The sequence below is a fragment of the Streptomyces sp. NPDC059695 genome (genome assembly GCF_042733785.1).
Classification (GTDB): domain Bacteria; phylum Actinomycetota; class Actinomycetes; order Streptomycetales; family Streptomycetaceae; genus Streptomyces.
Genome location: NZ_JBHWFF010000047.1, coordinates 1 through 49,352, shown reverse-complemented (window position 1 = coordinate 49,352; position 49,352 = coordinate 1). Strand labels below are relative to the sequence as shown.

The 49,352-nt window shown below is 73.0% G+C and carries 41 protein-coding genes, 1 rRNA gene and 1 pseudogene; 17 read left to right on the top strand and 26 right to left on the bottom strand.

Features of this window, described 5'->3' with window-relative positions; genetic code table 11:
• From rrf to ACFV2S_RS34855, 3 genes and pseudogenes are all read left to right on the top strand, one after another.
• Positions 1–91: ribosomal RNA gene (gene rrf, locus ACFV2S_RS34865) — 5S ribosomal RNA — on the top strand; the annotation flags it as partial.
• A gap of 516 nt (positions 92–607) precedes the next feature.
• Positions 608–1,417: pseudogene (locus ACFV2S_RS34860) on the top strand (tetratricopeptide repeat protein); the annotation flags it as partial.
• A gap of 135 nt (positions 1,418–1,552) precedes the next feature.
• Positions 1,553–2,365: a hypothetical protein gene (locus tag ACFV2S_RS34855; protein ID WP_385569022.1), complete on the top strand. Its 813-nt coding sequence runs from the start codon at positions 1,553–1,555 to the stop codon at positions 2,363–2,365.
• A 208-nt stretch (positions 2,366–2,573) separates the two neighbouring features.
• Here ACFV2S_RS34855 and ACFV2S_RS34850 read toward each other — a convergent pair whose 3' ends face one another.
• Positions 2,574–3,869 (bottom strand): DUF1015 domain-containing protein, encoded by a 1,296-nt coding sequence (locus ACFV2S_RS34850; protein ID WP_385569016.1) that lies wholly within the window; start codon positions 3,867–3,869, stop codon positions 2,574–2,576.
• A 78-nt stretch (positions 3,870–3,947) separates the two neighbouring features.
• Between ACFV2S_RS34850 and ACFV2S_RS34845 the strand changes: the two genes are divergently transcribed.
• Positions 3,948–5,024 (top strand): HAD hydrolase-like protein, encoded by a 1,077-nt coding sequence (locus tag ACFV2S_RS34845; RefSeq protein WP_385569013.1) that lies wholly within the window; start codon positions 3,948–3,950, stop codon positions 5,022–5,024.
• Between the two features lie 111 nt (positions 5,025–5,135).
• On the top strand, positions 5,136–6,002 hold the full coding sequence (locus ACFV2S_RS34840; RefSeq protein ID WP_383797629.1) for an ABC transporter ATP-binding protein: 867 nt from the start codon (positions 5,136–5,138) through the stop codon (positions 6,000–6,002).
• A gap of 69 nt (positions 6,003–6,071) precedes the next feature.
• Here ACFV2S_RS34840 and ACFV2S_RS34835 read toward each other — a convergent pair whose 3' ends face one another.
• Positions 6,072–6,419 carry an SCP2 sterol-binding domain-containing protein gene (locus ACFV2S_RS34835; RefSeq protein WP_383797628.1) on the bottom strand — a complete coding sequence of 116 codons (348 nt, stop codon included), beginning with the start codon at positions 6,417–6,419 and terminating at the stop codon, positions 6,072–6,074.
• A 43-nt stretch (positions 6,420–6,462) separates the two neighbouring features.
• On the opposite strand from ACFV2S_RS34835, the gene ACFV2S_RS34830 reads away from it, so the two are divergent.
• From ACFV2S_RS34830 to ACFV2S_RS34805, 6 genes are all read left to right on the top strand, one after another.
• On the top strand, positions 6,463–6,726 hold the full coding sequence (locus ACFV2S_RS34830) for a hypothetical protein (RefSeq protein ID WP_385569004.1): 264 nt from the start codon (positions 6,463–6,465) through the stop codon (positions 6,724–6,726).
• A 7-nt stretch (positions 6,727–6,733) separates the two neighbouring features.
• Positions 6,734–7,549 carry a TlyA family RNA methyltransferase gene (locus tag ACFV2S_RS34825; RefSeq protein WP_385569000.1) on the top strand — a complete coding sequence of 272 codons (816 nt, stop codon included), beginning with the start codon at positions 6,734–6,736 and terminating at the stop codon, positions 7,547–7,549.
• Complete coding sequence (locus ACFV2S_RS34820) at positions 7,546–8,469, top strand: NAD kinase (RefSeq protein ID WP_382870597.1); 924 nt, start codon at positions 7,546–7,548, stop codon at positions 8,467–8,469. The genes ACFV2S_RS34825 and ACFV2S_RS34820 overlap by 4 nt, the downstream gene beginning before the upstream one ends.
• Before the next feature lie 84 nt (positions 8,470–8,553).
• Entirely contained in the window at positions 8,554–10,296 is a 1,743-nt protein-coding gene (gene recN / locus ACFV2S_RS34815; RefSeq protein WP_385568993.1) for a DNA repair protein RecN, read from the top strand.
• Positions 10,293–11,018 carry a hypothetical protein gene (locus tag ACFV2S_RS34810; RefSeq protein ID WP_385568988.1) on the top strand — a complete coding sequence of 242 codons (726 nt, stop codon included), beginning with the start codon at positions 10,293–10,295 and terminating at the stop codon, positions 11,016–11,018. Before recN ends, ACFV2S_RS34810 begins: the two co-directional genes overlap by 4 nt.
• A 150-nt stretch (positions 11,019–11,168) precedes the next feature.
• The gene (locus tag ACFV2S_RS34805) at positions 11,169–12,254 is read left to right on the top strand and encodes a glycosyltransferase family 4 protein (RefSeq protein WP_385568984.1); all 1,086 of its coding nucleotides are present in this window, start codon (positions 11,169–11,171) and stop codon (positions 12,252–12,254) included.
• A 424-nt stretch (positions 12,255–12,678) separates the two neighbouring features.
• Here the strand turns inward: ACFV2S_RS34805 and ACFV2S_RS34800 are convergent, their stop codons facing one another.
• A complete protein-coding gene (locus tag ACFV2S_RS34800; protein ID WP_385568980.1) occupies positions 12,679–14,301 on the bottom strand; it encodes a PucR family transcriptional regulator in 1,623 nt (540 codons plus the stop codon).
• 161 nt (positions 14,302–14,462) lie between these two features.
• Here ACFV2S_RS34800 and ACFV2S_RS34795 point away from each other — a divergent pair, with 161 nt between their 5' ends.
• Together ACFV2S_RS34795 and ACFV2S_RS34790 are read left to right on the top strand one after the other, a co-directional pair.
• The gene (locus ACFV2S_RS34795; protein WP_385568976.1) at positions 14,463–15,977 is read left to right on the top strand and encodes an APC family permease; all 1,515 of its coding nucleotides are present in this window, start codon (positions 14,463–14,465) and stop codon (positions 15,975–15,977) included.
• A 25-nt stretch (positions 15,978–16,002) separates the two neighbouring features.
• Positions 16,003–17,637, top strand: a complete 1,635-nt coding sequence (locus tag ACFV2S_RS34790; protein WP_385568973.1) for a flavin monoamine oxidase family protein — start codon at positions 16,003–16,005, stop codon at positions 17,635–17,637.
• 7 nt (positions 17,638–17,644) lie between these two features.
• Here ACFV2S_RS34790 and ACFV2S_RS34785 read toward each other — a convergent pair whose 3' ends face one another.
• Both ACFV2S_RS34785 and ACFV2S_RS34780 read right to left on the bottom strand, forming a co-directional pair.
• Entirely contained in the window at positions 17,645–19,027 is a 1,383-nt protein-coding gene (locus ACFV2S_RS34785) for an FAD-binding oxidoreductase (RefSeq protein ID WP_385568970.1), read from the bottom strand.
• 68 nt (positions 19,028–19,095) lie between these two features.
• Positions 19,096–20,898, bottom strand: a complete 1,803-nt coding sequence (locus ACFV2S_RS34780; protein WP_385568967.1) for a glycoside hydrolase family 15 protein — start codon at positions 20,896–20,898, stop codon at positions 19,096–19,098.
• 492 nt (positions 20,899–21,390) lie between these two features.
• On the opposite strand from ACFV2S_RS34780, the gene ACFV2S_RS34775 reads away from it, so the two are divergent.
• Both ACFV2S_RS34775 and ACFV2S_RS34770 read left to right on the top strand, forming a co-directional pair.
• Entirely contained in the window at positions 21,391–23,049 is a 1,659-nt protein-coding gene (locus tag ACFV2S_RS34775) for a CTP synthase (RefSeq protein ID WP_385569019.1), read from the top strand.
• Between the two features lie 87 nt (positions 23,050–23,136).
• The gene (locus ACFV2S_RS34770; RefSeq protein ID WP_385568963.1) at positions 23,137–23,763 is read left to right on the top strand and encodes an NUDIX domain-containing protein; all 627 of its coding nucleotides are present in this window, start codon (positions 23,137–23,139) and stop codon (positions 23,761–23,763) included.
• Positions 23,764–24,134: 371 nt separating this feature from the next.
• Here ACFV2S_RS34770 and ACFV2S_RS34765 read toward each other — a convergent pair whose 3' ends face one another.
• The 7 genes from ACFV2S_RS34765 to fmt all read right to left on the bottom strand — a co-directional run bounded on the left by ACFV2S_RS34765 (position 24,135) and on the right by fmt (position 30,957).
• Positions 24,135–25,577 (bottom strand): GuaB1 family IMP dehydrogenase-related protein, encoded by a 1,443-nt coding sequence (locus ACFV2S_RS34765; RefSeq protein ID WP_383792357.1) that lies wholly within the window; start codon positions 25,575–25,577, stop codon positions 24,135–24,137.
• Positions 25,578–25,678: 101 nt separating this feature from the next.
• Positions 25,679–26,014, bottom strand: a complete 336-nt coding sequence (locus ACFV2S_RS34760) for a barstar family protein (RefSeq protein WP_385568956.1) — start codon at positions 26,012–26,014, stop codon at positions 25,679–25,681.
• Positions 26,004–26,435: a ribonuclease domain-containing protein gene (locus ACFV2S_RS34755; RefSeq protein WP_385568952.1), complete on the bottom strand. Its 432-nt coding sequence runs from the start codon at positions 26,433–26,435 to the stop codon at positions 26,004–26,006. The genes ACFV2S_RS34760 and ACFV2S_RS34755 overlap by 11 nt, the downstream gene beginning before the upstream one ends.
• Positions 26,436–26,486: 51 nt before the next feature.
• A complete protein-coding gene (locus ACFV2S_RS34750) occupies positions 26,487–27,536 on the bottom strand; it encodes a sugar-binding transcriptional regulator (protein ID WP_383792364.1) in 1,050 nt (349 codons plus the stop codon).
• 120 nt (positions 27,537–27,656) lie between these two features.
• A complete protein-coding gene (rpe, locus tag ACFV2S_RS34745) occupies positions 27,657–28,340 on the bottom strand; it encodes a ribulose-phosphate 3-epimerase (protein ID WP_041128223.1) in 684 nt (227 codons plus the stop codon).
• 150 nt (positions 28,341–28,490) lie between these two features.
• On the bottom strand, positions 28,491–29,903 hold the full coding sequence (locus ACFV2S_RS34740; RefSeq protein WP_385568944.1) for an RsmB/NOP family class I SAM-dependent RNA methyltransferase: 1,413 nt from the start codon (positions 29,901–29,903) through the stop codon (positions 28,491–28,493).
• A gap of 121 nt (positions 29,904–30,024) precedes the next feature.
• Complete coding sequence (gene fmt, locus ACFV2S_RS34735) at positions 30,025–30,957, bottom strand: methionyl-tRNA formyltransferase (RefSeq protein WP_385568939.1); 933 nt, start codon at positions 30,955–30,957, stop codon at positions 30,025–30,027.
• 229 nt (positions 30,958–31,186) lie between these two features.
• On the opposite strand from fmt, the gene ACFV2S_RS34730 reads away from it, so the two are divergent.
• Entirely contained in the window at positions 31,187–31,708 is a 522-nt protein-coding gene (locus tag ACFV2S_RS34730) for a hypothetical protein (RefSeq protein ID WP_385568934.1), read from the top strand.
• Positions 31,709–31,860: 152 nt separating this feature from the next.
• Here the strand turns inward: ACFV2S_RS34730 and ACFV2S_RS34725 are convergent, their stop codons facing one another.
• From ACFV2S_RS34725 to pyrR, 14 genes are all read right to left on the bottom strand, one after another.
• A complete protein-coding gene (locus ACFV2S_RS34725) occupies positions 31,861–33,990 on the bottom strand; it encodes a primosomal protein N' (RefSeq protein WP_385568931.1) in 2,130 nt (709 codons plus the stop codon).
• Positions 33,991–34,083: 93 nt separating this feature from the next.
• The gene (gene metK / locus ACFV2S_RS34720) at positions 34,084–35,307 is read right to left on the bottom strand and encodes a methionine adenosyltransferase (RefSeq protein ID WP_385568927.1); all 1,224 of its coding nucleotides are present in this window, start codon (positions 35,305–35,307) and stop codon (positions 34,084–34,086) included.
• 267 nt (positions 35,308–35,574) lie between these two features.
• Positions 35,575–36,786: a bifunctional phosphopantothenoylcysteine decarboxylase/phosphopantothenate--cysteine ligase CoaBC gene (coaBC, locus tag ACFV2S_RS34715; protein ID WP_383792378.1), complete on the bottom strand. Its 1,212-nt coding sequence runs from the start codon at positions 36,784–36,786 to the stop codon at positions 35,575–35,577.
• A 108-nt stretch (positions 36,787–36,894) separates the two neighbouring features.
• Positions 36,895–37,167, bottom strand: a complete 273-nt coding sequence (rpoZ, locus tag ACFV2S_RS34710) for a DNA-directed RNA polymerase subunit omega (RefSeq protein ID WP_046907460.1) — start codon at positions 37,165–37,167, stop codon at positions 36,895–36,897.
• 28 nt (positions 37,168–37,195) lie between these two features.
• Positions 37,196–37,759 carry a guanylate kinase gene (gene gmk / locus ACFV2S_RS34705; protein ID WP_385568919.1) on the bottom strand — a complete coding sequence of 188 codons (564 nt, stop codon included), beginning with the start codon at positions 37,757–37,759 and terminating at the stop codon, positions 37,196–37,198.
• A 72-nt stretch (positions 37,760–37,831) separates the two neighbouring features.
• Positions 37,832–38,155: an integration host factor gene (locus ACFV2S_RS34700; RefSeq protein ID WP_030204477.1), complete on the bottom strand. Its 324-nt coding sequence runs from the start codon at positions 38,153–38,155 to the stop codon at positions 37,832–37,834.
• A 296-nt stretch (positions 38,156–38,451) separates the two neighbouring features.
• Positions 38,452–39,288, bottom strand: coding sequence for an orotidine-5'-phosphate decarboxylase (gene pyrF / locus ACFV2S_RS34695; RefSeq protein ID WP_385568913.1), 837 nt, complete (start codon positions 39,286–39,288; stop codon positions 38,452–38,454).
• Positions 39,285–40,394, bottom strand: coding sequence for a quinone-dependent dihydroorotate dehydrogenase (locus ACFV2S_RS34690; protein ID WP_385568909.1), 1,110 nt, complete (start codon positions 40,392–40,394; stop codon positions 39,285–39,287). The genes pyrF and ACFV2S_RS34690 overlap by 4 nt, the downstream gene beginning before the upstream one ends.
• A 77-nt stretch (positions 40,395–40,471) precedes the next feature.
• Positions 40,472–43,780 (bottom strand): carbamoyl-phosphate synthase large subunit, encoded by a 3,309-nt coding sequence (gene carB, locus ACFV2S_RS34685; protein WP_385568906.1) that lies wholly within the window; start codon positions 43,778–43,780, stop codon positions 40,472–40,474.
• Entirely contained in the window at positions 43,773–44,915 is a 1,143-nt protein-coding gene (gene carA, locus ACFV2S_RS34680) for a glutamine-hydrolyzing carbamoyl-phosphate synthase small subunit (protein WP_385568901.1), read from the bottom strand. Before carA ends, carB begins: the two co-directional genes overlap by 8 nt.
• The gene (locus ACFV2S_RS34675; protein ID WP_383792393.1) at positions 44,912–45,484 is read right to left on the bottom strand and encodes a hypothetical protein; all 573 of its coding nucleotides are present in this window, start codon (positions 45,482–45,484) and stop codon (positions 44,912–44,914) included. The genes carA and ACFV2S_RS34675 overlap by 4 nt, the downstream gene beginning before the upstream one ends.
• Positions 45,481–46,767: a dihydroorotase gene (locus tag ACFV2S_RS34670; RefSeq protein WP_385568894.1), complete on the bottom strand. Its 1,287-nt coding sequence runs from the start codon at positions 46,765–46,767 to the stop codon at positions 45,481–45,483. The genes ACFV2S_RS34675 and ACFV2S_RS34670 overlap by 4 nt, the downstream gene beginning before the upstream one ends.
• 2 nt (positions 46,768–46,769) lie before the next feature.
• On the bottom strand, positions 46,770–47,798 hold the full coding sequence (locus ACFV2S_RS34665) for an aspartate carbamoyltransferase catalytic subunit (protein WP_385568891.1): 1,029 nt from the start codon (positions 47,796–47,798) through the stop codon (positions 46,770–46,772).
• An 84-nt stretch (positions 47,799–47,882) separates the two neighbouring features.
• Positions 47,883–48,449: a bifunctional pyr operon transcriptional regulator/uracil phosphoribosyltransferase PyrR gene (gene pyrR / locus ACFV2S_RS34660; protein WP_385568887.1), complete on the bottom strand. Its 567-nt coding sequence runs from the start codon at positions 48,447–48,449 to the stop codon at positions 47,883–47,885.
• A 245-nt stretch (positions 48,450–48,694) separates the two neighbouring features.
• On the opposite strand from pyrR, the gene bldD reads away from it, so the two are divergent.
• Positions 48,695–49,195, top strand: a complete 501-nt coding sequence (bldD, locus tag ACFV2S_RS34655) for a transcriptional regulator BldD (RefSeq protein WP_017242229.1) — start codon at positions 48,695–48,697, stop codon at positions 49,193–49,195.
• Positions 49,196–49,352: the final 157 nt, after the last annotated feature.

The following is a 49,352-nucleotide window of genomic DNA, read 5'->3' as shown; positions in this document are numbered from 1 at the left end:
GCCCGGTTACATTCCGAACCCGGAAGCTAAGCCTTTCAGCGCCGATGGTACTGCAGGGGGGACCCTGTGGGAGAGTAGGACGCCGCCGAACAATTCTTCAGGACCCCTGGTCCCAGCGTTCACGCTGGGACCAGGGGTCCTTTTGTTTTTTGCTTGACTTTTTCCGATGCGCGGCCGAGTGCCGGCTGCGCGAGAATGACTGCAGTACCCGAAGACAGGAGTCACACCGATGTCCACCAACTCTCCCGACGACCGTCCGGAGCGCGAGCCGCGTCGCAGGGACGGTGCCGGTGGCGACCGGGGCGGCTTCCGTGGGCCGCGCCGTGACGACAACCGTGGCGGTGGTGACAACCGCGGTGGCGGCTTCCGTCGCGACGACCGCGGTGGCGACAACCGTGGCGGCGGTGGTTTCCGGCGTGACGACCGTGGCGGTGACAACCGCGGTGGTGGCTTCCGTCGCGATGACCGTCCCTCCTACGGGCAGCGTGACGACCGTGGCGGCGACAACCGTGGCGGTGGCTTCCGTCGCGATGACCGCGGTGGCGACAACCGCAGTGGTGGTGGTTTCCGCCGTGACGACCGTGGCGGTGACAACCGCGGTGGCGGTTTCCGTCGCGATGACCGTCCCTCCTACGGGCAGCGTGACGACCGTGGCGGCGACAACCGTGGCGGTGGCTTCCGCCGTGACGACCGCGGTGGCGACAACCGTGGTGGCGGTGGCTTCCGCCGTGACGACCGTCGTGACGAGCGTCCGTCGTCGTTCCGTCGTGACGACCGTCCCTCCTACGGGCAGCGTGACGACCGCGGTGGCGACAACCGCGGTGGTGGTTTCCGTCGCGATGACCGTGGCGGTGACAACCGTGGTGGTGGTTTCCGTCGCGATGACCGCGGTGGCGACAACCGCGGTGGCGGTTTCCGCCGTGACGACCGTGGCGGTGACAACCGCGGTGGTGGTTTCCGTCGTGACGACCGTCCGTCGTACGGGCAGCGTGACGACCGTGGCGGCGACAACCGTGGCGGTGGCTTCCGCCGTGACGACCGCGGTGGTGACAACCGTGGCGGTGGCTTCCGTCGCGATGACCGCGGTGGCGACAACCGCGGTGGCGGTTTCCGCCGTGACGACCGTGGCGGTGACAACCGCGGTGGTGGTTTCCGTCGCGACGACCGTCCCTCCTACGGGCAGCGTGACGACCGCCGCGACGAGCGGCCCTCGTCGTTCCGTCGTGACGACCGCCCCTCGTACCCCTCGCGTGATGACAACCGTGGTGGCGGTGGCTTCCGTCGGGACGACCGGCGTGACGAGCGTCCCTCGTCGTTCCGCCGTGACGACCGTGGCGGCGACAACCGCGGTGGCGGCTTCCGTCGCGACGACCGTGGCGGCGACAGCCGTGGTGCCGGCTTCCGCCGTGACGACCGCGGTGGCGACCGTGGCGGGTTCCGCGGCCGTGACGACCGGGGTGGCGACCGCGGTGGATACCGGGGCCGTGACGACCGGGGCGGCTTCGGGCGCCGTGACGACCGCGACCGTGGCGACCGCGCCCCGATCAAGCGCCTGCCCATCCCGCCGGAGGTCACCGGTGAGGAGATCGACCCGGATGTGCGCCAGGAGCTCATGAGCCTTCCCAAGGGGCTCGCCGAGGACGTCTCGCGCAACCTCGTCATGGTCGCCCAGCTGATCGACGAGGACCCGGAGAAGGCCTACGGCTACTCCCGCGTCGCCCTGCGGCTCGCGTCCCGCGTCGCCGCCGTCCGTGAGGCCGCCGGCTTCGCCGCGTACGCGACGCAGAAGTACTCCGAGGCGCTGGCCGAGTTCCGCGCGGCGCGCCGGATGAGCGGCGGTGTCGAGCTGTGGCCCGTCATGGCCGACTGCGAGCGCGGCCTCGGCCGCCCCGAGCGGGCCCTCGCCATGGCCGGTGAGCCCGAGGTGCAGAAGCTGGACAGGGCCGGACAGGTCGAGATGCGGCTCGTCGCCGCCGGCGCCCGCCGTGACCTGGGACAGCTGGACGCGGCCATCGTGACCCTGCAGAGCCCCGAGCTCGCCTCCAGCGCCGTGCACCCGTGGACCGCGCGTCTGCGGTACGCGTACGCCGACGCGCTGCTCGCCGCCGGCCGTGAGCGCGAGGCGCGCGAGTGGTTCGCCAAGGCCCTGGAGGCCGACAAGGACGGCGCCACGGACGCCTCCGACCGCCTCGCCGAGATGGACGGTGTCGAGTTCGTCGACGCGTTCGACGAGGACGAGGACGAGTCGGACGCGCGGGAGGGCGTCGAGACCGTCGAGGACGACCTCGACGAGGACGACGACCTGGACGAGGACGACGACCTCGACGAGGACGACGAGGACGACCGCGACGGCGACAAGGGCTGATCCGGTGGAACAGTGAGAAGGGGGGGGGGGGGGCCCCGCCCCGGGGGGGGCCGCCGTCGGGCGCGTCATCGACACCGCCAACGCCACCCACAAACGCCCCGCCGGCCCGCCCCCCCCCCCCGCGCGCGCGCCCGCGCCAGACCGCGCCCGACTCCGCCGCCGCCCCGCCCCCCCCCCGCCCCCCCCCCCTTCTTTCGTTTCCGCGCGCTCAGTCCAGCGCCAGGCTCCGCAGCACCAGGCCCGTCGCCGGCTTCGGGCCGAAGGACGTGGACTTGCGGGGCATCGTGACGCCCTGGCGGGCGAGGTCGCGGACGACCTCCTCGCGGACCGGGTGCATGAGGACCGCCGTACCGCCGCGGCGCTCCGCCTGCTCGACCGCCGCCACCGTGTCGTGGATGTAGGCGATGTCCTCGGGGGCGTCCGGGATGTGCCAGACGTGCTCCAGGAGCGTGGAGTGCAGGACCGTGGCGTCCAGGGTCCGCCAGGCCTGCGGGCGGTCCGTGCGGATCGTGCGGTCCAGGAGCGCGGGGTCCGGGCGGTCGACGAGGTGGAAGGCGCCGTCACCCGCGAGGAGGAAGGCGTTGCCCTCCTCCGCGGCGGCCGCGAGGGCCTCAAGGGCCTCGGGGAGCGGCCGGTCGACGCGGCGCACCCGGAACCCGTCGCCGAGGGCCGCGAGGGCGTCGGCGACCGGCAGGCGGTTGAGGAGGCGGTGGATGGCGCGGACCCGCAGCGGGTAGCGGGCGGTGTCGATGAGGAGGACCAGGCCGTAGTTCCAGGGGCCGGGAGCCGCGTGCTCCTCGCGCAGCCGGAGGTACGTCGCCCAGCGGTGGTGGCCGTCGGCGATGAGGGCCTGGTGCCGGGTCAGTTCGCCCGCGATCGCGGCGAGTTCGGCGGGATCCGTGACCGACCAGAGCCGGTGCTGGAAGCCGTCCTCCGTGGTGGTGGAGAGCAGCGGCTCCTGCCGGACGGTGCGCTCGATGACCGCGTCGGCGCCGCCCTCGTCGGCCCCGACGTACGTGAGGAGCAGGGGCTCCAGGTTGGCGGCCGTGGTCCGCATGAGGGCGGCGCGGTCCTCGACGACGTGCGGCATGACGTCCTCGTGGGGGAGGACGACGCCCTCGGCCGGGGTGGAGAGTTCCAGGGCGCCGATGACGCCGCGCTGGAGGATGCCGTCGCCGTGCTGCTCGTACACGTAGAGCGCGGGTTCCGGGTCGGGGGCGAGGACGCCGTCCGCGAGCCAGCGGTCGAGGGTGACGGCGGCCTTGCGGTGGCGGGTGCCCGCGGTGATCGCCTGCGGGAGGATCAGCCGGACGATGTTGTGGGGATCCGCGGACTCCAGATGGAGCAGTCCGTCAGGTCGTACGACGACGTCGTAGGGAGGGGACGTCACGGCCGCGAGGCTGCCGACGCGCTCGGGGACGTACCGGAGTCCCCGGAACGGGTTCAGGCGGAGGCCTGGGGCGTCGGCGCGGACGTCGTCGGCCGCGTGACCTGATGTGTTCATCCTGTCATCGTAGGACGGCGGGCATGAGCGATGATCGGGAGAGTGGGGGAATTCACCCGGTGATCTGAGGAGTGCGCGGTGACGGTGCGGAACGGCCAGGAGCAGGCGGACGGCGGCAGGAAGTGCCCCGGGGGCAGCGCGGTCGCGTTGAGCGAGGCCTACGACACGGCGCTCCTGGACCTCGACGGTGTCGTGTACGCGGGCGGGGAGGCCGTCCCGCACGCCGTGGAGGCGCTCGGGGTCGCCCGGGCCGGCGGGATGCACCTGGCGTACGTCACCAACAACGCGCTGCGGACGCCCGGTGAGGTGGCGGAGCACCTGACGGAGCTGGGTGTGCCGGCCGAGGCCGGGGACGTCGTCACCTCGGCCCAGGCCGTGGCCCGGCTGATCGCGGACGAGGTGCCGGCGGGTTCCAGGGTGCTGGTCGTCGGCGGCGAGGGGCTGCGGGTGGCGCTGCGCGAGCGGGGTCTGGTGCCGGTCGAGTCGGCGGACGACGACCCGGTGGCGGTCGTGCAGGGGTACGGCGGGCCGGGGATGCCGTGGGCGCGGTTCGCGGAGGCGGCGTACGCGGTGGGGCGGGGTGTGCCGTGGTACGCCTCGAACACGGACCTGACCATTCCGGGGGCGCGGGGGATCGGGCCGGGGAACGGCGCGGCGGTGGAGGTCGTGCGGATCGCCACCGGGGGCCGGGCGGAGCCGAAGGTCGCGGGGAAGCCGCTGCCGCCGATGCACCGGGAGACGGTGCTGCGGACGGGGGCGGAGCGGCCCCTGGTGGTGGGGGACCGGCTGGACACGGACATCGAGGGCGCGTTCAACGGCGGGGTGGACTCGCTGCTCGTGCTGACCGGGGTGACGGACGTGGCGCAGCTCCTGACGGCGGTGCCCGCGCACCGGCCCACGTACGTGGCCGCGGATCTGCGCGGGCTGCTGACGGGGCAGCCCGAGGTCGTCGCCGACGGGGAGGGGGGCTTCGCGTGCGGCGGGTGGCGGGCCTCGGTGAGCGGGGGTGAGCTCGTGCTCGACGGTGTGCCGGGCGAGGGCGCCGACGTGATGGACGGGGTGCGGGCGCTGTGCGGGGCGGCCTGGTCGGAGGCGGACCGGCCGGGTGGGGGAGTGCCGGACGCGGCGAAGGCGCTGGAGGCGCTCGGGGTGTGAGGTCCCGGCGCCCCGGGAAGAACGTGAAGTTGGATAGGCTAACCTAACTCCGCGTGGGTCGTGGTCGTCACCGCCGGACCCGGCCACGGACGAGGAAGCGGGAGTGCGGGCATGGACGGTCGGCAGCAGCAGCGCCTGAGCGCGGAATCGGTCACCCTGGCGTACGAGCAGCGGGTCATCGCCCGCGAGCTGTCCGTCGCGATCCCCGACAACTCGTTCACCGTCATCGTCGGGCCCAACGCCTGCGGAAAGTCCACCCTCCTGCGCGCCCTCTCCCGGATGCTGAAGCCCAGCGAGGGCCGCGTCCTGCTCGACGGGCAGTCGATCCACACGCTGCCCGCGAAGAAGGTCGCCAGGACCCTCGGGCTGCTGCCCCAGACGTCCGTGGCCCCGGACGGCATCACCGTCGCCGACCTCGTCGCGCGCGGCCGCTACCCGCACCAGGGACTCCTGCGCCAGTGGTCCGCCGAGGACGAGCGCGTCACCCGTGAGTCCATGGCGGCGACGGGCGTCGCCGAACTGGCCGACCGGTACGTGGACGAGCTCTCGGGCGGTCAGCGGCAGCGCGTCTGGATCGCCATGGCCCTCGCCCAGCAGACGCCCCTGCTGCTGCTCGACGAGCCCACCACGTATCTCGACATCCAGCACCAGATCGACGTCCTCGACCTCTGCGCCGAGCTGCACGAGACGCAGGGGCGCACGCTCGTCGCCGTCCTCCACGACCTCAACCACGCGGCCCGGTACGCGACCCACCTCATCGCGGTCCGCGACGGCGAGGTCGTCGCCGAGGGCCCGCCGGCGGAGGTGGTGACCGCCGAGCTCGTCGAACGGGTCTTCGGTCTGCGCTGCCAGGTCATCGACGACCCGGAGACGGGGACGCCGCTGGTCGTGCCGGCCGGACGGAAGGCACGCGCGCGGACGGCCGTCCCGGCGCAGGCCGAGGAGCCCGCCGCGCAGGAGCCCGCGCTGCAGAAGTGAGTGCGGCGACCGCGGAAGCGAGAGCGCCGGAGGGAGCGGCGACCGCAGCCGCAGAAGCGACGCCGTCGGCTAGAGCAGTGACCGCAGCCGGAGCAGGTCGCGGAAGCCGGCCTCCAGCCTGACCCGGCCGGAGGCCCAGGCCTTCGCGAAGTTCAGCTCGCCGTCCACCATCGCCACCAGGTCGTCGCCGGTCATCGCGAGCCGGATCTGCGCCTTGCCCGGCGGAGGGCCCTCCACCGTCCCGTCGACCCGGATCCTGCCTTCGGCGAGGCGGCCCGTGAACGTCGTGTCGAGGTCCGTGATGTGGCAGCTCAGGCTGCGGTCGAGCGCGGCCGCGCCGCGTACGCCGTCGTCCGCCCGCGCGAGATTGTCCGAAAGTGTGTCGAGTGCGCCGCGGCACTCCGTGATCGTCGCCATCGCCGTCGACGGTACCCCAGGGCTTCGCGGTAGCGTCGGGGCCATGAGCGACGCCCTCCCCGAAGCCACCCAGGAGCCCGCCCCCGTCGAGGCGTACGAGCCCGCCGGGCCCGCGCCCCTCGGAGTCGCCCTGGAGCTCACCGGGCATCCGGGCGTCGACGCCGGCCTCGCGCGTCTCGCCGAGGTGGACCACCTCCCGGCGGACGGACACCTGGAGGTGTACGAGGATGTACACCGTGGACTGCGCGCCGAGCTGACCTCGCTCGACACGCACCCCGCCCCCCGTCCGTACGACAACAGGAGCTGAACCGAACGTGGCAGGAGTGGCACGCCGCCGTCTCGACGCCGAGCTGGTCCGGCGCAAGCTCGCGCGCTCGCGCGAGCACGCCAGCCAGCTGATCGCCGCGGGCCGGGTGACCGTCGGCAAGACCGTCGCCACCAAACCCGCCACCCAGGTCGAGACCGCCGCGGCCATCGTCGTGGTCCAGGACGACTCCGACCCCGACTACGTCTCGCGCGGCGGCCACAAGCTCGCCGGCGCGTTCGCCGCCTTCCAGCCCCTGGGGCTGGAGGTCGAGGGCCGGCGCGCCCTGGACGCCGGAGCGTCCACCGGCGGCTTCACCGACGTCCTGCTGCGCGCGGGCGCCGCACACGTCGTCGCCGTGGACGTCGGCTACGGACAGCTCGCCTGGTCGCTGCAGAGCGACGAGCGCGTCACCGTGAAGGACCGTACGAACGTACGCGAGTTGACGCTCGACGCGATCGACGGCGTCCCGGTCGACCTCGTCGTCGGCGACCTGTCCTTCATCCCGCTCGGCCTCGTCCTGCCCGCCCTCGCGGCCTGCACGGCCCCCGGGGCCGACCTCGTCCTCATGGTCAAGCCGCAGTTCGAGGTGGGCAAGGAGCGGCTCGGCACCGGCGGCGTCGTCCGGTCCACCGAACTCCGCGCCGACGCCGTGAAGAACGTGGCCCGGCGGGCCGGCGAGCTCGGCCTCGGTGTCCTCGGCGTCACCGCCAGCCCGCTGCCCGGACCCTCCGGCAACGTCGAGTACTTTCTGTGGCTGCGGGCAGGCGCGCCCGCGCTGGATCCGGCGGACGTCGACCGCGCCGTGGCGGAGGGACCTCGTTGAGCTCAACGGCAGCAGCACCATCGGGAACATCACGCACCGTCTTCCTGCTCGCGCACACCGGCCGGCCGGCCGCCGTGCGCAGCGCCGAACTGGTCGTCCTGGGGCTGCTGCGCTGCGGCATCGGCGTCCGCGTCCTGGAGGCCGAGGCCGCGGACCTGCCGCTGCCGCCGTCCGTCGAGAAGGTGCCGGAGGCCTGCTCCGACGCGCTCGACGGCTGTGAACTCCTCGTCGTCCTCGGCGGCGATGGCACCCTGCTGCGCGGCGCCGAGTTCTCCCGCGCCTCCGGCGTGCCCATGCTCGGCGTCAACCTGGGGCGCGTCGGCTTCCTCGCGGAGGCCGAGCGGGACGACCTCGACAAGGTCGTCGACCGGGTCGTGACCAAGGCGTACGAGGTCGAGGAGCGGATGACGCTCGACGTCACCGTGTACGAGAACGGCGACGTCCTGCACCGCGACTGGGCGCTCAACGAGGCCGCCGTGCAGAAGGTCTCGCCGGAGCGGATGCTGGAGGTCGTGCTCGCGATCGACGGCCGGCCGGTGACCGGCTTCGGCTGCGACGGGGTGATCTGCGCGACACCCACCGGCTCCACCGCGTACGCCTTCTCGGCGGGCGGCCCGGTCGTCTGGCCCGAGGTCGAGGCGCTGCTCATGGTCCCGATCGGGGCGCACGCCCTCTTCGCCAAGCCCCTGATCACCACCCCCGAGTCGGTGCTCACGGTCGAGGTCGAGCCGCACACCCCGCACGGGGTGCTGTGGTGCGACGGGCGCAGGACCGTGGAGCTTCCGGCGGGCGCGCGCGTCGAGGTGCGGCGGGGCGCCGTGCCGGTCCGGCTCGCCCGGCTGCACCACGCCTCCTTCACCGACCGGCTCGTCGCCAAGTTCGCCCTGCCCGTGTCGGGATGGCGGGGCGCACCGCACTGACACCCCCCCCGGCGGGGGGCAACGAGTGGCGCGCCCGAGGGTTACGCCCGGGGGCGATGTCGCATCCGACCCGGGAAACCTCGTATGGTCTGGGGCGTGCTGGAGGAGATGCGGATACGGTCGCTCGGGGTCATCGACGACGCGGTGGTCGAGCTGTCGCCCGGCTTCACCGCGGTGACCGGTGAGACCGGTGCGGGCAAGACGATGGTCGTGACCAGCCTGGGGCTGCTGCTCGGCGGACGGGCCGACCCGGCCCTGGTGCGGATCGGCGCGGCCTCGGCGGTCGTCGAGGGACGGATCAGCGTGCCCGCGGGCGCGCCCGTCGCCGTACGCGCCGAGGAGGCCGGTGCCGAGCTCGACGAGGGCGTGCTCCTCGTCAGCCGCACCGTCTCGGCCGAGGGACGCTCCCGCGCCCACGTGGGCGGGCGCTCCGTGCCCGTCGGGCTGCTCGCCGAACTCGCCGACGAGCTCGTCGCCGTCCACGGCCAGACCGACCAGCAGGGCCTGCTCAAGCCCGCCCGGCAGCGCGGCGCGCTCGACCGGTACGCGGGCGGGGCCGTCTCCGAGCCGCTCGCCGCCTACGGCGAGGCCTACCGGAGGCTGCGCGCCGTCACCACCGAGCTGGACGAGATCACCACCCGGGCCAGGGAACGCGCCCAGGAGGCCGATCTGCTGCGCTTCGGACTCGGCGAGATCGAGGCCGTGGAGCCGCGTGCGGGCGAGGACGTCGAACTCGCCGCCGAGGCCGAGCGGCTCGGCCACGCCGAGGCCCTCGCCTCCGCCGCCGCGCTCGCGCACGGCGCGCTCGCCGGCAACCCCGAGGACCCCGAGGCCGTCGACGCCACCACCCTCGTCGCGGGCGCGGGCCGGGCCCTGGAGGCCGTACGGTCGCACGACCCGGCACTCGCCGGGCTCGCCGACCGGATGGGCGAGATCTCCATCCTGCTGGCGGACGTGGCCCAGGAGCTGGCCGGATACGCCGACGACCTGGACGCCGACCCGCTGCGGCTGGCCGCGGTCGAGGAGCGGCGGGCGGCCCTCACCCAGCTGACGCGGAAGTACGGCGTGGACATCGCCGCCGTCCTCGCCTGGGCCGAGGAGAGCGCCGGGCGGCTCGGTGAGCTCGACGGCGACGACGACCGCATCGAGGAGCTCACCGCCGAGCGCGACCGGCTGCGCGACGACCTCTCGGTGCTGGCGCAGCGGCTCACCGACGCGCGCACGGAGACCGCCGCCCGGTTCGCCGACGCGGTCACCGCGGAGCTCGCCTCGCTGGCCATGCCCCACGCGCGCGTGTCCTTCGCCATCGCCCAGACCGAGGACCCCGAGGGCGTCGAGGTCGGCGGCCGTCGCGTCGCCTACGGCCCGTCCGGGGCCGACGAGGTCGAGCTGCTGCTCGCCCCGCACCCCGGTGCCCCGCCCCGGCCCATCGCCAAGGGCGCGTCCGGCGGCGAGCTGTCCCGGGTCATGCTCGCCGTGGAGGTCGTCTTCGCCGGGGTCGACCCGGTGCCCACGTACCTCTTCGACGAGGTCGACGCGGGCGTCGGCGGCAAGGCGGCCGTCGAGATCGGCCGCCGGCTCGCCAAGCTCGCCAAGTCCGCACAGGTGGTGGTCGTCACCCACCTCCCGCAGGTCGCGGCCTTCGCCGACCGGCAGCTTCTCGTCGAGAAGACCAACGACGGCTCCGTGACCCGCTCCGGCGTCACCGTCCTGGAAGGCGAGGAGCGTGTCCGGGAACTGTCCCGGATGCTCGCCGGCCAGGAGGACTCGGAGACCGCCAGGGCCCACGCGGAGGAGCTGCTCGCCACGGCCCGGGCGGACGGGTGACGCCGGCCCCGGGCCGGATCGGCACCTTCGCCGCCGCCTTCGGCGCGACCCGGCTGGTCTACGGGCAGCTGCGGCGGCGCCCGCCCGGGAACCCGGACGCCTGGGAGCGGACCAACCACGCTGGACGGACGGTCGTCCTGCAGGGCGGCCCCGCCGCCGCGTTCGGCTCGGCCGCCGCCGTCCTGCCCGCGGCCCCCGCCGCGTCCCTGGCCGTCGCCGCGGCGGCCCTCTGCGGGCGGTACGACGACCTGCGCGGCGACCACCGGCGCGGGTTCCGGGCGCATCTGGGCGCGCTGCGCGGCGGTGAGGTCACCAGCGGGGCCGTGAAGCTGTTCGGCATCGGCGCGGCGTCCCTCGTGGCCGGGGCCCTCCTCAAGGAGAAGCCCGTCGACAAGCTCCTCGCCGGGGTCGTCATCGCCGGCACCGCGCACCTGGTGAACCTCGTGGACGTACGGCCGGGGCGCGCGGGACTCCTCGTGCTCGGGCTCTCCGCGCCCGGCCTCCTGCGGGGACCGCTCGCCGCGGCGCCGATGGGGGCCGCGGCCGCGCTCCTCGGCGCCGACCTCGGCGAGGAGACCATGCTCGGCGACACGGGCGCGCACGCGCTGGGCGCCGCCGTGGGCAGCGCCGTCGCCGCCTCCAACGGGCGCCTCGGGCTCGCCGCGCACGCGGCCGGTCTCGTGGCCGCCGCCGCGTGGGGAGAGCGCGCCGGTTCCGTCTGAGGGCCTGAGCGGTACGCGGGTGCGCTCACCCGTGTGGGTGAACCCGTGGGGTCGGTGCCCGCGCAGCCCGCCCACCGCACACCGGAACGACGCCATTTCGGTGCCGGAACGTGCGTACGGTCGGGGGCACGGACTGGCATCCTTGGGCGTGTGACACAGCTCCGTACGGTCCAAGTGCTGGGCGGCGGCGGCGCGGGCAGCAGCGCACACGTCCGATCACTTGCCTCGGGGCTGGTGGCGAGGGGCGTGCGGGTGACCGTGTGCGCCCCGGCCGAACTCGACCGCGCATACGACTACCTGGGCGCCGGCGCGCACTTCGTGCCCCTGCCACGCCTCGGCGACCCCGCGACCGTCACCGCGCTCCGCAACGCCTGCATCGGCGCGGACGTGGTCCACGCGCACGGCCTCCAGGCCTCCGTACGGGCCTCGCTCGCGCTCGCCGGCGGCGGCCGGGCGGCGCCCCTCGTGACCACCTGGCACAGCCGCACCCCCGTGGACGGGGCGCGCGGCGGGGTGCTGCGGCTCCTCGAACGTAAGACCGCGCGGGCCGCGACCGTCGTCCTCGGCACCTCCTCCGACCTCGTCGACCGGGCACGGCGGCGCGGGGCCCGGGACGCCCGCCTCGCTCCCGTCACCGTGCCGCCCGCGCGCGGCCCCGTGTGCCTCCACGACGGCAAGGCCCGCGCCGAACTCGGCGCCGTCGAGCGGCCGCTGCTCATGGCCGTCGGAGCGCTCGAACGCGGCCGGGGGTACCGGACGCTGCTCGACGCGGCCCGGGAGTGGCGGGAGCTCGACCCGCAGCCGCTGCTCGTGATCGCCGGCGAAGGGCGTGAACGGGCCTTCCTGCAACGGCGGATCTTCGAGGAGGGGCTCGCCGTCCGGCTCATCGGCCGCCGGGACGACGTCGCCGAGCTGCTCGCCGCCGCGGACGTCGCCGTGCTGCCCTCGCGCTGGGAGGCCCGCTCCCTGCTCGCGCAGGAGGCGCTGCGGCTCGGCGTCCCGCTCGTCGCGACGGCCGTCGGCGGCGTCCCGGAACTCGTCGGGGACGCGGCGGAACTGGTGCCGTACGGGGACGCGGGGGCCCTGGCGGGGGCGGTGCGGGCCCTCCTCGACGACGCGGAGCGGCGGATGGACCTGGCGGCGGCGGGGCGGGTGCAGGCGGGGACGTGGCCCACGGAGGACGAGACGGTCGCGCACGTGCTGTCGGTGTACGACGAGCTGGTGGCGGGCCGGTAGCCACGGCCGGCTGGGCGGCGCCCCGCCGTCGCGGGCCCGCGCCCCGCCGTTGCGGGCCCGCGCCCGCCCCGTTGTGGGCAATCGTTCCGCTGGGGCGGAACGGGTGGGCACAACGGAACGGCGCCCCGTGCCGGGCCTAGGCTCATGCGCCCTGACCCGCACCGGATGCGCGCCGCCGCTCGTGGTGCGGGTCGGGGCTCGGAACGCGGAGGCGCCGCTGAGGGCGCCGTCCCGTGTGCCCACCCGTCCCGCCCCAGCGGGACGATTGCCCACACGGGCAGCGGCGGGAGGCCCACACGGGCAGCGGGCGGGCGGCCCACACGGGCGTGGGGCGAGGCGCCCACACGGGCGGGGGCGCGGGCCCACAGGGGCCGCGGGGCACCGCACCGCCGGGCGCGGGTCCACGCGGGCGGCCCCGCCGGGGTCACGGGGTGTGGCGGCGGGCTCTCAGGGCCAGGGAGAGGGCCAGGACCGTCTGGGGGTCGTCCAGGTCCGTGCCCAGGAGTTCCGAGATGCGGGCCAGGCGGTTGTAGAGGGTCTGCCGGTTGAGGTGCAGCTCGCGCGCGGTCTCCGCCTTGCGGCCCGCGTGGGCCAGGTAGGTCTCCAGGGTCGGCAGGAGCGGCGGGCGGGACGTGCGGTCGTGGTCCCGCAGGGGGCCGATCGCACGGTCCACGAAGGCCGCCAGGTCGGGGTGGTCGCGCAGGCGCCACAGGAGCAGGTCGATGTCCAGGCGCCGGGCGTCGTACCAGGGGAGGTCCGACAGGCCCTGCGCCGCCGTCGCCGTCTCCGCCGCGTGCCGCAGGCCCGCCGAGGCCGCGGCCCAGCCGCCCGCGACGCCGACCACGACGACCGGAGGGTGCGCTCCGGCGCGCTCCAGGCCCGCCCGCTCCACGCCCGCGCGCAGCGCCGCCGCGACCCGGTCCGCGACCGCGGTGCGTTCCGATTCCGAGCGCAGGCCCAGCAGCAGGGGGACTCTGCCCTCCACCGGGCGGACGCCCAGGAGGGCCGGGACGCCCACGGCGGACAGTTCCTCCAGGACGGCCCGTGCCAGCAGGGCCCAGTTGCCCGAGGGGGACAGCTCCGAGGCCAGGCGCATGACGACCGGGAGCAGGGGGCCGTCGCCGGGCTTGAAGCCGAGGACCCGCGCCTGCGCCGGGGCGTCCTCGGCCGAGATCCGGCCCTCCGCCAGGTCCGTCAGGAAGTCGCCCCGGCCGCGCGCGGCGAGTTCCTCCTCCTGGCGGGCCTGCATGAGGACGACGGCGAGGAGCCCCGCCGCGCGCTCGGCCGCCATCCGGTGGACGGGGGCGAGGGCGCCGGAGACCGCGAGGAGGACGAGGCGGGCCCGAACCGAGCCCGAACCGGGGCCGCCGCCGGGGACGTCGACGAGGACCGTGCCGGTGGGCGGGCCGGACTCGCGGGCCGCCCGCTGGCCGCGCAGCCCGTCCCACACCTGGAGGGGGTCGGCCGGCGCGGACTCCGTGCCCGCCGCGTACAGCAGCTGCCCGTCGGCGGTCTCCAGGAAGACCGGGTTGGCGGCGAAGTCGGAGAGGATGCGGAGCACCTGCGGGACCCCGCCGCCGCCGAGCAGCGCCTCCGTGCACTGCCGGTGGACCTCCTCGGCCTGCCGCTGGAGGGCGTAGTGGCCGTTGACGATCTCGGTGTGGATCTCCTCCGTGACGGCGACGAAGGGGACCTCGCGGTGGAGCTGGACGAGCGGGAGCCCCGCCGCCCGCGCGGTCTCCACTATCGTCGCCGGGAGGCGGGCGAAGCGGGGGCCCAGCTCGACGACGAGCGCGGCGATGCCGCGGTCGGCGAGCCGGCGGACGAAGGCCCGCTGTTCGGCCGGGCGGGTGCCCAGGCCGAGGCCCGTCGTGAGGAGCAGTTCGCCGCCCTTGAGCAGCGACGCGATGTTCGGCACCTCGCCCGCGTGCACCCAGCGCACGGTGCGGTGGAGCCGGTCCGCGCCGGCCACGACCTCCGGGAGCCCGCCGCGCAGCCCGGGGAGTTCCAGCGCCCGCTGCACGGTGATCCCGCCCTGATTGTCCATGGGGCCGGACGCTACCCGCGTCCGTGTTGCGGCGACATCACCACACGGTCACGGGACCGGACGGTTCGTACAGCAGGGCGACAACTCGTCGTTCTGTGGCGGGAATTGCGCGACCGCATGTCGATTGTGGCCTACGTCACTCGCGAGGATCCTCTCGGGCCATGGCAGAGAACCCCACCCCAGAGGTCCACCGGCTGAAGGCGAACTCGGTCGGACTCGTCGGCGTCGTCTTCATGGCCGTCGCCACCGCCGCCCCGATCACGGCCATGACCGGAAACCTCCCCATCGCCGTCGGCTTCGGCAACGGCACCGGAGCACCCGCCGGCTACCTCTTCGCGACGCTCGTCCTGACCGTGTTCTCGGTCGGCTACGTCGCCATGGCCAAGCGGATCACGGCCGCGGGCGCCTTCTACGGCTACATCTCGCACGGCCTGGGCCGGATCGCCGGCATGGCCTCCGGCATGCTCGCCGTCCTCGCGTACATCGTCTTCGAGGCCTCGATCGTCGGCGTCTTCTCGTACTTCGCGCAGACGACCGTCGCCGACCAGCTCGGCGTCGACCTGCCGTGGATCCTGTACGCGGCGGTCATGCTCGCCGTCACGGCCGTCCTGTCGTACTTCGACATCAACCTGACGGCCAGGGCGCTCGGCGTGATGCTCGTCGCCGAGATCGCCGTCCTCTTCGCGGTCGCCACCGCCGTCCTGATCGCCGGCGGCGGCCCCGACGGCATTCCGGTCGAGCCGATCAACCCGAAGAACGCCTTCACCGGGACCTCCGCCGGGCTCGGCCTCTTCTTCGCCTTCTGGTCCTGGGTCGGCTTCGAGTCGACCGCGATGTACGGCGAGGAGTCCCGCAACCCGAAGCGGGTCATCCCGCGCGCCACCCTGATCTCCGTCGTGGGCGTCGGCCTCTTCTACATCTACGTCTCGTGGATGACGATCGCGGGCAACGGGCTCGCGGGGTCGGTGAGGCTCTCCGCCTCCTCCTCGCCCCTCGACCTGTTCTTCGCGCCCACCCGGACCTTCATCGGCGCCTGGGCCGTCGACGCCTTCCAGTGGCTGCTGCTCACCGGCTCCTTCGCCTGCGGCATGGCCTTCCACCAGTGCGCCTCGCGCTATCTGTACGCCATCGGCCGGGAGGGCTTCCTCCACCCGGCGCTCGGCCGGACGCACGCGAAGCACGGCTCGCCCTACATCGCCTCGTACGTGCAGAGCGCGATCGCCGTCGCCCTCGTCGCCGCCTTCTGGCTCACCGGCCAGGACCCCTACGTCCACCTGTACACGCTGCTCGCGATCCTCGGCACGATGGCGATCCTCATCGTCCAGACCCTGTGCTCGTTCGCCGTCATCGGCTACTTCCGGAAGAACCACCCCGAGGACCGGCACTGGTTCAGGACCTTCACCGCCCCGCTCCTCGGCGGCATCGGCATGATCGCCGTCGTCGTACTGCTGGTCATGAACATGGAGACCGCGGCGGGTCTCGCCGCCGACTCCCTCTTCTTCAAGGCCATCCCCTGGATCGTCGGCCTCGTCTTCCTCGGCGGCCTCGGCCTCGGCCTCCACCTCAAGGCCAGGCGCCCCGAGCGCTACGAGATCATCGGCCGGATCGTCCTGGAGGACGCCGCCGAACGCACCGACGACCCCCGCCCGGAACCCGCGCCCGTACCGCAGAGCTGATCCCACCCGACTCCAGGAGCGCCCCATGGCACGCACCACCCCGATGCACCTCCTGAAGAACCTCGCCGCCGAGCACGCCGACGCCCGGCGGCTGAACATCCCCGTCGACGAGTTGCGCGGCATGCGGGCCGACGCCCTCGGACGCCGGACGCTGCTCAAGTACGCCACCGCCGCGGGCCTCGCCGCCGGTGTCGGCACGGCCGTCCCCGCCGCGGCCGCCGTCCCGGCCCCGCCCGTGAAGAGCACCGCCCGGGTCGCCGTCGTCGGCGCCGGGATCTCCGGTCTCACCGCCGCCCTCACCCTCCAGGACGCCGGTCTGAGCCCGGTGCTCTACGAGGCGAACCCGTCCAGGGTCGGCGGCCGCATGTGGACCCAGCGGGACCACTGGGCGTACGGCCAGACCTCCGAGATCGGCGGCGAGCTGATCGACACCAGCCACAAGAAGATCCTCGAACTCTGCCGCCGCTTCGGACTCGCCACCGAGGACTTCCTCGGCGGCGGACCCAACGGGGCCGAGGAGGTCCTCTGGTTCGGCGGCGGCTACTACCCCCGCGCCCAGGCCGACGCGGACTTCAACGCCGTCTACCAGGCCCTCCACCGCGACCTGATCGACGCGGGCGAGGTGAAGTGGAACCAGACCACCCCCACCGGCACCGCCCTCGACGCCATGTCGCTGTACGAGTGGATCGAGAGCCGGGTCCCGGGCGGGCACGCCTCACGGCTCGGCCGGTTCCTCGACGTCGCCTACAACGTCGAGTACGGAGCCGACACCACCGACCAGTCCTCGCTCGCCCTCGTCCTCCTCATGGGCTACCAGACCAATCCGGGCCACTTCAACGTCTGGGGCCTGTCCAACGAGCGCTACCACATCGTCGGCGGCAACGACCGGCTCCCGAACGCCGTCGCCGGGGCGCTCGCCCCCGGCACCCTGAAGGCGGGCTGGTCGCTCACCGCCGTACGGGCCGAGGCCGACGGCACCCAGACGCTCACCTTCACCGAGGCGGGCGCCACCCGGACCGTCACCGCCGACCACACGATCCTGTGCCTCCCGCTGCCGGTCCTCCAGCAGCTCGACCTCACCCGGGCCGGGTTCGACCCGCTCATGCGCAGCCTCCTGCGGGACGCCCGCATGGGCCACTGCACCAAGCTCAACATGCAGTTCGGCACCCGGCCCTGGCGCGGCACCGGCGCCTGGCCGGGGGTGTCCGCCGGCGACTGCTTCACCGACACCGACGTCCAGCAGACCTGGGACACCACCAAGATCCAGGGCGGCACCGGCGGCATCCTCCTCCAGTACGGCGGCGGCAGCCTGGCCCGGAACCTGAACCCGGCCGGGCCGTTCTCCACCGAGTCCGACCCGTACGTACGCACCCTGGTCACCCGCCACCTGGCCGGCATCGACGCCTTCTTCCCCGGCACCTCCCGGGCGTACACCGGCCGTGCCCAGCTCTCCGCCTGGCACCAGAACCCCTACTCCCTCGGCGCGTACTCCTACTGGCCCGTCGGCTACCTCCACCGGTACGCCGGGTACGAGGGCACCGCCCAGGGCAACGTCCACATCGGCGGCGAGCACTGCTCGTACGACTTCCAGGGGTTCATGGAAGGCGGCGCGACCGAGGGCGAGCGCGCTGCCAAGGAGGTGATCACGGCGCTGCGCTGAGCCCGGCTCAGCCGGCGGGGGCGATGTTCTGGTTGAACCGGAACACGTTCTCGGGGTCGTACGCGGCCTTCACGTCGGCGAGCCGGCGGTAGTTCTCCTCACCGAACGAGGAGACGATCCGCTGCTCGCCCTCGGCGCCGACGAAGTTCAGGTACGTCGCGTCGAGCGCCCAGGGCCGCACGTCGGCCCGCACGTCGTGCACCCACTGCCGCGCCGTCCCGTCGTACGCGGGGTCCTCCCAGGTCGCGAACGGGTGCACCGCCCACGGGGCGGTGCGCCACGGCTGCGGAAACTCCGAGGGCCCCGCGGCCACGGCCCCGCCCATCAGGAACAGCACGTGCTGGGTGGCCGTGGACGCCGGGATCCCCGCGCCGCGGTCGCAGAAGACGTCCACGGCCTCGTCGGGGAACTCCCTCAGGTACTCGGCCGACCAGTAGTTCCGCAGCCCCGGCGGGTCGTCCATCATCGACTGCAGATCCACGTACGGGATGTCCGTGACGACCTCCACCGCCGGCTTCAGCGCGAACAGCGGGGCCGCGAACTCACGGAGCTCCTCGACCGGCCCGGTGTACGTGAACAGCGCCCCGCAGAGCAGCCTGCCGACCAGTTCCTCGGGGATGAACGGCTCCGGGGGCGCCGGGAGGTAGATCGCCCCGCCGCCCATCTCGTCGGGCGCGCCCGCACCGAGATCACGGAACGTGCGCACCACCTCGGGTGCGTTCTCGGGCAGGTACAGCAGCATCGACATGCTCATCCGGGGCAGCGGGTGCAGACGCATCGTCAGCGAGGTCGCCACGCCGAAGTTGCCGCCGCCGCCGTGCAGCGCCCAGAACAGCTCCGGATTCTCCTCGGCGTCCGCGCGGACGTGCTTGCCCTCCGCGGTGATCAGATCGACCGCGAGCAGGTTGTCGCTGGCCAGCCCGAACTTCCGCTCCAGCCAGCCCGAGCCGCCGCCCAGGGTGAAGCCGCCGACGCCCGTCGTGGACACCCGGCCGCCGGTGGTCGCCACGTGGAACGGCTGGCACGCGTGGTCCAGGTGGGCCATCGTCGCCCCGCCCTCGATCCGCACCGTCATGTCCTCCGGGTCCACCACGACGGAGTGCATCCGGCGGAGGTCGACGACCAGCGCGCCGTCGATCATGGAGGTACCGGCGACACTGTGCCCGCCGCCGCGCACCGCGATCGGCAGTTCGGCCTCGCGGCCGAACCGGATCGCGTTGGACACGTCGGCCCCGCTCGCGCACTGGGCGATCACCGACGGACGCCGGTCGATCATGCCGTTGTGCAGGGTCCGGGCCTCGGCGTAGCCCGGATCGCCGGGCGTGATCACCTCACCGGCCAGATCCTCGACCAGTCCGGCCAGGGCGCTCTCGGAGATGTGGGGAGCCATGGGAGCCCCCCTTTCGTACGGGGGGACAGGACCCTCTCATCGTAGGTCCGGCCCCCCTGGGGCGCCCCTCAGCCCCCGTACGCCCCGCTCGCCGTGAGCCGCAGCGCCGTGTCGATCAGCGGGACGTGGCTGAACGCCTGCGGGAAGTTGCCCACCTGCCGCTGGAGCCGCGGGTCCCACTCCTCGGCGAGCAGCCCCAGGTCGTTGCGGAGCGCGAGCAGCTTCTCGAAGAGGATGCGCGCCTCGTCGACCCGGCCGATCATCGCCAGGTCGTCCGCCAGCCAGAACGAGCAGGCGAGGAACGCGCCCTCGTCGCCCTCCAGACCGTCGACGCCGGCCTCCTCACCGGCCGTCGGGTACCGCAGCACGAAGCCGTCCTCCGTGGACAGCTCGCGCTGGATCGCCTCGATCGTGCCGATCACCCGCTTGTCGTCCGGCGGCAGGAAGCCCATCTGCGGGATCAGCAGCAGCGAGGCGTCCAGCTCCCTGGAGCCGTACGACTGCGTGAACGTGTTCCGCTCCTTGTCGTAGCCCTTCTCGCAGACGTCCCGGTGGATCTCGTCGCGCAGCTCGCGCCAGCGCTCCAGCGGCCCGTCGGCGTCCCCGGACTCGATGAGCTTGATCGTGCGGTCGACGGCCACCCAGGCCATCACCTTGGAGTGGGTGAAGTGGCGGCGCGGGCCGCGGACCTCCCAGATGCCCTCGTCGGGCTGGTCCCAGTTCTTCTCCAGGTAGTTGATCAGCTTGATCTGGAGCAGGGAGGCGTAGTCGTTGCGGGACAGGCCCGTCATGTGCGCGAGGTGGAGGGCCTCCGTGACCTCGCCGTAGACGTCCAGCTGCAGCTGGTTCGCGGCGCCGTTGCCGACCCGGACCGGGCCGGAGTTCTCGTACCCCGGCAGCCAGTCCAGCTCCGCCTCGCCGAGCTCCCGCTCACCCGCGATGCCGTACATGATCTGCAGGTTCTCCGGGTCGCCCGCGACGGCGCGCAGCAGCCAGTCCCGCCAGGCGCGGGCCTCCTCGCGGTAGCCGGTGCGGAGCATCGAGGAGAGCGTGATCGCCGCGTCCCGCAGCCAGGTGTAGCGGTAGTCCCAGTTCCGGACGCCGCCGATCTCCTCCGGCAGCGAGGTCGTCGGCGCGGCGACGATCCCGCCGGTCGGCGCGTACGTCAGCGCCTTCAGCGTGATCAGCGAGCGGATCACGGCCTCCCGGTAGGGGCCGTGGTACGTACAGTGCTCGACCCACTCGCGCCAGAAGTCGGCGGTGGCCTCCAGGGCGCCCTCCGGGTCCGGCAGCGCCGGCGGCTCCTTGTGGGAGGGCTGCCAGGAGAGCGTGAAGGTGATCCGCTCCCCGGGCATGACCGTGAAGTCGGAGTACGTCGTCAGGTCCTTGCCGTGGGTCTCGGCGTCCGTGTCCAGCCACACCGAGTCGGGCCCGGCGACCGCGACCGTCCGCTCCCCGACCTTGTGCACCCAGGGCACGATCCGGCCGTAGCTGAACCGCATCCGCAGCGCGGAACGCATCCGGACCCGGCCCGAGACGCCCTCGACGATCCGGATCAGCTGCGGCGCGCCGTCGCGCGGCGGCATGAAGTCGGTCACCCGCACGGTGCCGCGCGGCGTGTCCCACTCGGATTCCAGGATCAGCGAGTCCCCCCGGTAGCGGCGCCGGTCGGCGGGCGCGGGCTCCGCGTCCGCCGGACCCGCCGGCCCCACCCGCCAGAATCCGTGTTCCTCGGTGCCGAGGAGTCCCGCGAAGACCGCGTGCGAGTCGAAGCGGGGGAGACACAGCCAGTCGACGCTGCCGTCCCGGCAGACCAGCGCTGCGGTCTGCATGTCTCCGATGAGTGCGTAATCCTCGATGCGCCCGGCCACGTGCTCCACTCCAGTCGTACGGCCACGTCCGCCCCTGAGGGGCGCTTGCTGCTGATGTGCGTGATGTCTGTGAGGTGTCGGCCAAGCCAGTGTGCGGGATGAGCCGGCCTTCACGACGGGCGATGCCGGCCTGCGCGGCGGGTGACGCCGGCCTGCCCGGCAGATGACGCCGGCCTTCTCTGCAGGGGATGTCCGAGCAGAATACGTGCCACCCCCGTGACCATAGTGATCACACGGGCACCCCGCTGCGCCACACGGGTGAGCCGACCCGTCCCCGGCCGACACGGCCGCGTCGCCGTCCGTGAACACCCGACTGCCGCGTGTGGCCGGAAGCGGTCTCCCGATGTCGCTGATACCCTGGTACCCCGTGGACCGGTGGGAAACGGCGACAGCCGAGAACCCCGAAACCGCAGCGACGGCACCCCCCGATTCTTCCGGAGGGGACGCCGGTACGCACCTCCAGAACGCGACCACGGGAGCCCCCTCTTGGCGATGCCGCCCAACACCACGACGACCAAGCACATCTTCGTCACCGGGGGTGTCGCCTCCTCGCTCGGCAAGGGGCTGACCGCCTCCAGCCTGGGTGCGCTCCTCAAGGCCCGCGGCCTGCGGGTCACGATGCAGAAGCTCGACCCGTACCTGAACGTCGACCCGGGCACGATGAACCCCTTCCAGCACGGTGAGGTGTTCGTCACCAACGACGGCGCCGAGACCGACCTGGACATCGGCCACTACGAGCGCTTCCTCGACGTCGACCTCGACGGCTCGGCCAACGTCACCACCGGCCAGGTCTACTCGCAGGTCATCGCCAAGGAGCGGCGCGGCGAGTACCTCGGCGACACCGTGCAGGTCATCCCGCACATCACCAACGAGATCAAGGGCCGCATCCGCCGCATGGCCACCGACGACGTCGACGTCGTCATCACCGAGGTCGGCGGCACGGTCGGCGACATCGAGTCGCTGCCCTTCCTGGAGACCGTCCGCCAGGTCCGCCACGAGGTCGGCCGCGACAACGTCTTCGTCGTGCACATCTCGCTGCTGCCCTACATCGGCCCGTCCGGCGAGCTGAAGACCAAGCCGACCCAGCACTCCGTCGCCGCCCTGCGCAACATCGGCATCCAGCCCGACGCGATCGTGCTGCGCGCCGACCGCGAGGTGCCCACCGCCATCAAGCGCAAGATCTCGCTGATGTGCGACGTCGACGAGGCCGCGGTCGTCGCCGCCATCGACGCCCCGTCGATCTACGACATCCCGAAGGTGCTGCACACCGAGGGCCTGGACGCCTACGTCGTCCGCAAGCTCGACCTGCCCTTCCGCGACGTGGACTGGACCGTCTGGGAGGACCTCCTGGACCGCGTCCACAACCCGGACCACGAGGTCACCGTCGCGCTCGTCGGCAAGTACATCGACCTGCCCGACGCCTACCTCTCGGTGACCGAGGCCATGCGCGCCGGCGGCTTCGCCAACAAGGCGCGGGTCAAGGTCAAGTGGGTCACCTCCGACGACTGCAAGACCCCGGCCGGCGCCGCCAAGCAGCTCGGCGACGTCGACGGCATCCTCATCCCCGGCGGCTTCGGCGACCGCGGTGTCTCCGGCAAGGTCGGCGCGATCCAGTACGCCCGCGAGAACAAGGTGCCGCTGCTCGGCATCTGCCTCGGCCTCCAGTGCATCGTCATCGAGGCCGCGCGGAACCTGGCCGACATCCCCGAGGCCAACTCCACCGAGTTCGACCCGGCCACCGCGCACCCCGTCGTCTCCACGATGGAGGAGCAGCTCGCGTACGTCGAGGGCGCCGGCGACCTGGGCGGCACGATGCGCCTCGGCCTCTACCCGGCGAAGCTCGCCGAGGGCTCGGTCGTCCGCGAGACCTACAGCGACGAGCCGTACGTCGAGGAGCGCCACCGCCACCGCTACGAGGTGAACAACTCGTACCGCGCGGAGCTGGAGAAGAAGGCCGGTCTGGTCTTCTCCGGCACCTCTCCGGACAACAAGCTCGTCGAGTTCGTCGAGTACCCGAAGGACGTCCACCCCTACCTGGTCGCCACCCAGGCGCACCCGGAGCTGAAGTCCCGCCCGACCCGCCCGCACCCGCTCTTCGCGGGTCTCGTGAAGGCGGCCGTCGAGCGCAAGACGGGCAAGACGGCGCAGTAGTACGGCGCGTTAACGTAGCCGGGGCAGGGTTCCCTTCCGGGGGCCCCTGCCCCGGCTTTCGTACGTGGTCATGTGGGAGGACAGCTCATGCAGCAGGTGCAGGACACCCCGGAGGAGTGGCCCGTCACGGCCACCGCCACTCCCTTCACGGGCAAGAAGACCAGTGTCCGCACGGACGACGTGGTCATGCCGGACGGCTCGGTCGTCCGCCGCGACTACCAGGTCCACCCCGGCTCCGTGGCCGTCCTCGCCCTGGACGAGGAGGACCGCGTCGTCGTCCTCCGGCAGTACCGTCACCCCGTCCGCCAGAAGCTCTGGGAGATCCCCGCCGGGCTCCTCGACGTCCCCGGCGAGAACCCGCTGCACGCGGCCCAGCGCGAGCTGTACGAGGAGGCGCACGTCAAGGCGGAGGACTGGCGGGTCCTCACCGACGTCTACACGACGCCCGGCGGCTGCGACGAGGCCGTACGGATCTTCCTCGCGCGGGACCTCTCCGAGGCGGAGGGCGAGCGGTTCGAGGTCTCCGAGGAGGAGGCCGACATGGAGCTCGCCCGGGTGCCGCTCGCGGACCTGGTGCGGGGGGTCCTCGCGGGCGAGCTCCACAACAACTGCCTGGTGGTGGGGGTGCTGTCGCTGGCGGCGGCGCGGGCGGAGGGCCTGTCGTCGCTCCGCCCGGCGACGTCCCCGTGGCCGGCCCGCCCCTTCGAGGGGTAACCCCCGGGGCGGTGCCCCGCGCCCGTGTGGACCTCTCGCCGCTGCCCGTGTGGGCAATCGTCCCGCTGGGGCGGGACGGGTGGGCACACGGGACGGCGCCCTCTCGCGGCGCCCCCGCGTTCCGCGCCCCGACCCGCACCACCGGGTGCCGTCACCGGCGGTGCGGGTGCAGGCTCAGTAGCCTCTGGCGCCGGCAAGGGCGCCGTTCCGTTGTGCCCACCCTCCCCCAAGCTCTCGGCTTCGCTCGAGCAGGGGGGACCCCCATCGCCCCAGCGGAACGACTGCCCACAACGGCGGGGCGAAGGCCCACAACGCCGTGGGCCCCCGGGAGAGGTTCTCCCGGGGGCCCACGGCGTACAGGCAAAAGGCGACTAGCTCCAGCTCGCGTGCAGGGGCTTGCCCTCCGCGTAGCCCGCCGCCGACTGGATGCCGACCACCGACTTCTCCTCGAACTCGGCGAGCGACGCCGCGCCCGCGTACGTGCAGGAGGACCGCACGCCCGCGATGATCGAGTCGATCAGGTCCTCGACGCCCGGACGCTGCGGGTCGAGGAACATGCGGGAGGTCGAGATGCCCTCCTCGAACAGCGCCTTGCGGGCGCGGTCGTAGGAGGACTCCTCGGACGTCCGGTTCCGGACGGCGCGGGCCGAGGCCATGCCGAAGGACTCCTTGTACGCGCGCCCCTTGGCGTCGTGCTGGAGGTCGCCCGGGGACTCGTACGTCCCGGCGAACCAGGAGCCGATCATCACGTTGGACGCGCCGGCGGCGAGCGCCATGGCGACGTCGCGCGGGTGACGGACACCGCCGTCGGCCCAGACGTGCTTGCCGTACTTCTTCGCCTCGGCGGCGCACTCCAGGACGGCGGAGAACTGCGGCCGGCCGACGCCGGTCATCATGCGGGTGGTGCACATGGCGCCGGGGCCGACGCCGACCTTGATGATGTCGGCGCCCGCCTCGATGAGGTCCTTGACGCCCTCGGCGGCGACGATGTTGCCCGCGACGATCGGGACCTGCGGGTCGAGCGCCCGCACGGTGCGGATCGCGGCGATCATCGACTCCTGGTGGCCGTGCGCGGTGTCGATGACGAGCGTGTCGACGCCCGCGTCGAGGAGCTGCTTGGCCTTGCCGGCCACGTCGCCGTTGATGCCGACGGCCGCGGCGATCCGCAGGTGGCCGTTCTTGTCGACGGCCGGGCTGTAGAGCGTCGCGCGCAGGGCGCCCTTGCGGGTGAGGATGCCGACGAGCTTGCCGTCGGAGTCCACGGCCGGGGCGTAGCGGCGGTTCGCGGCGTCGAGGGTGTTGAAGGCCTCGCGCGGGTCGATGTCGGCGTCCAGGAGGAGCAGGTCCCTGGACATGACCTCGGAGAGCTGGGTGAAGCGGTCCACGCCGGAGAGGTCCGCGTCGGTGACGACGCCGACCGGGCGGCGGTTCTCGTCGACGACGACACCGGCGTCGTGGGCGCGCTTCGGGAGCAGGGAGAGCGCGTCGGCGACCGTCTGGTGCGGCTCCAGGACGATCGGGGTGTCCAGCACGTGGTGGCGGCTCTTCACCCACGAGATGACGTCGGTGACGACCTCGATGGGGATGTCCTGCGGGATGACGACCAGGCCGCCGCGGCGGGCGACCGTCTCGGCCATCCGGCGGCCGGCGATGGCGGTCATGTTGGCGACGACGAGCGGGATGGTGGTCCCGCTCCCGTCGGGCGAGGAGAGGTCCACGGCCTGGCGGGACCCGACGGCCGAGCGGCTCGGCACCATGAACACATCGTCGTACGTCAGGTCGTAGGGCGGCTTGACGTCATTGAGGAAACGCACGTGCTGACATCCCAGTCGTTCGGATCGGCCCCTAGGCATTTCAGCCAGGGGAAAAAGCACGTAGTTCATTGTCCCACGCCTGTACGAATACCAGTCCCCGGCTAATCATCCGATGCTTGCGGCAGTGGCTTCGTCGGATCATCCGAATGCTCCCCGAGGGAGAGGAGGACGGAGAGGCGGGTGGGGCGTTCCTCGACCGCCGTGGCGAAGACCTCCTGCGCGGTCGCCCACTCCCGCGGGCGCGTCCTGGCGTAGGCCTGCCAGCCGGTGACGACGAGGGTGACCGGCTCGGGCAGGTCGGTGAGGCAGTCCGCGAGGGCGTCCCAGTTGCGTCCGAACCAGTCGGGCAGCGCGAGCGTGTCGGCGCACCGGTCCATGAGCGCGGCCTTGTCCACGACTCCGGTCAGGTCGAGGACGACGGGGTCGTCACGTGTCATCCGTGACCACCTCCCGGAAGGTCTCGTAGTGGTCGTCGGTGTAGTACGTCTCGCCGTTCCGTCCGGTGACGATCCGGCGGGCTCCCCGGTCGTGTTCGCCGGGGGTCTTCACGGTGTACTCGTGGTAGTAGCCGCGCGCCTCGCGGGGCAGGATCCGCTCGAAGTTCGAGAAGACGGTGCCGTCCTTGGCGTACGGGAAGGGGCCGCCGCGCGCGATGAGCGCGAGCGTCTTCCGTGCCTCGGGAGGCAGGTCCGCCGCTCGTACGGCGGGGAGCCCGGAGGTGCCGGTGGGCGCGGCGGCCACGGCGGTACGGGAGGGGGCGGGGGTGACGGTGCCGGTGCCGCCGCCCGACGAGGAGCACCCGCCCAGGAGGACGGCGAGGACGAGCGCGAGGAGCACGCGCAGGGGCCGGAGCGACATGTCCCGAACATACCGTTGCGGGATCGCTCCGGCCCCTGGGGACGGCGGCGTTCAGCTGCCGTCGGGGTCCTTCCGGTCGAGTGCCGGGTGCGTGCCCGGGCTCGACTCGGTGAGCAGGTAGTCCGCCGCGGCGCGGTCGGTGACCAGGCTGGTGACGAGCCCGGAGCGGAGCACCGCGCCGATCGCCGCCGCCTTGCGCTGGCCGCCGGCGATGGCCACGACCTCGGGGATCCGGCGCAGCCGGTCCGCCTCGACGGTGATGCAGCGCTCGCCCAGGTCGCGGCCGACCCGGCGCCCCTCGGAATCGAAGAGGTGCGCGGACATCTCGGCGGCGACGCCGAGCGAGGCGTAGTGGGCGCGCTCGGCGTCGGAGAGCATGTCGTGGACGGTCGAGATGCCCGGCTCCCAGGAGCCGATGGAGACGCAGGCGACGGTGACCTTGTCGAAGTACTCGAAGGCCCGGGCGATGCCGGTCTGGCTGCGCAGCGCGGCCGCGGTGGCGGGGTCGGGCAGCAGCATGGGCGCGTAGATGGGGTGGGCCTCGCCGCCCGAGACCTGCGCGGCGCGCCGGACGGCCTCGACGGAGCCGCGCTCGGCGGTCCCGGCGTCGTACACGCCGGTGAGCTGGACGACGGTGCAGGGCGGCAGCCGGTCGAGGGCGGCCGCCATGTGGATGGTGGAGCGGCCCCAGGCCAGGCCGAGCACGTCGCCCTCGGTGACGAGCTCGCCGAGCAGGTCGGCGGCGACCTCGCCGAGGTTCTCGGGGTCGGGCGACTCGTCGTCGCCCTCGGCCGGGGACTCGACGACGACGGCGTGGCGGAGCCCGTAGCGGGCGCGGAGCGCGTCGGAGCGCTCGGCGTCCAGCTCGGCCGGAACGCGGATCTCGATCCGCACGAGGTCGCGCTCCAGGGCGGTCTCCAGGACCCGGGCCACCTTGAAGCGGCTCACGCCGAACTCCTCGGCGATCTGGATCTTGGACTTGCCCTCGAGGTAGAAGCGGCGGGCCATGGCCGCCGCCTGCACCAGCTCCGCGGGGCCCATCCGCAGGGCTGACCGTCCCGCCGACATACCGGCCACCGCGATCTCCTCACTGCTGTTCACGTACCGCTGTTCACGTACGGCTGTCGTTCACACTCTGGCTCGCCGTTCATCCTGTCAGAAACGACGGGCCTTGATCAGTCCTGTCGGCGGCCCGACGGACCGCGTTCATCCGCCGGAGGCTCAGTGGCCACACGCCCACGCGGCGGAGGCGGTCGCGGCCTCCGCGCGGGCCCTGAGCGAGGCGACGGCCGCGGCCGGATCCGCCGCTCCGTAGACCGCGGAGCCCGCGACGAAGACGTCGGCGCCGGCCTCGGCGCACCGCTCGATCGTGGACTCGGCGACCCCTCCGTCGACCTGGAGCCAGAGCTCCAGGCCGTGCTTGGAGATCAGTTCCCGGGTACGGCGGATCTTGGGCAGCATGATGTCGAGGAAGGCCTGGCCGCCGAAGCCGGGCTCGACGGTCATGATGAGCAGCATGTCGAGCTCGGGGAGCAGGTCCTCGTAGGGCTCGATCGGCGTGGCCGGCTTAAGCGCCATCGAGGCCCTGGCCCCCTTGGCCCGGATCTCCCGCGCGAGCCGCACCGGCGCGGCGGCCGCCTCGACGTGGAAGGTGACCGAGCCGGCGCCCGCCTCGACGTACTGGGGGGCCCAGCGGTCGGGGTCCTCGATCATCAGGTGGCAGTCGAGCGGGGTGTCCGTCGCTCGGGCCAGCGACTCCACGATCGGGACGCCCAGCGTCAGGTTGGGCACGAAGTGGTTGTCCATCACGTCGACGTGCAGCCAGTCGGCACCGCCGACGGCCTTCGCCTCATCGGCGAGCCGGGCGAAGTCCGCGGACAGGATGCTGGGGTTGATCTGCGCCATGTGCCAAGCCTCCCACGTTCTTGGGTACTTCTTTGCCGCTGAGCGGTTTCGGATCCGGTCCAGACCAATTTCGGTACGAAGCGACGAGACCGGGACCTGGACGGACCGGGAGATTGCGGTCAGATGATCGAAGGGTCGGACGCGCCGGGGTCAGGCGGTCCGGCGCAGCAGCGCCAGATACATGGCGTCCGTACCGTGCAGATGCGGCCACAGCTGGACGTCCGGGCCGTCGCCGAGCGCCGGGACGCCGGGCAGCAGCGGGCGGGCGTCGATCAGCTCGGCGCCGCCGGTCCTCTTCAGGACGTCGTCGACGACCACGCGGGTCTCGGCGAGGTGCGGCGAGCAGGTGGCGTACCCCACGACGCCTCCCACGCGGACCGCGCTCAGGGCCTCGGTCAGCAGGGCGCGCTGGAGCGGGGCGAAGCCGTCCAGGTCCTCGGGACGGCGGCGCCAGCGGGCCTCGGGACGGCGGCGCAGGGCGCCGAGGCCCGAGCACGGCACGTCGACGAGGACGCGGTCGAAGGAGCCGGGGCGCCACGGCGGGCGGGTGCCGTCGGCGGCGATCACCTGGTAGGGGCCGGGATTGCCGGCCAGGGCGCGCTCGACGAGGCGGGCGCGGTGGGGCTGCTTCTCGGAGGCGAGCAGGAACGCGCCGCGCTCGGCCGCGAGGGCGGCGAGCAGGGCGGCCTTGCCGCCGGGGCCGGCGCAGCCGTCGAGCCAGCGGGTGTCGCCGCCCTCCACGGGCGCGTTGGCGAGGGCGATCGCGACGAGCTGGCTGCCCTCGTCCTGGACGCCGGCGCGGCCCTCCTTGACGGCCTCGATGGCGCCGGGCTCGCCGCCCTCGGTCATCCTCAGGGCGTACGGCGACCAGCGGCCCGGGAGGGTGTCGGTGACGGCGGCCAGCTCCTCGGTGGTGGAGCGGCCGGGGCGGGCGACGAGGGTGACCTCGGGGCGCTCGTTGTCGGCCTCCAGGAGGTCCTCGATCCCGGCGCGGCCGCCCCCGAGGGAGTCCCAGAGCGCCGAGACGACCCAGCGGGGGTGGGAGTGGACGACGGCGAGGTGGTCCTCGGCGTCGTCCTCGTACGGCGGGGCGACCTGCTCGACCCAGGCGTCGAGGTCCTGCTGCGAGATCTTCCGCAGCACGGCGTTGACGAACTTGGCGCGCCCGTCGCCGAGCACCACGCGGGCGAGCTCGACGCTGGCGGAGACGGCGGCGTGCGTCGGGATCCGCGTCCCGAGCAGCTGGTGCGCGCCGAGGGACAGCACGTCGAGCACGGGCGGGTCGACCTCGCGGAGGGGCCGGTCGATGCAGGCGGCGACGATCGCGTCGTACGTGCCCTGGCGGCGCAGCGTCCCGTAGACGAGCTCGGTCGCGAGCGCCGCGTCCCGGGCGTCGAAATCGCCCTTCTCGCGGGCCTTCCGCAGCAGCGGGGGCAGCACCAGGTTCGCGTAGGCGTCCCGCTCGTCCACCGCCCTCAGCGCCTCGAAGGCGAGCATCCGGACGGGGTCCTTCTGGGGCCGCCGGTAGGGCTTGGGGGGACGACGACGTGCCTGCTCGCTCAAAGGTGCTCCGCGTGACGAAATGAAGAAGGTGAAGAAGGTCGAACCCTCTCAGCCTACGTCGCCCGCGGAGCGGCCCGCGTCGCGCGGCCCACCCCCGCTCCCCCGCGCTCCACGCCCTGCCCTACGCCCCCAGGCGCTCCCCCGGCGCGATGCGGACGCCGCGGGCCCAGTCGGCGGCCTTCATGGGCTTCTTGCCCTGGGGCTGGACCCAGAGCAGTTCCACGGCGTGGGAGCCGGTCCCCGCGTACACGTTGTTCTTGCCCACCGCGAGCTCGCCCGGGGCCAGGCCGTCGTGGTCCGGGAGCGGGGTGACCTGGATCAGCTTGAGGCGCTCGCCGCGGAAGACCGTCCAGGCGCCGGGGGCCGGGGTGCAGCCGCGGACCACGCGGTCCACGCGGAGCGCGGGGGCGGCGAAGTCCACGTGGGCGTCCTCGACCTGGATCTTGGGGGCGAGGGTGATGCCCTCGACCGGCTGCGGGACGGCCCGGAGCGTGCCGTCCTCGATGCCGTCCATGGTCGCGGCGAGCAGTCCGGCGCCCGCGAAGGCGAGCCGGGTGAGCAGGTCGCCGCTGGTGTCGGTCGGCCTGATGTCCTCGGTCACGACGCCGTAGACCGGGCCGGAGTCGAGCCCCTCCTCGATGAGGAAGGTGGAGGCGCCCGTCACCTGGTCGCCGGCCATCAGGGAGTGCTGCACGGGCGCCGCGCCGCGCCAGGCGGGCAGCAGCGAGAAGTGCAGGTTGACCCAGCCGTGGGCGGGCACGTCGAGGGCGGTCTTGGGCAGGATCGCGCCGTACGCGACGACGGGGCAGCAGTCCGGGGCGATCTCCCGCAGCCGGGCGAGGAAGTCCTCGTCGCGGGGCCTGGCCGGCTTCAGGACCTCGATCCCGGCCTCCTCCGCCCGCTGGGCCACCGGGCTGGCGACGAGCCGCCGGCCGCGGCCCGCCGGGGCGTCCGGCCGGGTGACCACGGCGGCCACCTCGTGCCGCCCGGAGGCGAGCAGGGCGTCCAGGGCGGGAACGGCGACCTCGGGGGTGCCTGCGAAGACGAGCTTCATGGGTGGCGACTGCCTGTCTCTCCGGGGGCGTTGCGGGCAGCGCACCAGTCTAGGCGTCCGGTGGCCGAGGGGGCGTACGGGAGGTCGAGCGCCCCGCGCATATGCGTGTACGCCCCCGCAGCGTGACCCAACTCCCGGTGGCGCGTTGGTCAAGAGAGATTGACCGAATCGGGCCGCTGTCCCCCCGCCGCGGCCCGCCCCCTTACACGCCGGTTCGAGAGGCTTTCACATGGCCGACCACGCAACCCACGACGCCCAAGCCCGGGCAAGTCTGCATCTGTTGGTGCGGGACATCGAGAGGGTCCGGCGGCAGGTGGACGCACTGCGCACGCTCACGGCCCAGCTGGGCAATGTCTACCGCCCTCGCCGCTCCGGCCCGTCGACGGGCTTCGTCGTCTACGGGCGCGCGCCCGCCCCGACCGTACGTCTCGCCCAGGAGCTGCGGGACAGTGTCGAGACCCTGGTGACCGCGGCGGTCGACTTCGACCGCTCGCTCGGCTTCTCCTGGGACGCGGTGGGTTCCGCGCTCGGGGTCACCAAGCAGGCCGTCCACCGCCGGTACGGCGCCCGGCGCGCGCCCCAGCCGGGCGCGGCCCCCGTGGAGCAGGAGCACGTGGTGGAGCCGGGCACGACCCGGACGCTGCCCACGGTCCCCGCGGCCCGTTCGATGCCGCCGCAGCCCACCTCGGGCAGCGCCACCCTCCGCGAGGACCCCCGTCCGCCGGCCTTCCCCGGCCCGCGCAACGGCTGACGCCCGCCCGAGTCCGCTTCCGCCACGGCCGCCCGCCCCGTCCCGGGGCCGGGCGGCCGTGGCGTGCCGGGACCCGCCCGGCCGGTGGGCCGGCGCCCGGTGCGGAGCGGCGACCGGAGCCGGCCGCACCTCACGGGGCGCGGCCGCGTCCGTCAGCCGATGTCCGGCGGGTCGACCCGGATCCGCACCGGATCCCCGCCGCCGCGCGCCAGGCGCCCCGCCCGGGCCTGCTTCAGGGCGGCCGCCAGGGCCGCCCCGCTGCCCGGCGGCACCCGGACCAGGGCCCGCTCCCACTGCTCCCCCGGCGGCGGGTCGCCCGGTCTGCGCGGCCCGCCGGGACGGACGACGGGCAGCGGGACCGGCCCGAGGACCTCGGCGTCGGCGGGGAGCCCCGCCCCGGCGAGGAAGCCCTCGACGGCCTCCGGAGGCCCGCTGACGGCGGCCATCCGGGAGACCGGCGGGAAGCCCAGCTCGGCCCGCTCGGCGAGCTCCCGCCGGGCGTGCCCGACCGGGTCCCAGCGGACGAGCGCCTGCACCGGCCGGAGGGTCGGTTCGGCGACCACGACGACGGTGCCGCCCTCGGCCTGGCCCCGGACCAGGGAGGCCGCGTCGATCCAGCGGCGCAGCGCCTCCTCGCCCGCGCGCAGGTCGGGGCGGCCGAGCAGCGCCCAGCCGTCGAGGAGGAGCGCGGCGGCGTAGCCGCCCTCGGCCACGGGTTCGGCACCGGGGGTCGAGACGACCAGCGCGGGGCGCCCGGGCACGCTGTCCAGGACGTGGTCGCGGCCGGAGGTCCGTACCGGCACGGCGGGGAAGGCCCGGCCGAGCTCCTCCGCGGTCCGCCGGGCGCCGACCACCTGGGCCCGCAGCCGGGTCGAGCCGCACTCCACGCAGTGCCAGTCGGGGGCGCCTCGGCCGCACCAGCCGCACCGCAGCTCCTGCTGCTCGGGGGCCTCCAGGGGCCCGGCGCAGTGCCGGCAGCGGGCGGGGGTGCGGCAGCGCTCGCAGGCCAGCCTCGGCACGTACCCCCGGCGGGGGACCTGCACGAGCACCGGCCCGGTCTTGAGCCCCTCCCGTACGGTCTGCCAGGCCAGCGAGGGCAGCCGGGCGGCGCGCGCGGCCTCGTCCCGGGCGAGTTCGCCGTCGCCGACGGTCCGGATCAGCGGGGCGGCCCTGCGGACCTGCTCGCGTCCGGCGTCCAGCGCCTGGGCCCAGCCGGACTCGACGAGCTGGGCGGCCTCGACGGTGCAGCCGGTGGAGCCGAGGAGGAAGGCGCAGCGGTCGTGGGCGGCGCGCAGCAGCAGCACGTCGCGGGCGTGCGGCTGGGGGGCGTGCGGCTCGCTGTGGCTGCCGTCGCCGTCGTCCCAGATGACGGCGAGACCCAGGTCCCGCACGGGGGCGAACATCGCGGCCCGGGTGCCGACGACGGCCCGCACGGCGCCGCGCCGCACGGCGAGCCACTGCGCGTACCGCTTCTCGGGGCCCGCCTCGGCGGTGAGGACCGCGTGCCGGCCCGCCCCCAGGACCTCGTTCAGGGCCGCGTCGACCCGGCCGACGGCCCGCCCGTCGGGGACGACGACGAGCGCGCCCCGCCCGGAGGCGAGGGTGGCGGCGACGGCCCGGGCGATCTCCTCGGCCCAGTGCGGCCCCGGCAGCGCGTTCCACACGGCCCGGGGCGCCCCGCCGCGCGCGAGGGAGTCCAGGAACGCGGGACCGCGGTCGTACCGCGTCCAGCTGCCGGGATCCGGCGCCGCGGGCGGCGGCAGCGGCGCGGGCGAGGGCTTGCGCTCGGCGGTGGCGTTCCGCGGGGGGACGGCCAGCTGGAGGACGTCGGCGAGGCTTCCCGCGTACCGGTCGGCGACGGCTCGGGCCAGGCCGAGCAGCTCCGGTCCGAGCACCGGTTCGGGTGAGACGACGTCGGCGAGCGCGGCGAGCGGCCCCGAGTAGTCGGACTCGGCGCGCCGTTCCACGAGGAATCCGTCGATGAGCCGGCCGCCCTCCCGCCGGCCGCCCCGCACCTGGTGGGCGCCCGCCCCGAACCGCACCCGGACCCGCACACCGGGCCGTGCGGTCTCGTCGAGCTCCTCGGGGACCGCGTAGTCGAAGAACTGGTCGAGGTGGAGGGCGCCCTTGTTCACGACGACCCGCGCGACGGGCAGCTCCTTGGCCAGCGCGGCCCCGCGCCAGGTCCGGGGCTTGGCCCGCGGCACCTTCGCGCTCCGTACGGTCTCCCGGATGAGCGCGAGCTGCTCGGGCTCGTCGGACTTCTCGTTCTCGCTGCTCACAGCCCCATACCTACCAGACGCCACCGACAGCCGGACATGGCCGGAGCCCGGCACCCCCACGGGGTACCGGGCTCCGAAGCCTCAGGCCTGGGACTACAGGCCGGCGGCCTGCTTCAGGGCGTCCACGCGGTCCGTGCGCTCCCAGGTGAAGTCCGGCAGCTCACGGCCGAAGTGGCCGTAGGCGGCGGTCTGGGAGTAGATCGGGCGGAGCAGGTCGAGGTCGCGGATGATCGCGGCCGGGCGGAGGTCGAAGACCTCGGCGATGGCGTTCTCGATCTTCTCGTTCTCGACGGTGTTGGTGCCGAAGGTCTCGACGAAGAGGCCGACGGGCTCGGCCTTGCCGATCGCGTAGGCGACCTGGACCTCGCAGCGCGCGGCGAGGCCGGCGGCGACGACGTTCTTGGCGACCCAGCGCATGGCGTAGGCGGCCGAGCGGTCGACCTTGGACGGGTCCTTGCCGGAGAAGGCGCCGCCACCGTGACGGGCCATGCCGCCGTAGGTGTCGATGATGATCTTGCGGCCGGTGAGGCCGGCGTCGCCCATCGGGCCGCCGATCTCGAAGCGGCCGGTCGGGTTCACGAGCAGGCGGTAGCCGTCGGTGTCGAGCTTGATGCCGTCCTCGACGAGCTGCTTCAGCACGTGCTCGACGACGAACTCGCGGATGTCGGGCGCGAGCAGCGACTCGAGGTCGATGTCCGAGGCGTGCTGCGAGGAGACGACGACCGTGTCGAGGCGGACGGCCTTGTCGCCGTCGTACTCGATGGTGACCTGGGTCTTGCCGTCGGGGCGCAGGTACGGGATGGTCCCGTTCTTGCGGACCTCGGTGAGACGCCGGGAGAGGCGGTGCGCGATGTGGATCGGCAGCGGCATCAGCTCGGGGGTCTCGTCCGACGCGTAGCCGAACATCAGGCCCTGGTCGCCGGCGCCCTGCTTGTCGAGCTCGTCGTCCTCGCCCCTCTGGGAGGCGCCCTCGACCCGCGACTCGTACGCGGTGTCCACGCCCTGGGCGATGTCCGGGGACTGGGATCCGATGGACACCGACACGCCGCAGGAGGCGCCGTCGAAGCCCTTCTTCGAGGAGTCGTAACCGATCTCGAGGATCTTGTTCCGGACGAGGGTCGGGATGTCCGCCCACGCCTTCGTGGTGACCTCACCGGCGACGTGCACCAGGCCGGTGGTGATCAGCGTCTCGACGGCGACGCGCGACGTGGGGTCCTCGCGCAGCAGTGCGTCGAGGATGGTGTCGCTGATCTGGTCAGCGATCTTGTCGGGGTGGCCCTCGGTGACGGACTCCGAGGTGAACAGACGACGGGACACAACGCTCCCTGGGGTTGCAGCGGCTGCTGGCTACTCGTGACGCGGACCGGCAGGGGGCTGCGCCCCGCGACGTTCCACGAACAGTCTATCGGTCGTGGTCGGACAATGGACCAGGTGTCTCGCCTGGCGAATGCCAGTGGACAGCCGGAACCGGCCTCCGGCAAGGCAGAGCTGCCCACTCGGGTGGGGCGCAAATCACTCCCGGGACGGCGTTTCACGTCGTCGGGGAGCGGGATCGCGCCACCGTCCCGGGCGGGCCGTGATGCGTCAGGTCACGGGGCGCAGCCGCGGCAGGACCAGGTCCCAGACCGTCTCGGCGAGCGCTTCCTTCGGCCCGTACGGTACGGGGGTCTCGGCGCCGTCCGAGGCGAGGACGACGGCCTCGTTCTCCTCGGAGCCGAAGGTCTTGCGCTCCCCCACCTCGTTGACGACGAGGAGGTCGCAGCCCTTCCGGCGGAGCTTCGCGCGGCCGTTGGCGAGGACGTCGTCGGTCTCGGCGGCGAAACCGACGACCACCTGGCCGGGCAGGGCCCGGTCGGCGGCCAGCTCGGCCAGGATGTCGGGGTTGCGCACGAGCTCGATGGTGGGCGCGCCCCCGTCGTCCGTCTTCTTGATCTTGCCGGGGGCGTAGACGGCCGGGCGGAAGTCGGCGACGGCGGCGGCCATGACGACCGCGTCGGCGTCGGCGGCGGCCTTGAGCACCGCCTCGCGGAGCTGGACGGCGGTGCCGACGTGGACCACGTCGACCCCGGCCGGGTCCGCGATGCCGGTGTTCGCCTCCACCAGGGTGACCCGGGCACCCCGGGCGGCGGCGGCCTTCGCGAGGGCGTAGCCCTGCTTCCCGGACGAGCGGTTCCCGAGGTAGCGGACGGGGTCGAGCGGTTCGCGGGTGCCGCCGGCGCTGACGACGACGTGGCGGCCCGCGAGGTCGGGGGCCGCGTCGCCGCGGGCCAGGATCCGGCGGCAGACCTCGAAGATCTCCGCCGGGTCCGGGAGGCGGCCCTTGCCGGTGTCGACGCCGGTGAGGCGGCCGACGGCGGGCTCGATGACGACGGCGCCGCGGCGGCGCAGGGTGGCCACGTTCTCCTGGGTCGCCGGGTGCTCCCACATCTCGGTGTGCATGGCCGGGGCGAAGACGACCGGACAGCGCGCGGTGAGCAGGGTGTTGGTGAGCAGGTCGTCGGCGAGGCCGTGGGCGGCCTTGGCGAGCATGTCGGCGGTGGCGGGGGCGACGACGACGAGGTCGGCGGCCTGGCCGATCCGCACGTGCGGGACCTCGTGGACCGAGTCCCACACCTCGGTGGAGACGGGGTTCCCGGAGAGCGCGGACCAGGTCGCCGCGCCGACGAAGTGCAGTGCGGAGTCGGTGGGGACGACGCGCACGTCGTGGCCCGACTCGGTGAGCCGGCGGAGCAGCTCGCACGCCTTGTAGGCGGCGATGCCGCCGCTCACGCCCAGGACGACCTTCGGCTCGGACACGACTTCCACGACTCCCCGCACTCGGATGCGTACGACTCCATCAGACACCACAGGCCCGGCGGATGGTCCGCCGGGCCTGTGGTGACAAGCGTTACAACGTGGATTGCTCTACTGAGCGGGGTCCGCGATCTTCTCGGAGGTCAGCAGGCCCGCGTTGATCTCCCGCAGGGCGATCGAGAGCGGCTTCTCGTGGACGTGGGTGTCGACCAGCGGACCCACGTACTCCAGCAGGCCCTCGCCGAGCTGGGAGTAGTACGCGTTGATCTGACGCGCGCGCTTGGCCGCGTAGATCACGAGGCTGTACTTCGAGTCCGTGGCCTCGAGCAGCTCGTCGATCGGCGGGTTGATGATGCCCTCGGGCGCGGTGATGGAAGAGGACACGCTCTACCTTCCGAAGATGGAAAAAAGATCAGACAACGTGCATCAACGTTAGCAGCTCGCGTGCGACGTCCTCGACGGAGGTGTTGACGAGGGTGCTGTCGAACTCGGACTCGGCGGCCAGCTCGATCTTGGCGGCCTGCAGACGGCGCTCGATGACCTCGGGCGACTCGGTGCCGCGGCCGGTGAGGCGGCGCACCAGCTCCTCCCAGCTCGGCGGGGCCAGGAAGACCAGCTGGGACTCCGGCATGGAGTCCTTCACCTGACGGGCGCCCTGGAGGTCGATCTCCAGGAGCACGGGCTCTCCGGAGTCCAGCCGCTCCAGGACCGCGCCGCGGGGGGTGCCGTAGCGGTTGCCCGCGAACTCGGCCCACTCGAGGAGCTCACCGTTGGCGATCAGCTTGTCGAACTCGTCGTCCGTGACGAAGAAGTAGTGGACGCCGTGCTTCTCGCCGGGGCGGGGCTTGCGTGTCGTCGCCGACACCGAGAGCCAGACCTCGGGGTGGACCTTGCGCATATGAGCGACGACCGTGCTCTTGCCGACCCCTGAGGGGCCGGAGAGCACGGTCAGCCGCGGACGTACCTCTGCTGCCATGCAGCGATTATTCCAGCTTTACCGGCATGCCCGGGACGCGTGTCCCGGATCCGAGGCCGGTCCGGCCGCCGATCAGGCGCCGGTGCTGCCGAACTCGCGCTCCAGGGAGGCGATCTGGTTGGAGCCGAGACCGCGCACCCGGCGGCTCTCGGAGATGCCGAGCCGCTCCATGATCTGCTTGGCACGGACCTTGCCGACGCCGGGCAGGGACTCAAGGAGCGCGGAGACCTTCATCTTGCCGATGACGTCGTTCTCCTGGCCCGTCTTGATGACCTCGTGGAGGGAGGCGCCGGAGTGCTTGAGTCGATTCTTGACCTCGGCCCGCTCCCGGCGAGCCGCGGCGGCCTTTTCGAGCGCGGCTGCGCGCTGTTCAGGGGTAAGGGGCGGAAGAGCCACGCCTACGTCACCTCGGATGTCGATCTGTCGGATACGGACCGGTGAGGAACCTGACGCCCCACACCAGTGGAGCAACGTGCAACGGAGTGGCCGTTGAACGCCTGCTCTGCCCCGGAGACTAGCGGCCGAGGCCGCTCCAGTCAGCGAGAACAGAGGAAAAGTCCTGGTCAGCATCGACCGACCAGGACTTTTCCGGCATAACGACCCGGTTTTGAGCCAAGTTTTCGTCAAGTGGTGAGACGGCTCACCATCGGGCGGCCCGTCCCCTCCGACCTGCGGATTGTCCGGGAGACCCGTCAGCCGGCGACGGCCGAGCGGATCTCGTCCGCGTACCGGTGAGCCGAGTCCCGCAGGGCGGCCACGTCGGGGCCGTGCCGGAGGACCCCGCGGCTGACGTTCGGGACCACGTTGCCGACCGCGGCGCCGAAGACGGCCGGGAGGTCAGCGGGGGTCGCGCCCTGCGCGCCGATGCCGGGGGCGAGGAGCGGCCCGTTGATGTCCAGGTCGAAGGAGGACAGATCGCCGAGGGTGGCGCCGACGACCGCGCCGAAGGAGCCCATCGGGGTCTCCCCCGCGTTCTCCTCGGCGAGGTGGGCGAGCATCGTCGCGCCGATGGTGCGGCCGTCCTCGCGGACCGCCCGCTGGACCTCCGCGCCCTCCGGGTTGGAGGTGAGGGCCAGCACGAAGAGGCCGGCACCGGACTCCCGCGCCAGGTCGACGGCCGGCTTCAGGGCGCCGTAGCCGAGGTACGGGGAGACCGTCAGCGCGTCGGAGAAGAGCGGGGAGTCCTTGTGCAGGAAGGTCTCCGCGTAGGCCGCCATCGTGGAGCCGATGTCGCCGCGCTTGGCGTCCATGACGACCAGGCCGCCCGCCGCGCGCAGATCGGCCGTGGCGCGCTCCAGGACGGCGATGCCGCGCGAGCCGAAGCGCTCGAAGAAGGCGGACTGCGGCTTGAAGACCGCGACGGTCCCGGCGAGGGCCTCGACGACCGTGAAGGTGAAGCGCTCCAGGCCGGCGATGTCGTCGTTCAGGCCCCAGGAGGCGAGCAGCGCGGCGTGCGGGTCGATGCCGACGCAGAGCGGACCGCGCTCGTCCATGGCGGAGCGCAGGCGGGTGCCGAAGGAGAGGGTCACGAGGCGGCCTTTCGGTTGTCGGCGCCGACGGCCTCGGCGAGGGTGGCGTACGGGGAGGCCGCGAGGCGCGCGGCCAGGCCCTTGTGGATCGCGCGGGCGTAGAACGGGCCCTCGTAGATGAAGGCGCTGTAGCCCTGGACGAGGGTGGCGCCGGCGAGGATCCGCTGCCAGGCGTCCTCGGCGTTCTCGATGCCGCCGACGCCCACCAGGACCAGGCGGTCGCCCACGCGCGCGTGGAGGCGGCGCAGGACGGCCAGGGAGCGCTCCTTGACGGGCGCGCCGGACAGGCCGCCGGTCTCCTTGACCAGCGCCGGGTCGGACTTCAGGCCGAGGCCCTCGCGCGCGATGGTCGTGTTGGTGGCGATGATGCCGTCGAGGCCGAGCTCCAGGGCGAGGTCGGCGACCGCGTCGACGTCCTCGTCGGCCAGGTCGGGGGCGATCTTGACCAGGAGGGGGACGCGGCGGTCGGTGACCGTGCGGTCGGCGGCCTCGCGGACGGCCGTGAGGAGCGGGCGCAGGGACTCGGTGGCCTGGAGGTTGCGGAGGCCCGGGGTGTTCGGGGAGGAGACGTTCACCACGAGGTAGTCGGCGTGCGCGGCGAGGCGCTCGGTGGACTTCACGTAGTCGGCGGCGGCCTCGGCCTCGGGCACGACCTTGGTCTTGCCGATGTTGACGCCGACGGTCGTCCGGAAGACCGCCCTGCGGGCGGCCAGGCGCGCGGCGACGGCGGCGGAGCCCTCGTTGTTGAAGCCCATGCGGTTGATCAGGGCGCGGTCCGGGACGAGCCGGAAGAGCCGCTTCTTGGGGTTGCCGGGCTGGGCCTCGCCGGTGACGGTGCCGATCTCGACGTGGTCGAAGCCGAGCATCGACATGCCGTCGATGGCGACCGCGTTCTTGTCGAAGCCGGCGGCGAGGCCGAAGGGGCCGTGCATCCGCAGGCCGAGGGCCTCGGTGCGCAGTTCCCTGTACCGGGGCGCGAGGACGGCCGCGACGAAGGTGCGCAGGACCGGGGTGCGGGCGGCGAGGCGGATCCAGCGGAAGGCCGTGTAGTGGGCCTGCTCGGGGTCCATCCGCTTGAAGACCAGGTTGAAGAAGAACTTGTACATGGGTCTGTCGTCCAGGTGTGCTCATGACGAGGGGGACACCGCAGGTCCTGCCGGTGTCCCCCTCCTCGTACGGGCTGCTAGTCGCGGGCCGCGGTCAGGTGCTCCGCGTGCTCCTGGAGCGAGCGGACGCCCACGTCGCCGTGGCCCAGCGCCTCGATGCCCTGGACGGCCGCGGCGAGCGCCTGGACCGTGGTGAGGCAGGGGACGCTGCGCGCCACCGCGGCCGTACGGATCTCGTAGCCGTCGAGGCGGCCGCCGGTGCCGTACGGGGTGTTGACGATCAGGTCGACCTGGCCGTCGTGGATGAGCTGGACGATGGTCTTCTCGCCGTTCGGGCCCTCGCCCTCGCTGAGCTTGCGGACGACCGTGGCGTTGATGCCGTTGCGCTTGAGGACCTCGGCGGTGCCGGAGGTGGCGAGCAGCTCGAAGCCGTGGGCGACGAGCTCCCGGGCCGGGAAGATCATCGAGCGCTTGTCGCGGTTGGCGACGGAGATGAACGCGCGGCCCTTGGTGGGCAGCGGGCCGTAGGCGCCGGCCTGCGACTTGGCGTAGGCCGTGCCGAAGACCGCGTCGATGCCCATGACCTCGCCGGTGGAGCGCATCTCCGGGCCGAGGACGGTGTCGACGCCGCGGCCGTGCACGTCGCGGAAGCGCGACCACGGCATGACGGCCTCCTTGACGGAGATCGGCGCGTCGAGCGGCAGGGTGCCGCCGTCGCCGGTCTTCGGGAGCAGGCCCTCGGCGCGCAGCTCGGCGACGGTGGCGCCCAGCGAGATGCGGGCGGCGGCCTTCGCCAGCGGCACGGCGGTCGCCTTCGAGGTGAAGGGGACGGTCCGGGAGGCGCGCGGGTTGGCCTCCAGGACGTAGAGGATGTCACCGGCCATGGCGAACTGGATGTTGATCAGGCCGCGGACGCCGACGCCCTTGGCGATGGCCTCGGTGGAGGCGCGCAGGCGCTTGATGTCGAAGCCGCCGAGGGTGATCGGGGGCAGGGCGCAGGCCGAGTCGCCGGAGTGGATGCCGGCCTCCTCGATGTGCTCCATGACGCCGCCGAGGTAGAGCTCCTCGCCGTCGTAGAGCGCGTCGACGTCGATCTCGATGGCGTCGTCGAGGAAGCGGTCGACCAGGACCGGCCGGGTGGGGCTGATCTCGGTGGACTCGGCGATGTACGACTCCAGGCGGGCCTCGTCGTACACGATCTCCATGCCGCGGCCGCCGAGCACGTACGAGGGGCGCACGAGGACGGGGTAGCCGATCTCGTCGGCGATGGCCTTGGCGCCGGCGAAGGTGGTCGCGGTGCCGTGCTTCGGCGCGGGGAGCCCGGCCTCGGCGAGGACGCGGCCGAAGGCGCCGCGGTCCTCGGCGGCGTGGATGGCCTCCGGGGAGGTGCCGACGACCGGCACGCCGTTGTCCTTGAGCGCCTGCGCCAGACCCAGCGGGGTCTGGCCGCCGAGCTGGACGACGACACCGGCGACGGGGCCGGCGAGGGTCTCGGCGTGGACGATCTCCAGCACGTCTTCCAGCGTCAGCGGCTCGAAGTACAGGCGGTCGGAGGTGTCGTAGTCCGTCGAGACGGTCTCCGGGTTGCAGTTGACCATCACGGTCTCGTAGCCGGCGTCGCTCAGGGCGAAGGAGGCGTGGACGCAGGAGTAGTCGAACTCGATGCCCTGGCCGATGCGGTTCGGGCCGGAGCCCAGGATGATCACCGCGGGCTTCTCGCGCGGGGCGACCTCGCTCTCCTCGTCGTACGAGGAGTAGAAGTACGGGGTCTTGGCGGCGAACTCGGCGGCGCAGGTGTCGACCGTCTTGTAGACCGGGCGGACGCCGAGGGCGTGCCGGACCTCGCGGACGACGTCCTCGCGCAGGCCGCGGATCTCGGCGATCTGGGCGTCGGAGAAGCCGTGGCGCTTGGCCTCGGCGAGCAGCTCGGGGTGGAGCTTCTCGGCGGCGGCCAGCTCGTCGGCGATCTCCTTGATCAGGAAGAGCTGGTCGACGAACCACGGGTCGATCTTCGTGGCGTCGAATACCTCCTGCGGGGTGGCGCCGGCGCGGATGGCCTGCATGACGGTGTTGATGCGGCCGTCGGTCGGGCGGACCGACTCGCGCAGCAGCTCCGCCTTGTCGCCGGGCTCGCCCACGAAGGTGAACTGCGAGCCCTTCTTCTCCAGGGAGCGCAGGGCCTTCTGCAGCGCCTCGGTGAAGTTGCGGCCGATGGCCATGGCCTCGCCGACCGACTTCATGGTGGTGGTGAGGGTGGAGTCGGCCTGCGGGAACTTCTCGAAGGCGAAGCGCGGGGCCTTGACGACGACGTAGTCGAGCGTGGGCTCGAAGGACGCCGGGGTCTTCTCCGTGATGTCGTTCGGGATCTCGTCCAGCGTGTAGCCGACGGCGAGGCGGGCCGCGATCTTGGCGATCGGGAAGCCGGTCGCCTTGGAGGCGAGCGCCGAGGAGCGGGAGACGCGCGGGTTCATCTCGATGACGATGATCCGGCCGTCGTCCGGGTTGATCGCGAACTGGATGTTGCAGCCGCCGGTGTCGACGCCGACCTCGCGGATGATCGCGATGCCGATGTCGCGGAGCCGCTGGTACTCGCGGTCGGTGAGCGTCATCGCCGGGGCGACGGTGATCGAGTCACCGGTGTGGACGCCCATCGGGTCGAAGTTCTCGATGGAGCAGACGACCACGACGTTGTCGTGCTTGTCGCGCATGAGCTCCAGCTCGTACTCCTTCCAGCCGAGGATGGACTCCTCCAGGAGCACCTCGGTGGTCGGGGAGAGCGTGAGGCCCTGGCCGGCGATGCGGCGCAGCTCGTCCTCGTCGTGGGCGAAGCCGGAGCCGGCGCCGCCCATGGTGAAGGAGGGGCGGACGACGACGGGGTAGCCGCCGAGCGTCTCGACGCCCTTGAGGACGTCGTCCATGGAGTGGCAGATCACCGAGGCGGCGGACTCGCCGTAACCGATCTTGGCCTTGACGGCCTCGACGACGCCCTTGAAGAGGTCGCGGTCCTCGCCCTTGTTGATGGCCTCGACGTTGGCGCCGATGAGCTCGACGCCGTACTTCTCCAGGACGCCCTGCTCGTGCATGGAGATCGCGGTGTTGAGCGCGGTCTGGCCGCCGAGGGTGGGCAGGAGGGCGTCGGGGCGCTCCTTGGCGATGATCTTCTCGACGAACTCGGGGGTGATCGGCTCGACGTACGTGGCGTCGGCGATCTCCGGGTCGGTCATGATCGTGGCCGGGTTGGAGTTGACCAGGATCACCCGCAGGCCCTCGGCCTTGAGGATGCGGCAGGCCTGGGTGCCGGAGTAGTCGAACTCGGCGGCCTGGCCGATGACGATCGGGCCGGAGCCGATGACCAGGACGGACTGGATATCGGTGCGCTTAGGCACGCTCGGCCTCCATGAGGGATACGAAGCGGTCGAAGAGGTACGCGGCGTCGTGCGGGCCCGCGGCCGCCTCGGGGTGGTACTGGACGGAGAAGGCCGGCTGGTCGAGCAGCCGGAGGCCTTCGACGACCTGGTCGTTCAGGCAGACGTGGGAGACCTCGGCGCGCCCGTAGGGGGTGTCCGAGACCTTGTCGAGGGGCGCGTCGACGGCGAAGCCGTGGTTGTGCGCGGTGACCTCGACCTTGCCGGTGGTGCGGTCCTGGACCGGCTGGTTGATGCCGCGGTGGCCGTACTTCAGCTTGTAGGTGCCGAAGCCGAGGGCGCGCCCGAGGATCTGGTTGCCGAAGCAGATGCCGAAGAGCGGGGTCCTGCGCTCCAGGACCGCCCGCATGACGGCGACGGGGCCGTCGGCGGTGGCCGGGTCGCCCGGGCCGTTGGAGAAGAAGACGCCGTCCGGGTTCACCGCGTAAATGTCCTCGGCGGTGGCGGTGGCGGGGAGGACGTGGACCTCGATGCCGCGCTCGGCCATCCGGTGCGGGGTCATGCCCTTGATGCCGAGGTCGACGGCGGCGACGGTGAACTTCTTCTCGCCGATCGCGGGGACGACGTACGTCTCCTTGGTGGCGACCTCGGCGGAGAGGTTCGCGCCCTTCATCAGGGGCTGCGCCTGGACCTTGGCGAGCAGCGCGGCCTCGTCGGCGAGGGCGTCGCCGGAGAAGATGCCGACGCGCATGGCGCCGCGCTCGCGCAGGTGGCGGGTGAGGGCGCGGGTGTCGATGCCGGAGATGCCGACGACGCCCTGGCGGACCAGCTCCTCGTCCAGCGAGCGCTGCGCGCGCCAGTTGGAGGAGACGCGGGCGGGGTCGCGGACGACGTAGCCGGAGACCCAGATGCGGCCGGACTCGGGGTCCTCGTCGTTGACGCCGGTGTTGCCGACGTGCGGGGCGGTCATGACCACGACCTGGCGGTGGTACGACGGGTCGGTGAGGGTCTCCTGGTAGCCGGTCATGCCGGTGGAGAACACGGCCTCGCCGAAGGTCTCCCCCACGGCCCCGTAGGCGCGGCCGCGGAAGGCGCGGCCGTCCTCCAGGACGAGTACGGCGGGAGTCTTGGCGGCTCCCCTGGTGGAGGTCGTCATCGTGCGATGCCTTCCGTCGTGTTGATCATGGAATTGATGGCCTCGACCCAGGCGGTGTGCTCGGCCGCCCGGTCGGACCGGAAGCCGGAGTCGAGCAGCTTGTCGCCGTGCGCCCAGGTGACGATCAGCAGGCCGCCCTCGGCGAGGACCTTGCCGGCGATGCCCTTGTCGAGGCGGGCCTCGCGCAGGGCCTCGGCCGGGACGAAGAAGTCGTTCGCCCCGGGGCGGACGACCTCGAGCCCGGCGTCGGTGAGCGTCAGCTCGACGCGGCTGCGGGTGCCGAGGCCGTGGGCGACGATCCGGTCGAGCCACTGCCCGGCGGTCGTGGACCCGTGGTAGCGCCCGCTGAGAGTCAGTCTCGCCTCACCGGTGGTGTCCGGCGCGGTGGGCAGCTCGGGGAGGTCCGACTGGAGGCTGCCCCGCCATTTCCATCCCTGGCGCATCAGCCAGTACACGAAGACGACGAAGAGGAGCAGTCCGGCGACCCAGCCGAGCCGTCCGGCCCAGTCGGTCACCTCCGCCGACTTCTGCTCGGCAGCCTCTGCGGCGATTGCGATGAGTGGTGTCACGCCAGCTTCCCGTCCACGACCGTTGCCCGGCCCCGCAGGAAGGTGTGGGTGACGCGTCCCGGCAGCTCGCGGCCCTCGTAGGGGGTGTTGCGGCTGCGGGAGGCGAAGTCCGCGGGGTCCACGACACCACGGTAAGCCGGATCGACCAGCGTCAGGTTCGCGGGCTCACCTGCCGAGACGGGTCGTCCGTGGCCCTTGGCCGCTCCGATGCGGGCGGGGGCGAAGGACATCCGCTCGGCGACGCCGGCCCAGTCGAGGAGGCCGGTCTCGACCATCGTCTGCTGGACGACGGAGAGGGCGGTCTCCAGGCCGACCATGCCCATGGCGGCCGCGGCCCACTCGCAGTCCTTGTCCTCGTGCGGGTGCGGGGCGTGGTCGGTGGCGACGATGTCGATGGTGCCGTCGGCGAGCGCCTCGCGCAGGGCGAGGACGTCCTTCTCGGTGCGCAGCGGCGGGTTGACCTTGTAGACCGGGTTGTACGAGCGGACCAGCTCGTCCGTGAGGAGGAGGTGGTGCGGGGTGACCTCGGCGGTGACGTCGATGCCCCGGGACTTGGCCCAGCGGACGATCTCGACGGAGCCTGCGGTGGAGAGGTGGCAGATGTGGACGCGGGAGCCGACGTGCTCGGCGAGGAGGACGTCGCGGGCGATGATCGACTCCTCGGCGACGGCGGGCCAGCCGCCGAGGCCCAGCTCCGCGGAGACGATGCCCTCGTTCATCTGGGCGCCCTCGGTGAGGCGGGGCTCCTGGGCGTGCTGGGCGACGACGCCGCCGAAGGCCTTCACGTACTCCAGGGCGCGGCGCATGATCACGGCGTCGTCGACGCACTTGCCGTCGTCGGAGAAGACCGTGACGCCGGCGGCGGAGTCGTGCATGGCGCCGAGCTCGGCGAGCTTCTTGCCCTCCAGGCCGACGGTGACGGCGCCGATGGGCTGGACGTCGCAGTAGCCGGCCTCCTGACCGAGGCGCCAGACCTGCTCGACGACGCCGGCGGTGTCGGCGACGGGGTGGGTGTTGGCCATGGCGAAGACGGCGGTGTAGCCGCCGGAGGCCGCGGCGCGGGTGCCGGTGAGGACGGTCTCGGAGTCCTCGCGGCCGGGCTCGCGGAGGTGGGTGTGGAGGTCGACCAGGCCGGGCAGCAGGATCTGGCCGTCGGCCTCGATCACGGTCGCGCCCTCGGCGGAGAGTCCGGTCCCGACCTCGGCGATCGTCTCGCCGTCGACGAGGACGTCCAGGACGTCGCCGCCGAGGACCTGCGCACCGCGGATGAGGATCTTGCTCATGGTTACTTCGTCTCCAGATCGGCGGTGTGCGCGGAGCGCTCGTCAGAAGGGTGGTGGGCGACGGGAGGGCGGGTGTGGCTGACGGCGGACTCGTTGCCGCCCAGAAGCAGGTAGAGGACCGCCATCCGGACGGAGACGCCGTTGGCGACCTGCTCGACGACCGTGCACCGGTCGGAGTCGGCGACCTCGGCGGTGATCTCCATGCCGCGGACCATCGGGCCGGGGTGCATGACGATGGCGTGCTCGGGCATCTTCGCCATCCGCTCGCCGTCCAGCCCGTAGCGGCGCGAGTACTCGCGCTCGGTCGGGAAGAAGGCGGCGTTCATCCGCTCGCGCTGCACACGCAGCATCATGACCGCGTCGGACTTCGGCAGCACGCTGTCGAGGTCGTACGAGACGTCGCAGGGCCAGGTCTCGACGCCGACGGGGACGAGGGTGGGCGGGGCCACCAGGGTGACCTCGGCGCCGAGGGTGTGGAGCAGGTCGACGTTGGAGCGGGCGACGCGGCTGTGCAGGACGTCGCCCACCAGCGTGATGCGCTTGCCGGCGAGGTCCTGGCCGAGGCCGGCGTCGCGGCCGACGAGGCGGCGGCGCATGGTGAAGGCGTCGAGGAGGGCCTGGGTGGGGTGCTGGTGGGTGCCGTCGCCGGCGTTGATGACGGGGGCGTCGATCCAGCCGGAGGTGGCGAGCCGGTAGGGGGCGCCGGACGCGCTGTGCCGGATGACGACCGCGTCGACGCCCATGGCCTCCAGGGTCTGCGCGGTGTCCTTGAGGGACTCGCCCTTGGAGACGCTGGAGCCCTTGGCCGCGAAGTTGATCACGTCGGCGGAGAGGCGCTTCTCGGCGGCCTCGAAGGAGATCCGGGTCCTGGTGGAGTCCTCGAAGAAGAGGTTGCAGACGGTCCGGCCGCGGAGGGTCGGGAGCTTCTTGATGGGCCGGTCGGCCACCCGGGCCATCTCCTCGGCGGTGTCGAGGATCTGGACGGCGTCGTCGCGGGTGAGGTCGGCGGCCGAGATGAGGTGACGCATCATCGGGGTTTCTCTCCGTGGTGGGGAGGTGTGAGGGCATGCGGGGGCACAGGGGTGTGCCCCGGCCCCGGCGGGAAGCCGGCCCGGCTAGGAGGCGGGCTTGGAGCCGAGCAGGACGGTGTCGCGACCGTCCTCCTCGGCGAGCTGGACCTTGACCGTCTCCCGCAGCGACGTGGGGAGGTTCTTGCCGACGTAGTCGGCGCGGATCGGGAGCTCGCGGTGGCCGCGGTCGACGAGGACCGCGAGCTGGACGGCGCGCGGGCGGCCGATGTCGCCGAGGGCGTCGAGGGCGGCGCGGATGGTGCGGCCGGAGAAGAGCACGTCGTCGACGAGGACGACGAGGCGGCCGTCGATGCCGTCACCGGGGATCTCGGTGCGACCGATGGCGCGGGCGGGCTTCAGCCGCAGGTCGTCCCGGTACATGGTGATGTCGAGGGAACCGACCGGGATCTTGGCGCCGGTGATCGATGCGAGCTTCTCGGCGAGCCGGCGGGCGAGGAAGACGCCGCGGGTGGGAATGCCGAGCAGAACCACGTCGTCCGCGCCCTTGGCGCGCTCGACGATCTCGTGGGCGATGCGGGTCAGGACCCGCGCGATGTCGGGGGCCTCGAGAACGGGCCGCGCGTCATCGCCGTACTGCTGCTGAGTGTCCATGGAAAACGGACCTCCTTCTCCGCCTCACGGGACGGCTCTTAAAGGACGTCGGATTTGCGCCGTTCACTCTACCAGGGGTGGGACGGACTTTCCCGCACACCCCCGTCGCCCCTCCGGGCGCCGTCCCCCGGGAGGGGCCGGTACGGACCATTCGGCTTGACGGGTAGGTGTAACGCTGCGTAACCTCACAGTGAGTTACCAGCCGCGCGGCGCAGCCGCATGTCGTCACAGCGTCCGGGAGCGTTATGTCCAGCGAATACGCAAAGCAGCTCGGGGCCAAACTCCGCGCCATCCGCACCCAGCAGGGTCTCTCCCTCCACGGGGTGGAGGAGAAGTCCCAGGGCCGCTGGAAGGCCGTCGTGGTCGGCTCGTACGAGCGCGGAGACCGCGCGGTGACCGTGCAGCGTCTTGCCGAGCTGGCCGACTTCTACGGGGTGCCGGTGCAGGAGCTCCTGCCGGGCACGACTCCGGGCGGGGCCGCCGAGCCGCCGCCGAAGCTGGTCCTGGACCTGGAGCGCCTCGCGCACGTCCCGCAGGAGAAGGCCGGCCCGCTCCAGCGCTACGCGGCGACGATCCAGTCGCAGCGCGGCGACTACAACGGCAAGGTGCTGTCGATCCGTCAGGACGACCTGCGCACGCTCGCCGTCATCTACGACCAGTCCCCCTCGGTCCTCACCGAGCAGCTGATCAGCTGGGGCGTCCTGGACGCGGACGCGCGCCGCGCGGTCGCCCACGAGGACAACTGACCCTCGGCGAGGGCACAGCAGAAACGTACCGCCGGGCCCCCCGGCGGCCGGCGGGCGTGCCCCCGGGGGGGCGGCCGGGCGCGCCCCCCGCCCCCCCCCCGCCCCCCCCCCCCCCCGCCCCCCCCGCCCCCCCCCCCCCCGCGCCCCCCCCCGCCCC

Coding starts and splice junctions, on each gene's coding strand:
- ACFV2S_RS34830 (WP_385569004.1), top strand. CDS start 6,463: ATGAGCGACGCCCTCCCCGAAGCCACCCAGGAGCCCGCCCCCGTCGAG.
- gmk (WP_385568919.1), bottom strand. CDS start 37,759: ATGGCAGCAGAGGTACGTCCGCGGCTGACCGTGCTCTCCGGCCCCTCA.
- ACFV2S_RS34730 (WP_385568934.1), top strand. CDS start 31,187: ATGGCCGACCACGCAACCCACGACGCCCAAGCCCGGGCAAGTCTGCAT.
- ACFV2S_RS34835 (WP_383797628.1), bottom strand. CDS start 6,419: ATGGCGACGATCACGGAGTGCCGCGGCGCACTCGACACACTTTCGGAC.
- fmt (WP_385568939.1), bottom strand. CDS start 30,957: ATGAAGCTCGTCTTCGCAGGCACCCCCGAGGTCGCCGTTCCCGCCCTG.
- ACFV2S_RS34775 (WP_385569019.1), top strand. CDS start 21,391: ATGCCGCCCAACACCACGACGACCAAGCACATCTTCGTCACCGGGGGT.
- ACFV2S_RS34850 (WP_385569016.1), bottom strand. CDS start 3,869: ATGAACACATCAGGTCACGCGGCCGACGACGTCCGCGCCGACGCCCCA.
- pyrR (WP_385568887.1), bottom strand. CDS start 48,449: ATGGACACTCAGCAGCAGTACGGCGATGACGCGCGGCCCGTTCTCGAG.
- ACFV2S_RS34800 (WP_385568980.1), bottom strand. CDS start 14,301: ATGGACAATCAGGGCGGGATCACCGTGCAGCGGGCGCTGGAACTCCCC.
- rpe (WP_041128223.1), bottom strand. CDS start 28,340: ATGGCGCAGATCAACCCCAGCATCCTGTCCGCGGACTTCGCCCGGCTC.
- ACFV2S_RS34790 (WP_385568973.1), top strand. CDS start 16,003: ATGGCACGCACCACCCCGATGCACCTCCTGAAGAACCTCGCCGCCGAG.
- ACFV2S_RS34770 (WP_385568963.1), top strand. CDS start 23,137: ATGCAGCAGGTGCAGGACACCCCGGAGGAGTGGCCCGTCACGGCCACC.
- ACFV2S_RS34670 (WP_385568894.1), bottom strand. CDS start 46,767: ATGAGCAAGATCCTCATCCGCGGTGCGCAGGTCCTCGGCGGCGACGTC.
- recN (WP_385568993.1), top strand. CDS start 8,554: ATGGTCTGGGGCGTGCTGGAGGAGATGCGGATACGGTCGCTCGGGGTC.
- ACFV2S_RS34755 (WP_385568952.1), bottom strand. CDS start 26,435: ATGTCGCTCCGGCCCCTGCGCGTGCTCCTCGCGCTCGTCCTCGCCGTC.
- ACFV2S_RS34690 (WP_385568909.1), bottom strand. CDS start 40,394: ATGTACAAGTTCTTCTTCAACCTGGTCTTCAAGCGGATGGACCCCGAG.
- ACFV2S_RS34760 (WP_385568956.1), bottom strand. CDS start 26,014: ATGACACGTGACGACCCCGTCGTCCTCGACCTGACCGGAGTCGTGGAC.
- carA (WP_385568901.1), bottom strand. CDS start 44,915: ATGACGACCTCCACCAGGGGAGCCGCCAAGACTCCCGCCGTACTCGTC.
- ACFV2S_RS34785 (WP_385568970.1), bottom strand. CDS start 19,027: ATGGCTCCCCACATCTCCGAGAGCGCCCTGGCCGGACTGGTCGAGGAT.
- ACFV2S_RS34665 (WP_385568891.1), bottom strand. CDS start 47,798: ATGATGCGTCACCTCATCTCGGCCGCCGACCTCACCCGCGACGACGCC.
- bldD (WP_017242229.1), top strand. CDS start 48,695: ATGTCCAGCGAATACGCAAAGCAGCTCGGGGCCAAACTCCGCGCCATC.
- ACFV2S_RS34795 (WP_385568976.1), top strand. CDS start 14,463: ATGGCAGAGAACCCCACCCCAGAGGTCCACCGGCTGAAGGCGAACTCG.
- ACFV2S_RS34840 (WP_383797629.1), top strand. CDS start 5,136: ATGGACGGTCGGCAGCAGCAGCGCCTGAGCGCGGAATCGGTCACCCTG.